The organism is Gordonia sp. DT219, from assembly GCF_049847065.1.
Taxonomy (GTDB): Bacteria; Actinomycetota; Actinomycetes; order Mycobacteriales; family Mycobacteriaceae; genus Gordonia.
In genome coordinates, this window is the sequence record NZ_JBNCNR010000014.1 from 57,213 (window position 1) to 106,460 (window position 49,248).

Here is a 49,248-nt window from a genome sequence, read left to right on the forward strand (position 1 = left end):
ACACCGGCGCGTTCATCCTGATCGACGAGGCGTCCAACGACACCGTCGCCGCGGGGACGATCCTCGAATCGCGCGAGGTCATCCCCGGCAAGGCGACGCGCAACGACATCAAATGGCACCCGAGTTCGCTCAACCGGTCCGAGCGTTGGGCCAAGACCGGCCAACGCGGCGCCACGGTTTGGCTGACCGGACTGCCGGCGTCGGGTAAGTCGACCGTGGCGGTGGCCCTCGAGCGTGCACTGGTCAACCGGGCACGGGTCGCCTACCTCGTCGACGGCGACAACATCCGGCACGGCATCTCCGACGACCTCGGCTTCTCGCCGGGCGATCGTGCCGAGAACATCAGGCGCGTCGGGCATCTGGCCCGGCTGTTCGCCGACGCCGGGGTCATCGCGATCGCGTCGATGGTCTCGCCGCTTCACTCCGACCGGGAGATCGCCCGCGAGTTGCACCGGGCCGCCGACCTGGACTTCATCGAGGTGCACGTCTCCACACCGGTCGGCGAATGCGAACGGCGTGATCCCAAGGGGCTTTACGCCCGGGCCCGCCGCGGGGAGGTGAAGGGACTCACCGGCATCGACGCACCCTACGAGAAGCCGCAGTCACCGGACCTGCGATTCGACACCACCGGCGCCGATATCGACGACCTCGCCGGGCGCGTGCTCGCCCTCCTCGTCGAACGCGGCGTCGTCGACGAGTGAGTGCCGTACTTTCATGCCACCTGGTGACACCGAAATACGGCACTGTTCTGGCGACGCGCGCTCAGCCCTGATACCCGAACATCTTCTTGCCGTACCAGTCGCCGATCTCGGTGAGACCGGGCGGGATCGCCCACAACGAGCTGGAAATCGGTGAGATGTACTCGTTGAGGGCGTCCTGGGCCAGATTGTTCTGGATGCGCGCAAACTGTTCGTGTGCATTCTTCTGGAACGCCATGAAGAACAATCCTGCCGCCAAAGTCCCGGTGCGGGTGTCTATCCCGTCGGTGTAGTTGTATCCACGGCGCAGGATCTGGGCGCCGCCGTTGTTGTCGGCATGCGCGAGCCGCACATGCGAGAACCGGTCGATCTCGGTGTGCCCGTCGGCGGAGGTGGCCGTGAAATCGAGGTCGGTGAACTCACTGCCGCCGGAGAGTGGTGCGCCAGAGTCCTTGGTGCGGCCGAAGATCCGTTCCTGATCGGAGATGTCGTCGGAATCCCAGGCCTCGATGTGCATCCGGATCTTGCGGGTGACGAGGTAGCTGCCGCCGCTCATCCACGGCTGGTCGGTCTCGTCGCCGACCCACACCCACTGGGCGGCGACCGAGCGCTCCTCGGCCTTGATGTTGGCGGTTCCGTCCTTGAAGCCGAACAGATTACGCGGCGTGACCTGTGAGGTGCTGGTCGCCGACGCGCGCCCGAAGCCCTCCTGCAGCCACCGCAGGGTCACCACGTTGCGGCCGATGCGGGCGAGGTTGCGCACCGCATGGAAGGCGACCTGCGGATCCTCCGAACACGCCTGCACGCAGATGTCGCCACCACTGATGCTCGGATCGATGGTGGTGTCGACGGCCAGCTGCCCCAGCGGGGCGAGGGCGGCCGGTCGCTTCGCGGCCAGTCCCAGACGATCGTCGAAGAAGCTCGGGCCGAACCCGACGGTGACGGTGAGCCGGTGCGGGCCGAGGTCGAAGGCCTCACCGGTATCGGCCGGCGGGGCCTCCGGCCGCGACTCGACCGGTCCCACCGGCTTGCCCTCGGCGAGCAGGCTGGCCGCGGCGGCCCAGCGGGCCATCATGACCTCGACCTCGTGGACCGTGGTCGATTTGAGGTCGAACGCGGCGAAGACGAGCGAATTCTGTTGGCTGGTGGTGATTCCGGCCTGATGGTCGCCATAGAAGGGCACCGTGGCCGCACCCGGATCACTCGACTGATCGGCGGTGGCCGAATAGGTGATGCCCGCGCCGGCGGCACCGCCGACCGCCAGACCGGCGCCGGCGATCCCGGCACCGGTGAGGAATCCTCGCCGGTTCACCCGGCCCCGCTTGCCCGGCGTCGGTTCTGGCGTGTCGGCGGTACTCATCGGTTCTCGAACTCTCCTGTGGTGCAGTGCAACTGAGTTGTCAGCTCGCGGCCGCGATCTTGCCGCCCGCCTGTGACAGCGGGTCCTTGACGGCGATGATCGCAGCGGCCATGTCGCGCTTTTGTTGTGCGGACACATCGTTGAACAGCTTGAAACCGCCGGGCGCGTTGGGGTCCCGGAAGCTGTCGATGAGCGATTCGACGTGATCGAATGCCTGCTGGATCGTCGCGGTCAACTGCGGATCGATCTCGTTCAGCGCCGGCTTGACGATTGCGAACGCCTGCTGACTGCCCTCGATGTTGGCCTGCATGTCGACGAAGTCGATGTGCGAGTACGCCTCTTCCTCACCGGTCAGCTTGCTCGTGGACACCTCGTCGAGCAGGTCACCGGCACCGTTGATGATGTCGGCGGGCTTGACGGTGAACGACGGTTCGCTGACGAGTCGCTGCAGGTCTTTGACGTCCTTGAGCAGGGTGGCGCCCACCGGACCCATCCCGTCGAGGTTGTCGGCAGCCCACAGCTGCTTCTCGATGACGTGGAAACCCTGCCAGGTGTCGCCGGGGCCGAGGGCATCCGGGCGGGCGTCGATGGCGACGTCGAGGTTCACCGCATTGTTGTCCGAACAGTCCGAAGCGCCGTTGGCACAGAACGATCCGGCGATGGGCTCGATGCGTTCGTAGTATGGCCGGGCCTTGATGTAGGCGTCCTTGGCGGCATTGACGTCGCCGGAGTTCACCGCCGCCACGAGCGCCTCGGTGGCGGTGGTGAGGCTGTTGGCCTGGGTGACGACGTACTTCTTGTACTCGGCGCCGGCCGCGTTGAGCTGGTCGGCGACGCTGCCCGAGGCGCGGGCGGCCTGCCCGGTCACGGTGAACGTCGTCTTCTCGTTCGTCGCGCCCGGGCAGTAGATCTGGTAGGTGCCGCCGTCGAGCTTGTGGGAGAAGGAGGTTGCGGCCATGCCGGGCGCGATGTTCTCGCGTTCGGCGAGGATCTTGCCGTCCTGGAGCAACTCCACCTCGCTGACCGCGGCGGCGTTGGTGTTCTTGATCTCGAAGGTGATCGGGCCGGCGTCGACCTTGTCGGGGGTGACCTTGCAGCCGTCGTCGGTCATCTCGACGGTCACCGTCTTCGCGCCGCTCGACGAGCCGTTGTCGTCATTGCTGCTGCAGGCGGCCACCCCCACGATGGCCACTGCGGTCGCCGATACGGCGACGAGTCTGGAAGCCCTCATCGGGTTCTCTCCTTTTCCTCCAACGGCGCCAACGCGGCGGCCGGGACCTCATCCGGGTCGGCGCCGACGGGCTCGGGCCCCGGCGCCTTCCGGTCACCGTCGTGCGACACCGGGGCCTGCGGTGTCGTGCGACGACGGGACGACAACACGAGCACTCCGGCGATCGTCGCGAGGACCGCCGCGATCACGGTGAGTGCGATGGGGATGGTCACGCCACGAGAGTCGTGCCCATGCTGCTGTTCGTCGGCAGCGCCGACGGCGGCGAGTGCGGCGGCGTCGGGCCGATGGGCGGCGCCGAACGTGGCGACCTTGCCCAGGACGACCGCAGAGCCATGCTCGGGGGTCGCGGTCGCGGTGATCGCATAGCGGACCTCGGTGGCGAGCGGCCGCCCGAAGTGCGGGTCGACCGACACCGTGACCGCGGCGCTCACCACATACACGACCGGCGCCGACTCGCCGAAGCGGCGGGTATCGAGACCCACCGGGAGCCGTCCACCGTTGGCGTCGACGATCTGCGCGACGCTCACCCGGGTCGGCGCGTCCGGTACGAGCGCGGTGCTCGGCACGTCGGGGGTGACGACCTGATCGAAGGTGGCTGCGGCGACGCCGCCGTAGGTGGTGGACCGGCCGCCGGCGAGGCGGGTGAGCGGGGTCGTGACGCCATCGGTGTGCAGAACGCCCGAGGCGGTGTCGCCGGCGGTGCCCTCGACGGTGACGGCGACGTCGGCGGGTGGTCGCACGGTCGAGTGCGCGAGGATGCCGCTGGTGGCCGGGGCGCTCGTCGTCGCGGCCCGCAGGGTCGACGACGGTGGCTGCGGTGGCGCGGGCGCGGTGAGGAAGACGACGAGTGCCGCGACGGCTGCCGCCGCGGCGAGGGCGCCGGAGGTCAGGGCCGCGAGACGTCGGGGGAACGGCCGGCCCGCGGGCCAGAGCACGGCCGTGCCGACCACGGCGACGTAGACGATCCAGCCGATCAGCTCGATCAGCACCGGCTTCGGCTGCAACCCGAGCACCCCGGTCAACAACGACGACTGCACCGATCCCGGGCGCACCAGCCACGTGAGGTCGACGACCTGCTGCTGACCGATGTCGAGCCACCCGGCCTCATGCGCGGTGTGCAGCGCCGTCATCACCAGTCCGGCGGCGACCAGCACCAGCAGCAGGCCGGTGATGGTGAAAAAGCGCGCCAGGTTGATGTGCACGCCGCCCCGGTAGATGCCGTAACCGAGTGCGACGGCAATGGCGATACCGAGGATCGCGCCGAGCGTCGAGGGGAGCGCGTTGCCGCTCGCATTGAACGCCGCCACCAGAAAGACCGCGGTCTCGAGTCCTTCGCGCAGCACGGCGAGAAAGGCCATCAGCACGAAAGCGATCGCCGACCCGCTCGCCATGGCATCGGTCGCGGCAGCTTCCAAGTCGCCCTTGAGGTCTCGGGAGTGTCTGCGCATCCAGACGATCATGTAGGTGACCATCGCGACGGCGATCACGCCGATGACCGTCTCGAGTGCCTCCTGCTCGCGTTGGGGCAGGTCGCGGGAGAGCACCTCCAGCCCGATCGCCACCGCGACACAGATGGCCACCGCGACGACGACGCCGGCCCACATCCAGCGCAGTGCGTCGGCTCGTTGCTGACGGCGCAGGAACGCGGCGATGATGCCGACGATCAGGGCGGCCTCGAGGCCTTCACGCAGCCCGATGATCAGAGTGGCGAGCACAACCGACCTCCCCGTGAATGTGGACGACGCCACGTGTGCGTGGACGCAGCACCCGCGACCGGCTCCATGGATGACTTTCTTCCGCGTGATCCGGCTCGGGCCGGCGAACATTGGTAAGGCTAACCGAGCACAGTAGACCCTTGGTCGGGGGGAACCGGAATCGGGCGCCGGCAGTTGAGGTTGACTGTGGGTCGTTCACGCATCCGGCCGTGCGCGGCACGGATGATGGTGTGCAGGCGGCCGAGCGTTCGAAGAGAGTGGAGTTGCGGTGCAGGCGGGCAAGATGGTGTGGCGCTACCGCGGGATCGTGGTGGCCGCCGCGGCAGCGGTGATCGGGTCGGTGACGCTCACGAGTTGCCTCGACGTGGGATCGCTGAATCGCCCCGACATCCCCGACGGCATCCCGCCGGCTCCCGGGGTGCAGCAGCCCTACATCGACATCGATCAGCCGGGCCGTACCGCCGAGCACATGGCCGACTGGGCGCGCCCGATCGCCGACGGCACCGGCATCCCGCTGACCTCGCTCGAGGCCTACGGCAATGCCGCCGAGATCCAGCGTCAGCAGCACCCCGAGTGCGGCATCGCCTGGACCAGCCTCGCCGGTATCGCCGGCGTGGAGAGCAAGCACGGCACCTACCGCGGTGCGACCGTCGCCGCGAACGGTGATGTGGCCCCGGCGATTCGCGGCGTTCCCCTCGACGGCACCGGCGGCAACCTCGCGATCCCCGACACCGACCACGGCCGGCTCGACGGAGACCCCACCCACGATCGTGCGATGGGGCCCTTCCAGTTCATCCCGGAGACGTGGGAGCGCTACGGCGTCGACGCCAACGGCGACGGCAGGGCCGACCCGGACAACATCGACGACGCAGCCCTCTCGGCCGCCCGCTATCTGTGCGTGTCGTCAGGCGGCGACATGACCACCGCGGCCGGCTGGGAGAAGGCGGTCAAGGTCTACAACAATTCGCGGGCCTACGTGATCAACGTCCGCGATCACGCCAACGCCTATTCGGTGAACGTCCGATTCTGACGCCCGGTCACCACGACCCACGGTGGCACTCGTCGGAAGAATCGATGGCCATGCCCTAGGCTTTGACGCGTAACCGTCGGCGCCCGAGCGGTCGCCGACCCGTCCACCGAAAGGGGCGTAAGCGTGGCAATCATCGAACAGGTGGGCGCTCGTGAAATTCTCGACTCGCGCGGCAACCCGACCGTCGAGGTCGAGGTGGTCCTCGACGACGGCACCTTCACGCGGGCCGCGGTCCCGTCGGGTGCGTCGACGGGCGAACACGAGGCGGTGGAGCTGCGCGACGGGGGTGAGCGCTTCAACGGCAAGGGCGTGACCAAGGCCGTCGAAGGTGTACTCGGCGAGTTGGCGCCCGCGGTCATCGGCATCGACGCCGAGGAGCAGCGTCTGGTCGATCAGGCTCTCCTCGACTGCGACGGCACGCCCGACAAGGGCCGGATCGGCGCTAATGCGATCCTCGGTGTCTCGCTCGCGGTGGCCAAGGGTGCTGCCGAATCGGCCGGGCTGCCGCTGTTCCGCTACGTCGGCGGCCCCAATGCGCACATCCTGCCGGTGCCGATGATGAACATCATCAACGGCGGTGAGCACGCCGACAACGGCATCGACTTCCAGGAATTCATGATCGCCCCGGTCGGCGCCCCGACCTTCAAGGAGGCGCTGCGCTGCGGAGCCGAGGTCTACCACGCACTCAAATCCGTACTGCACAAGCAGGGGCTCAACACCGCACTCGGTGACGAGGGTGGCTTCGCGCCCGACCTGCCGAACACCGAGGCGGCCATCGCGGTCATCGGCGAGGCGGTCGAGAAGGCCGGATACGGCTTCGGTCGCGATGTGGTGATCGCGCTCGACGCGGCGTCGACCGAGTTCTTCTCCAACGGCGTCTACAAACTCGAGGGCAAGGACTTCTCCGCCGACGAGATGGTGCCGTTCTACGAGAAGCTCATCACCGACTTCCCGATCGTCTCCATCGAAGACGGTCTGGCCGAAGATGATTGGGATGGCTGGGCCAAGCTCACCGAGGCCATCGGCGATCGGGTGCAGCTCGTCGGCGACGATCTGTTCGTCACCAATCCCGAGCGGCTCGAGGAGGGCATCTCCAAGGGCATCGCCAACGCGCTGCTGGTGAAGGTGAACCAGATCGGCACCCTGACCGAGACCCTGGATGCCGTGGCGCTGGCCCACAACAACAGCTACAAGTCGATGATGAGTCATCGCTCCGGCGAGACCGAGGACACCACCATCGCCGACCTGGCGGTCGCGTGCGGGTGCGGGCAGATCAAGACCGGCGCCCCGGCCCGCAGCGAGCGCGTCGCCAAGTACAACCAGCTGCTGCGTATCGAGGAGGGCCTGGGCGACGCGGCACGCTACGCCGGGGACCTCGCCTTCCCACGGTTCTCGTTCGGTTCGTGATTAGCTAGGGCCCATGGCTGATGCCGATGGGCGTTTCAACTCGGGACGCGACGGGCGTCGGCGGGCGAAGCGATCCAGCAGGGATCTGCGTTCGGAAGAACGCGCCCGCCGCGCCACTCGTCGTCCCGCCTCGTCGCCGACCCGCCGCTCCACGACCTCGTCGACGGGGCCCGCGGTCTCGGTGATCGAGACCGGTGAGCAGGAGATCCACCGCGACGACGTGGGATTGGTCGATGAGATCGATCCCGACGCCCTCGCACCGGCCGGCCCCGAGCGCAGGCGGACGACGTCGCGATCGGCCCGGCCGTCGCGCCGGCGCCCCAACCTCACCGACACGATCGCGACCCGGGTGCGTGGCCTGGACGCCAAACGTGCGGTGATCATGGCGCTGGTGCTCGGCGTCGTCGCCCTCGCGTTGGCGCCGTCGTTGCGCAACTACTACGCGGGGCGCTCGGAGTACAACCAGGTCGTCGCATCCAATGAGCAACTGCGTCAACAGACGTCGTACTACCAGCAGAAGGTCAACGAGCAAGGTGACCCCGCCTACAAGGAGGCGCAGGCCCGCGAGCGGCTGCAGATGCTGCGGCCGGGCGAGACCGGGCTGGTGATGGTGTATCCCGGGGACGCGGAGAAGCAGGCCGCGCAGAAGGCCGCCGAGCAGCACGCCCGCAATCCCTGGTACGGCAACCTGTGGGAGTCGGTGGCGACCCCACCGGGCGGACACTGAGAATTCCGCCCGTCGAGACGATGGCTCTTTCCTCGGCGACTACTGTTGACCTCTCGTGAGCATCTCCGACGACGACCTGGCGATCGTGACCGCCCAACTCGGCCGGGAACCGCGTGGTGTGGTCGAGGTCAGCTACCGCACCCCCGACGGCGTCCCGGCCGTCATCAAGACGGTGCCGCGGCTGCCCGACGGCACGCCGTTCCCGACGCTGTATTACCTGACCGATCCCCGCCTCACGTCGGAGGCGAGCCGTCAGGAGTCGGCGGGGGTGATGAAGGAGATGTCGGCGCGGTTGTCGACCGATCCCGCCCTCGCGTCGGCATATCGGCGGGCCCACGAATCGTATCTGGCCGAGCGTGACGACATCGATTCGCTGGGAACGGATTTCACCGGCGGCGGGATGCCCGACCGCGTCAAGTGCCTGCACGTGCTCATCGCGCATTCACTGGCCAAGGGGCCGGGGGTGAATCCGCTCGGGGACGAGGCGGTGGCACTGGCCGCCGACGCCGGATTGCGTGGCACCGCGATACCTGCGGACTGGCCGGTCGCCGCCCCGACCGAGGCGGGGGATGCGTCGTGACCGTCGTGGCCGCGGTGGACTGCGGCACCAATTCGATCCGGCTGCTCGTGGCCGGTCCGGGCGAGGACACGCCGTTGACCGATCTCCATCGCGCGATGCGCGTGGTGCGGCTCGGGCAGGGAGTCGACGCGACCGGCACATTCGCCGACGAGGCGATCGAGCGCACCCGCGTGGCGCTTGCCGACTACGTCGACGTCATGGTCGCCGCCGGGGTCGAGAAGGTGCGCATGGTGGCGACCTCGGCAACGCGTGACGCGAAGAACCGGGACCGGTTCTTCGCGATGACCGCAGAGCTGCTCGGACGGGTCGTGCCGGGTGCGGTCGCCGAGGTCATCACCGGCGACGAGGAGGCGCAACTGTCGTTCCGCGGCGCCGTCGGTGAACTCGACGCGGATCAGGGACCGTTCGTCGTGACCGATCTCGGTGGCGGATCGACGGAGGTGGTTCTCGGCGATGCGCAGGGCGTGACCGCCGGTTTCTCGGCCGACATCGGCTGTGTGCGCGTCACCGAACGCGCCTTGCACTCCGATCCGCCGACCGCCGACGAGGTGGGCGCCGCGCAAGCATTCATCGCCGAACGGCTCGCCGAGGCGTTCGCGCGGGTGCCGGTCGCCTCGGCCAGAACCTGGGTCGGCGTCGCCGGAACCCTGACCACTCTTGCGGCGCTACATCTCGGGCTGGCGCAGTACGACTCCGAGGCGATCCATCTGTCCCGGGTGCCCCTGGCCGATCTCGACCGGGTGTGCCGCGATCTGGTCGCCATGTCCCGCGCCGACCGCGCCGCGCTGGGGCCGATGCACCCCGGCCGCGTCGACGTCATCGGCGGCGGTTCACTGGTGACGATGGAACTGGCCCGTCAACTCGCCGAGCGCGCCGGCATCACCGAACTCGTCGTCAGCGAACACGACATCCTCGATGGGATCGCGCTGGGTTTGCTCGACTGAGCTGGTGGCGTACTGCGGCGTGCGAGCGGGTTTCAGTGCGCGCTGTCGGCCAGATCGGTTTTGCCCAGATCGGGATTTCGCAGCGAGAGGTTGTTGCACGCCTCGCACACCGTGTCGGGGATGACGCCGCGTCGTTGCAGGAAGCCGAAGGCGACGCAGCCGAGGCAGAGGCCGACGACGGATTCCAGGGTGGCGGCGACGATCAGGAGCCCGACGACGATCTGCGCGGCGAGTCCGTAGCCGAGCAGACTGAGCACCAGGGCGGTGACGCTGAAGGTCAGTCCGATCGCCTGGGCGAATCGCTTCGGTGGGCCGGGGACGAGCTTCGTCTTGCGCCAGATGTGCGGTGCGATCACCCGGACGGAGAGCTGGCCGAACGGCGACAGCTTCGGCCCGGACAACACGCGTAATGCGAATCCGATGGCGAGCACCGCATACAGGGCCCAGTGGTTCACGACGATGGTCACGACCGCCAGTGCCACCACCAGACCGGCGGTCGACCGTGCGGCGTAGTCGTTGACGGGATTGGGGAAGGTGAGAACCGAGCGGGCCGTCCCAGACAGCTTCTCGTGCACTGATGCCTCCTCGGGCCTTGTCGTCGCAGCCATCTCCAGACGTGATGTCGAGAAGTGCCCGAATCTACGCGGCCACGCGGGCAACGGCACGGGTTGGAACCAGGATGAATCCAACCGGCTCGAGCAGCGGCGATCTCACTCGTCCGACGGCGCGACCGGGGCTTCCATCGTCCCTTCCAGGGTGACGCCGTCGCCGGCGCCGGTGGGATCCTCGTCGGCCACAGGGTCGGCGGCACTGGCCCGGTCGGCCGGCCCCTCGAGCTCCTGGGGGACGACGGGAGCCTCGAGCGAACCCTCGATGTCGAGGTCGGTGGCGCCACTGTCGTCCGGTGCGGCGTCGGTGGCGTGTCGCGACTCGTCGGCGCGCGCACGCCGCGCGGCCTCACGCATCTCGAATCCGTCGGTGATCAGCTCACCGATTTCCCGCGCGATGTCGGTCACGGCGCCGGTGATGATGGTGGCGATCCGACCGACGTGGGTGGCGGTGGACTCCACCCCTTCCTGGATCAGGTCCTTGTTGCGTTCGATGCGATCGACCACGGTCGCGCCTCCATCCGAGCGATATCGACGATGCCTTGTTGGCGACGATACCGCCCGGATGGCCGATGGCGCGATCGGTGTCAGGCCACCCCGCCCGGCTTGTCACGCTCGATGACGACCGTCAGATCGTCGTCGTCGCGGGTCATCGAATTCGGCAGCGAGAGTTTGGCGATCTTCTTCCACGTCGACCCGAGCTGTTGGCTCAGCGAACCGGTGTTGTAGGGCAGGCCGTAGCGTTCGCACACCTCGCGGACGTCGGCGGCCATCTGCGGGTACCGGCTGGCCGGGATGTCGGGGAACAGGTGGTGTTCGATCTGGTGCGACAGGTTTCCGCTCATGATGTGGAACAGCGGGCTGCCGGTGATGTTGGCCGAGCCGAGCATTTGCCGCAGGTACCACTGGCCACGGGTCTCGTTTGCGCACTCTTCGGCGGTGAATGTCTGTGCGCCGGTGGGGAAGTGGCCGCAGAAGATGATCGAGTACGTCCACACGTTGCGCACCAGGTTGGCGCTGGCATTTCCGAGCAGCGTCGAGAGGAACAGCGGCCCGGACAGTGCGGGGAACACGACGTAGTCCTTGAGGACCTGCCGGCTCGCCTTGCGCCACATGCCCTTGACGAGGCCCTTGACGTCGCTCCATTTGCGCTTGCCCGCGATGACGTTCTCGGCTTCGAGGTCGTGCAGCATCACGCCCCACTCGAACAGCAGCATCAGGGCGGTGGCGTAGCCGAGGTTACCCAGGTAGTAGGGATTCCACTTCTGGTCGCGGGCCATGCGCAGGATGCCGTAGCCGATGTCGCGGTCCTCACCGATGATGTTGGTGAAGGTGTGGTGCACGTAGTTGTGGCTGTGCTTCCACTGGTCGGCCGGACACACTGTGTCCCACTCGAATTCGCGGGAGTTGTAGGTGTCCTCACGCATCCAGTCGTATTGGCCGTGCATGACGTTGTGGCCGATCTCCATGTTGTCGAGGATCTTCGAGATCGACAGGGCGCCGACACCGGCGATCCATGCGGGCGGGAAGAAACCGGCGAACATCAGTGCGCGGCCGGCGAATTCGAAGCCGCGCTGGGTGCGGATGATCGAGTACAGGTATTCGCGGTCCTTGGTGCCGAGGTCGGCCACGATGCGGGCCTTGATCTCGTCGAGGTCGCGGCCGAGTTGCTCGACGTGCTCATAGGACAGCACGACGGTGTTCGGGTCGGATACCGGTTGCAGCGCTCTGGTTTTGGCGGCCGGGGTCTTGGTGGCCGGGGTCTTGGCGGCAGGGGAAGTGGGATCGTCCTCGGGGGTGGGGACGGTCTCGGGGGGAAGGATGTTGGTTGCCATGGTTGTCATACCTCGATTTCGACGTCGCCGACGGGTGCGTTGATGCACAACTGGATCTGGGTGTCGGACTCGGTATCGGTGTCGCCGGTCAGCACGTTGCGGGTGCAGCCCGACTTCTTGATTGCGGTGCAGGAGAAGCAGATCCCCATCCGGCAGCCCGATTCGGGGCTCAGCCCGGCGGACTCGGCCTGGTCGAGGATCGTGCGGCCGTCGTTGGCCGCCGAGATGCCCGACGCGGTGAAGCTCAGCTCGCCGTGTACGGGTTGATCTGGGTCGATCGCGATGGGAGCGGCGAGCGTGAACGCCTCGCTGTGCACCCGGGCGGACGGATGCTCGGTCTCGTAGTACCCGAACACGGCGTCCATCAGGGCGGGCGGGCCGCACACGAAGACGTCGGCGTCGTCGTGCTCGGCGATGCCGTGCAGATGCTCGCCGGTGAATCGGCCGACGCCGGCCGACGCCGACTGCGTCTCGTCGGTGCCGCGGGTGTAGAAGAGCCGCAGATCGAGCGTCGGGTGTGCGGCCGACAGTGCGGTGAGTTCGGCGCGGTAGGCAAGTTCCGACGGCGTCCGTGCGTAGTGCACGAAGGTGATGGGATCGTCGTATCCCGCGGCTACGAGCGTACGCAGCATCGAGAGTGCAGGTGTAATGCCGCTGCCGCCGCTGATGAACACCGGTGTGTGCACACCCGCTGCCGGCAGGACGAACTCCCCCGACGCCTGGGAGAGGCCGTAGACGTCACCGACCCGGGCATGTTTGCGCAGGTGGCGGGACACGAACCCGTCATCGTGGGCGGTGATGGTCAATTCCACCGTTCCGTCGGCGCCGGCCGCGGCGTTGGCGGGAGAGAAACAGCGGGTGTGCCGGACGCCGTCGACAACTACGCTGAGCTGCACGAATTGTCCGGCGGCATGTCCGCGCCACTGACGGGTCGGGGCGAGGAAAAGGCGTAGAGTGCGTGCGGTGGGACGCTCGACATGGCTCACCCGAGCGCGCAGGTCGCGCCAGGTGAGCATCGGGTCCACCAATTCGAGGTAGCGATCGACGGGATGGGGCGACATCGTCGCCTCGACGATCGAGGAGAACAGTTCGGGAAACCGGATGCTCATGGTTGGGCTGACTCCGTTCGTTTCACTCTATTGAGTGAACAGATGTACTCCCAACAGTGTGCCACGCTTTGCGCCCTGTTCGTCAAGCGATCGCGCGTCCAGGGATCAAGTCACATGTACCGGCCGAATGTGATGTACCGCATAGTCAGCTATTGCGTGGGCAGCAGCCGCGCCGTCGCCGGAGATGAGATTGAGGTCATATTCAGGTCTGGGTGTAGCGTCGGATACGCCGCTTCGGCGGCAGGTACGAATCGGATGAAGAGGTGAAGCGATGACGCGGACGGTGGCGTCGGATGTGTACGAGAACGCGCTGGCGCAACTGCGCGAGCGGCGCGTGGAGCATTGGCCGAGTGCGGTGCCGCATGAGGTGGTCTATCCGATTCCGGGCGCCGGGGTGGTGGACTATCTGAGGCACTGGGCGCTGACCACGCCGGACCGCGTGGCCATCTCGTTCTATGGCTCGAGCATCGACTATGCCGAATACGACGCGCTCTCCGACCGATTCGCGGGGTGGCTACGCGGCCACGGCGTCGATCGCGGCGACCGGGTCGGGGTGTACCTGGGCAACTGTCCGCAGTTCCTCATCGCCATGATGGGCATCCTCAAGATCGGTGCCGTGCATGTTCCGGTCAATCCGATGCTGCGCGAACATGAACTGGCACACGAGCTCTCCGATTCCGGCACCGAGGTCGTCCTCACCCAGCCGGATCTGGCCGCCGCGGTGGCGGCCGTGGCCGAGCGCACACCGGTGCGTGTCATCGCGACCACCGCGCTCTCGGACATGCTCGGCACCGACACCCTTGCCACGCCGTTTGCGCGGACCGATCCCGCCGACAGCGACTGGGCGGCGATCATGTCATCCGAGCGGGCCGAGCCGACCGCCACCGACCCCGACGCGCTCGGAGCGCTCAATTACACCGGCGGCACCACCGGCCTGCCCAAGGGCTGTGAGCACACCCAGCGGCACATGGTGTACACCGCGGCGACCGCCACCCTCGCCACCGGACATCAGGTGCCGGCCGAACCGTTTGTGGCACTGGTCTTTCTGCCCGTGTTCTGGATCGCCGGGGAGGACTTCGGCATCCTGATGCCACTGCTCAACGGCGGCACCGTGGTGCTGCTGACCCGTTGGGATGCCGGCGTCGTACTCGAGGCCGCGGCGCGCGATGGCGTGACCCTGATGATCGGAACCGTCGACAACTACGTCGAACTGATGGAGCATCCGGACTTCCCGACGAGCGATCTGTCCGGTCTGACGGTGCCGCTCGCCGTGTCGTTCGTCCGCAAACTCGATCCCGAGATCCGCGCGCAATGGCGGGCCGCCACCGGAAATGTGTTGCGCGAGGGCAGTTACGGGATGACCGAAACCCACACGGCCGACACCGTCACCCTCGGCTTCGCCGAGGACGACTACGACCTCCACGGCGAGCCGGTGTTCTGCGGATTCCCGGTGCCCGGCACCGACATCCTGATCGTCGACGCCGACGGGCGTCCGGTCCCCAACGGGGAACAGGGACAGATCATCGTGCGTAGCCCGTCGGTGATGACCGGCTATTACGGCAAGCCCGAGGCAACCGCGGACACGCTTCGCGACGGCTGGCTCTGGACCGGTGATCGCGGCAAGTTCAGTGAACGGGGAGCGCTGCACTACCTCGCCCGTGACAAGGAGATGATCAAGACCAACGGGATGAGTGTGTTCCCGTCAGAGGTGGAGGCACTGCTCATGCTGCATCCCGCCGTCGAGCGCGCCGCCGTGGTTCCCAAACCCGACCCGGCCCGCGGGCAGGTGCCGTTCGCGTTCGTGCAGACGGTCCCGGATGCCGCGCTCGAGCCCGCCGAACTCATCGACTGGGCCCGGACGAACATGGCCTCCTACAAGGTGCCCGAGATCGAGATCCTCGACGAGCTGCCGATGACGGCGACCGGCAAGGTCCGCAAGGGCGATCTGTTCCGTGCCGTGGAAGGAGCGTGAGGTGGGCGTGACGCCGACAACGCTGTTCGTCGCCAACCGCGGGGAGATCGCGCTGCGCATCATCCGATCCGCTGCCGAACTCGGCATCGACACCATTGCGGTCTACGCCGCCGACGACGCCGACGCGCCGCACGTCTCGGCGGCGACCACGGCGGTGGCCTTGCCGGGCACCGGACCGGCTCCGTACCTCGACGGGCCGGCACTCATCGCGGCCGCGCTCGCGGCCGGAGCCACGATGGTGCATCCCGGATACGGATTCCTCAGTGAGGACGCGGCTTTCGCAGAGGCCTGTGTGCAGGCCGGATTGCGTTTCGTCGGTCCGGACGCCTCGGTGCTCGAGCGGTTCGGCGACAAAGCGGCCGCACGGGAGGCGGCGATGGCCGCCGCGGTCCCCGTCCTCGATGCCACCCCCGGCGGAATCGACGAACAGCGGGCACGCGAGTTCTTGGGTGCACATCCCGGCGGGATCATGCTCAAGGCCGTCGCAGGCGGGGGCGGGCGGGGGATGCGTCCGGTGTCTTCGCCCGACGAGCTCGCAGATGCATTCCGGGCGTGCGTGTCCGAGGCGCAGATGGGTTTCGGGGATTCGACGTTGTTCGCCGAGGAATTGCTCGTCGGCGCACGCCACATCGAGGTCCAGGTCGTCGCCGGACCCGCCGCCGACGGGGCGGTGCTCGCGCTCGCGCTCGGCGACCGGGACTGCAGTATCCAACGCCGACGGCAAAAGCTCATCGAGATCGCGCCGGCCCCCGACCTCGACGACGAGGTGCGCAGGCAGATCCATCGCGCGGCGGTCCGTCTGTGCGCCGCACATGGATACCGTGGGCTGGCCACCGTCGAATTCCTGGTGGACGCACACCGTTTCGTCTTCCTCGAGGTGAACCCGCGAATTCAGGTGGAGCACACGATCACCGAAGAGGTGACCGACGTCGACCTGGTGGCCGCCGGTGTGCGGATCGCGGCCGGCGCCGCCTTCGAGGAACTCGGTCTGCCTACCGGGATCGTCGCGACCGGTGACGGCGTGAGCGGGACCGTCCCGGCCGCGCGCGGCGTCGCGATCCAGGCCCGGGTCAACACCGAGACCATCGCCGCCGACGGCGCCACGGTGCCGGATTCGGGGATGCTGCAAGTCTTTTCGCCGCCGACGGGTCCGGGAATCCGGACCGACACCTACGGCCGTCCGGGACTCGTCCTCAGCCCGCGATTCGACTCGCTGCTGGCCAAGGTGATCGCCCATGTCCGTGCCGGCGACGTCGCATCCGCGGCCCGCAAGCTCGAGGCAGCACTGCACGACTTCGACGTCGAGGGCGTCGCCACCAACATCGATCTCCTGCGGGCCATCCTGGCGGACAAGGAGTTCGGGACCGCGGCCATCACCACCGGTTACCTCGAGGGCCGGATCGCGGAGTTGGTCGACACCGCCGCACACCTGCCCCGGCGATCCGGTACCGGGGCCACCGGGACCGGCTCGCCCGTAGGCCCTGCGTCGGCGGACGATATCGTCACCGGCCCCGACGAGCAGGTGCTCAGTGCGCCGATGGCCGGGGTGGTGATCACCGCACCCGAGCCCGGAACGCTCGCCGGCGCCGAGGAGCCGTTGGTGATCCTGGAGGCGATGAAGATGGAGCACGTCGTGTCCATACCGCACCCGGTGCAGATCCGGCGGGTGCTCGTCGAGCCGAATCAGGCCGTCGGCGCCCAGACACCGCTGCTCGTGGTGGCCGCGGGCGAGGCCGACGAGGCCGACGCCGCGACCACCGTCGTCGATCCGGACCACATCCGGCCGGACCTGGCCGAGGTGAACGCCCGGCACGCGGTCACACTCGACGAGAACCGCCCCGCGGCCGTGGCCAAACGCCGCAGACTGTCTCGCCGCACGGCGCGGGAGAACATCGCCGACCTGGTCGACGACGGCAGTTTCACCGAATACGGCGGCCTGGCACTCGCCGCGCAACGCACCCGGCGCAGCGAGGAGGATCTCATCGCGAACACGCCGGCCGACGGTCTCGTCGGCGGGGTGGCGACGATCGGTGCCGATCGCGTCGGCCCCGCCGCTGCCGAGGCCGTCGTGATCTCCTACGACTACACGGTTCTCGCGGGCACGCAGGGTATGCGTAACCACGCCAAGACCGACCGACTGCTGGAGGTGGCGCGCCGCAAGCGGATTCCGTTGGTGCTCTTCGCCGAAGGCGGGGGCGGCCGGCCCGGCGACACCGATTGGCTCGGTGCGGCCGGCCTCGAGCTCGACACCTTCCGGTCGATGGCCGGACTGCGTGGCGTCGTCCCCACCGTGGCGATCGTCTCGGGTCGATGCTTCGCAGGCAACGCCGCGCTCGCCGGTGCCTGCGACATCCTCATCGCGACACCGGACGCCAACATCGGCATGGGCGGGCCCGCCATGATCGAAGGCGGCGGGCTCGGGGTGTTCTCACCCGAACAGATCGGCCCGATCGACGTGCAGACCCGCAACGGGGTGGTGCATGTGACCGCGCGCGACGACGCCGACGCGGTCGCGACCGCGCGCCGGTACCTGGCGTACTTCCAGGGCTCGGTGGACGAGTGGGCCGCCCCCGACCCGCGGCCGGCTCGCCACGTGGTCCCGGAGAACCGCCTGCGCGCCTACGACATGCATGCGGTGATCGATGCGGTGGCCGATGTGGACTCGGTGCTCGAGTTGCGCCCGGAGTACGGCCGCGGCATGATCACCGCGCTGATCCGGGTAGAAGGTGTCGCCTACGGTGTGCTCGCCAATTCCGGCCGGCACCTCGGTGGCGCGATCGATGCCGAGGCGGCAGACAAGGCCGCCGAGTTCTTCACGATGTGTGAGGATCATCGGCTGCCGGTGGTATCCCTGTGCGACACACCGGGGTTCATGGTCGGGCCGGACTCCGAGGAGGAGGCGACGGTTCGTCGGTTCGGTAGGTTCTTCGTTGCCGGCGCCCGCCTGACGGTTCCGTTCGGGACGATCATCATCCGCAAGGGGTACGGTCTCGGCGCGATGGCCATGGCCGGTGGGTCATTCCATGCGCCCGAGTTCACCGTGGCGTGGCCGACCGGAGAAATCGGTGGGATGGGATTGGAAGGAGCCGTGCGGCTGGGCTTCCGTAAGGAGCTCGAGGCCATCGGAGACCTCGACGAACGCAATGCGCTGTTCACCGATCTGCTCGCCAAGGCCTACGAGCACGGCAAGGCACTGCACGCGGCGACGACCTTCGAACTCGACGATGTCATCGACCCGGCCGACTCCCGCCGCTGGATTCGCCGGCTCGCGCGGCCGAGCTGACGTGGTGGCCGCCCGGCGCGGTTGGGTGTCTCCCCAGGTGAACGCCCGATCGCGCGGTTTGGGCGGTGCGGCCCGGACACCGCGGGTGGGCCGCGATGTCCTAGACTTGCTCAGGTGACCCGGACCCGCCGACCCAGCTCGGGTGAGCCGCGGCAGGCGGAGCCGGAGAGCCGGGCCGACCGTAAGAACCGCACCCGCCAGGCGCTGCTCGACACCACCCTGGGGCTGGTGCGTGAACGCAGCTTCGCCAGTATCAGTCTCCGCGAGGTCGCGCGGGGTGCCGGGATCGTGCCGACCGCGTTCTACCGGCACTTCGCGTCGATGGAAGACCTCGGCGTCACCCTCGTCGAGGATTCGATGCGGATTCTGCGGCGCACCCTGCGCGAGGGCCGCCGCGACCTCGCGGCCCGGCAGGCCTTGCCGACGGCCCAGAATTCGCTGGCGATCCTGCTTCGGCACGTCCGCGGGAACGAGACCGCTTATCGGTTCCTGATCCGTGAACAGCACGGCGGCGTCGCCGAGATCCGCCGGGCCATGGACACCGAACTGCGATTGTTCTCCAAGGAACTGGCCATCGATCTGTCCCGGCTGCCGGATCTGTCGGAGTGGCAGCCACAAGATCTCGAACTCGCCGCCGAACTCATCGTCAGCATCATGCTGACCGCCGTCGCCGATCTGCTCGACGGCGAATACCGCGGGCGCGACGCCGAACAGGACATCGTGAACCGCACCGAACGCCAGCTGGTCATGGTGTTCCTCGGCATGGGGCAGTGGCGTAGCGGAAGCCGGTGACTCCGCGTTCGGAAGGTGAGGTGCGCGCGGGCTTTTGCGCACCGGGATTTCAAGGGTGGGACGCGCAGTCTTCCTGGGTGAGGATGGCCGACGTTGTCGCGCCCGTCGGGTGCGAGGCGTCCACCCGACGATGAGGAGTCCCGTGTCCACCGAGAACATCGCCGACGAGATCACTTTCGCCTATTGGGTGCCCAACGTGTCCGGTGGCCTGGTGACCAGCGACATCGAGCAGCGCACGAGCTGGGATTACGAATACAACGTGCGGCTGGCGCAGACAGCAGAGAACAATGGCTTCGAATACGCGCTGTCCCAGGTCCGCTACGAGGCGAGCTACGGAGCCGAGTTCCAGCATGAATCGACAAGTTTCAGCCTGGCGTTGCTGCTGGCCACGCAGCGTCTGAAGGTGATCGCCGCCGTCCATCCCGGGCTGTGGCATCCAGCCGTACTCGCGAAGTTCGGCGCGACCGCAGACATCCTCTCGGGCGGCCGATTCGCGATCAACGTGGTCAGCGGGTGGTTCAAGGACGAGTTCACCCATCTCGGACAACCGTGGCTCGAACACGACGAACGCTACCGGCGCAGTGCGGAATTCCTCGAGGTGATCCGCAAGATCTGGACCGAGGACGACGTCGAGTTCCGCGGCGACTTCTACCGTATTCACGACTTCACCCTGAAGCCCAAGCCGCTGAACACATCCGGACGCCCCAATCCGGAACTGTTCCAGGGCGGCAACTCCACCGCCGCGCGCAACAACGGTGGGCGCCACGCCGACTGGTACTTCTCCAACGGCAAAGATTTCGACGGCGTCACCGAGCAACTCGGGGATCTGCGAGCCGCCGCCCGCGCGCACCGGCGCGAGGTCCGATTCGGGCTGAACGGCTTCATCATCGCCCGCGATACGGAAGCCGAGGCACGCGATACCCTGCGCGAGATCGTCGCGAAGGCCAATCGCCCTGCGGTGGAAGGCTTCCGGTCAGCGGTACAGCAGGCGGGCAACGCCACCGGCGACAAAACCGGCATGTGGGCCGACTCGTCGTTCGAGGATCTCGTGCAGTACAACGACGGATTCCGGACGCAATTGATCGGGACCCCCGAACAGGTCGCCGAGCGGATCGTCGCCTACAAACGCCTCGGCGTCGATCTCATCCTGGGTGGATTCCTGCACTTCCAGGAGGAGATCGAGTATTTTGGCGACCGTGTCCTACCGCTGGTCCGCGAACTCGAGGCCGCGCAGCGATCGGCCGCGGTCTGAGCGTATGAGCACCACCGTTCCCGGTGGCGGCATCGATCGTGGTGCGGCACGGCTGGATTCGGCCGCCCGGGCCAGGGCGGCCGCTCACGAGCTGGCCGCGCGGTTCGTCGTCGGGGCCGCCGAGCGCGACGCCGAGCGCCGGCTGCCCCACACCGAGATCGACGAACTGTCGGCCAGCGGACTGCTCGCTATCACGGTGCCCGCCCGGTTCGGTGGTGTCGACCTGGCGCCGAGCGTGGTCGCCGACGTGACCCGCATCCTGGCCGCCGCCGATCCGAACATCGCCCAGATCCCGCACAGCCACTTCGTGTACCTGAATCTGCTCCGGCTCGCGGCGCCGGAAGAGCTGGCGCGCAGGCACTTCGACGCGGTACTGCGCGGCGGGCGCGTCGCCAATGCACAATCCGAGCGTGGCGGAAAGACGGTCGCCGACGTCTCGACGACCCTGTCGACCGAAGGTCCGGGCCGGTTCCGGCTCGACGGCGAGAAGTTCTACGCGACCGGCTCGTTGTTCGCCGACACCCTTGCCGTGCTGGCCCGCCACGACGCCGATGACGCACTCGACGGTGGGGAGTACATCGCCTTCGTTCCCGTCGACACCCCCGGGGTGGAGCGCATCGACGACTGGAATGCCTTGGGCCAGAAGACGACCGGATCGGGAACGGTGCGGTTCACCGGCGTGCCCGTCGGAGGCGGCGATCTCGTGGCGCGGGGACCGGCGGTGTCGCGTCGGACCGGATACGGCGCGTTCGCGCAGTTGCTGCACGTCGCGATCGACGTCGGCATCGCGCGCGGTGCGCTCGACGCGGCGGTCGATTTTGTGCGCACCAGCGCACGGCCCTGGTTCGAGGCCGGCGTCGAGCGGGCCGTCGACGACGAGCTGCTCGTACAGCGGTTCGGCGAGCTCGGGGTCGAGCTCATCACCGCCGAGGCCACCCTTGACGCGGCGGGACGTGCGGTGGATCGGGCCACCGGAGCCGACGAGCCCGGCGAATCCGATGCCGAGGATGAACTCCACCGCACGGTGGCGGACGCGTCGATCGCGGTGGCAGCGGCCAAGGTCGTCGCCGACCGGGTCGCCAACTCCGTGGCCTCGGCGCTGTTCGAGGTGAGCGGAACCCGCAGCGCCGCATCGGGCACCGGGCTGGATCGATTCTGGCGCAACGCCCGCACGCACACGCTGCACGACCCGGTCCGCTGGAAGCTGCAGCACATCGGTCGTCGGGTCCTGCGCGGCGAGGACCCGCCGGTCCACGGTGTCATCTGAGCGGATGAATCGGGCGACGGCTGCGTCCCCGGATCGGCGGATCGAGGCGCCGGAGCGGGCCTCGATGTCTGATCCCGCAGTTATGCTCGCATCATGTCATCGAGTCGCGTGAACACCCAGTTCGGGCCGTATCGCCTGGATGAACTGCTGGGTCGGGGCGGCATGGGCGAGGTCTACCGCGCCTACGACACGACGAAGGATCGGGAAGTGGCGCTGAAGCTCCTCCACCAGGGACTGGCCGACGACGAGGTGTATCAGCAGCGGTTCCGTCGCGAGTCGCATGCCGCAGCGCGCCTGGGCGAACCGCACGTCATCCCGATCCATGACTGGGGCGAGATCGACGGCGTGCTGTTCATCGACATGCGCCTGGTGGCCGGCGAGGACCTGCGTGCGTTGCTGCGCCGAGAGCATGCGCTGCACCCGGCACGCGCGGTCACGATCATCGAGCAGGTGGCCGCCGCTCTCGATGCCGCACATGCCGACGGCTTGGTGCATCGCGACATCAAACCCGAGAACATCCTCGTCGCCCACAACGATTTCGCCTACCTCGTCGATTTCGGTATCGCCCACGCCTCCGACGACACCCATCTGACCCAGGCCGGCACCGCCATCGGATCGATCGCCTACATGGCGCCGGAACTGTTCGACGCCGCCCCGGTCAGCTCGGCCAGCGACATCTACGCATTGACGTGTGTGCTCTTCGAGGCACTGACCGGCCGGGTGCCACACCCCGCCGACACCATCAGTTCGGCGATCAAGGCCGCGGTCATGTCACCGCCACCCGCCCCGAGCAGTGTCAACGCCGACGTGCCGACGGCCATGGATGCGGTCATCAGCCGTGGCCTCGATCCAGACCCGGCCCGTCGCCACCCCACTGCCAGTGAACTCGCCGCGGCGGCCCGGGCCGCGCTCACCGGGGACGCGCTCACCGGGGACCTGGATCCCCGGACGACCGTCATATCCGCCGACGGCCCGGGCCCGGGGCAGCCGCCGAATCTGCGGAAGCCGGCGCCCCCGACCGTGGTCGGTCCGGCGGCCGCCGGTGACGAGGCGCTGCGGGCGACCCAGATCCGGCCGTCGGGACCGGTGGGGCCGATCGGGACGCCCGGAGCGGGCAGCACGCTGAATGTGTCTGGACCCCAGCAGTATTCCGGGCCCCAGCAGTATTCCAGACCTCAAAACCTGTCTGTGCCCCAAAACCTTTCTGGGCCCCAAAACCTTTCTGGGCCACAGGTTCCCGGATACGGCCCGCCGCCCTACGGGCAGCCCGGCTATCCGGATCATCCGGCACCACGCCGGGACCGGTCGTTGCTGATCGCGGTGACCAGCGTGATCGCGGTGGCGGTGATCGGGTTGCTGATCGTCGGCGCGTACTGGCTGTTCACGCGCAATTCCGGGGACAGCACGACCGCCGAGTCGCCGGTCACCACCGTCATCTCGCAGGCACCGCCCGCCGGCCAGCAGAACACCCCCGCCCCGAGCTTTCCCGCGAATGCCGTGCCGTGCGACGCGACATCGGCGATCGGTACGTCGGTCACGAGTTGCCCGTTCGCGCAGGCGACGCGCGCCGCCTATCTCGCTGCGGGTTCCTATGGCCAGGCGCGCACCGTCGCCGCAACCAGTCCGGTCACCGGACAGACATATCCGATGTCGTGTGCACCCGAGGGGACCGCGGTCACCTGCCGCGGTGGCAACAATGCCATGGTCTATGTCCTGCCCTGACCGGTCGGGACCGCACCGGTCTCGTGCGCGAAACAGTTTGTGCTGCAAGGTGGGTGCTGTGAGGGGAGCTGAGGTCGGGGTGCGTCGTGGTCTACTCGCGACGATCGCTGTGGTGGTGGCCGGACTCGTGGCGGCAACCGGCTGCGCGACATCGAACTCGCCGGCGTCGCGATCGACGGTCACGGTGTACGCGTCGCCGTCCTCGTCGACGGGTGCCTCGACGTCGTCGGTTGCGCCGTCGGGTATCGGTGCGAACCCGGCGCTGGCAGCAGGCTTTCGGCGGGTCGCGACGGGCACCGGTCTGCGGGTGGGGGTTGCGGTGGCGCCGGTGGGCCGCACCGCCCATGCGACCATGGTGTTCGGTGACCAGACCCCGCAGGTCGCGTGGTCGAGCATCAAGGTGCCTCTCGCGGTCGCGGCCGAGCGGGAGAACGGCCGATCGACTGCCGAGAGCAACGCCATCATCAACTCCGACAACTCCGCCGCCGAACAACTGTGGGCGTCGCTGGGCAGCAACACGGAAGCATCGGCCAAGGTGACGGCCGTCCTGCGCGAGGGCGGCAACCCGAACACCGTGGTGCCGACCCAGCAACTGCGGTCCGGATTCACCATCTTCGGCCAGACCGTGTGGACACTGCCGGACGCGGCGACCTTCGCCGGTCACCTGCCGTGTATGCCCGGCACCGCGCACGTACTCGCACTGATGGGGCAGGTGGCCGGCAATCAGCAGTGGGGCGCGGAGATCATGTCGGCCCCGAAGACGACCGCGGTCAAGGGCGGCTGGGGGCCGGGTGTCGACGGCGCGTACCTCGTCCGCCAGCTCGGCGTGATCACCTACCGCGACGGGCAACAGAGCGCGGTGGCGATGAGCGCGGTCGGCGGATCGATGTCGGCCGGCACCGCAGCGCTCAACGCGATCGCCAACTGGCTCAACCAGAACATCGCGGCACTGCCGCGTGGACGCTGCTGACAGAGCGCGAGCGGCCTGAGGCGAGGGTCACGCCCCGCGCACGGGGAGGTCTCGTTTTTGTTGTGCGATTGGCTCGCACAATCACGCTGACCTAGGGTGCCAGTGTTACCACTGTGACCCAGGAGGTGTGTGTGGCGTTTGCCAGAAGGATTGTGCTGGTGGTGGCCACGACGCTCGCGCTGGTCGCCGGCACCGCGGGCATGGCGGCGGCAGCGCCGCTTCCGTTCGCGATCCCCGAGCTCCCGATACCGGAGCCGGTACGTACGTGGCTGACCCCGCCGGCGCCTCCTCAGGAAGCGCTGAGCAAGTCCTTCGCCCCGTTCCAGAGGTCACTCGCGAAGAGCGATCCCGGTACGGTCGGGATCGCGATCGCCGCGGTGGGCTCGGACCAGGTGATCTCGCTTGGTACGTTCACCACCGGACGCGCGTGGTCGACGCTCAAGGTGCCGGTCGCGCTGGCCGCCGAACGTCGTCTCGGTTCGCAGGTGACCGCCGCGGAGACCAAGGCCATCACGGTGTCCGACAACGACGCCGAAGCAGACCTGTGGGCCCGAATCGGGCCCGGCACGGCGCCGGTCGACGCGGTGACCGCGGTGCTGCGCGAGGGCCACGACCTGAGTACCCACGTCAGCTCGCAAGACGATCCGACTCCGTCGTTTCCCGGCTACACCATGTGGGCGTTGGCCGATCAGGCGCGGTTCGGTGCGCATCTGCCGTGCCTGCCCGGTACCGATCGGCTGCTCGGCCTGATGGGCGCCGTCGGACCCAACCAGCGCTGGGGGGTCGCCGATCTCGCCCGCACCGACCGGCGCGTGAGCTCGACCGCGGTGAAAGGCGGGTGGGGACCCGGCACCGGGACGTCGTCGGGCTTCCTGGTGCGTCAGCTCGGCATCATCACCACCGGGGGCGGCCAGGTCGCGGTATCGCTCGCCGCGGTGCCCCGCAGCGGCCGGTTCGCCGACGGCACGGCCATGCTCAGCAAGGTCGGCGTCTGGGTCGGGCGCAATCTGACGTCGCTGCCGACGGGTCGGTGCGGACTCGGCTGATCGGCGGCCGCTGCGCCTATTCGGGCATGGAATGCCGACCGGTGCGTGACGGCGCCGGATCGGGCCGGGCGGGCATCTCGGGCTCGGGATCCCGCCGTCCCGCGGGCCGGGCGAGGGCCGCGGCGATCGCCGTCGTCAGCGGAACCGACAATGCGATCGCGATACCGCCGACGAACGACCGCGCCAGTTCCACCGCGACAGTATCGCTGGTGAGCAGGGACCCGAACGGTTGCTGGGCGACCGAGAACAGCAACAGCAGCGGCAGCGCGCTGCCCGCATAGGCGAACACCAGGGTGTACACGGTGGAGGCGATGTGGTCGCGCCCGACGCGCATCGCGGCACGGAAGGTGGCCAGGCGGGTCGGCTCGCCGGCCGCGGCCAACTCGAACACCGCCGACGCCTGGGTGATCGTCACGTCGTTGAGGACACCGAGCGTGCCGATGATGAAACCGGCCAGCAGCAGTCCGCTGACAGAGATACCGCCTTGGTACACCTGCAGATTGGTGGCCTGGTCATTGGAGAGGCCGGTCAGGTTCATCGTCACGATCGATGCCCGGCTGAGCACCGCGGCGAGCAGTAGCGACAGCAAGGTGCCGAGCAGGGCAGAGCTGGTACGCATGCTGATTCCGTGGGCAAGGTAGAGGACGACGAACAGGATCGCGGCCGAGCTGACCACGGCCACCGCCACCGGCGATTTGCCGTCGAGGATGGCAGGCAGGGTGAAGACCCCGAGCACGACGAACGCGAAGACCAGTCCGATGAGTGAGCGCAGACCCCGCCATGCCGCCACCAGGATGATCGCGCCGGCAAACAGGATCGCCCACACGATGGTCGAGGTGCCCCTCGCGAAGTCGTAGAACGTGTACCGCGGTTGCCCGTCGGGTCCCGGTGCCGTGGCGAGCCGGATCGAGTCACCGATGTGCAGGGTGGGCTGGCCGGGCTGTGGATCGTCCGGGGCACCGAGGGTCTGTACCGACGAATCCGGTCCGCTGCCCGACTGGGCCCGATTGGTCGGCACCTCCACCAGCGTGTACTTGCCGGAGTGGCTGCCGGAGGTGAGGTGCACGACGCTCTCGATGCAGGGACCGGTGCCCGCACCCGAGATCGGGATGTCGGCGGTGTCGGCCACCGTGCCGACCATCTGGTTGAGGCAGTCGCCGCGGGTCTGACCGACCACCTCGCCGTCGACCGCATGGATCGGTCCGCCGTCGGCACCACGGAACTGGGCGGGAATCGAATGCTCGCCGCCCGACGGCCACAGCAGCACGGCGCCGACGACCACCGCGAGTCCGGCGATGCCCAGGGCGGTCAGCACAAATCGCCGGGCGAATGGTGACAGATCGGCGGCGATTCCGCTCAGCGTGTGAGAGTGGCTGTGGCCGTGTCCGTTTCCGGAAGTTCGTTCGCCGCGCGGGCTCTTGTCCGGAGTGCCGCGGCGTCGGCCGGGGTTGCTGGTCACCACGCCACCTTAAGGTGTCGCCGTGTCCTTCGGTGTGGTCTGGGCCGCGGCGCCGCGCGTTGATATCCATGAGGTGATATCCATGCGGTGAGATCCATGCGGTGAGCGCAATACGGGAGTAGGTGTGGAGGAATGAGAGCAACCGAAGTCCTCGCCGATGGTTTTCAACGCGTCAAGGAGAACGTGCATTCGGTCCTCGACGGGATCGAGGAGGCCCGGCTGACCTGGCAACCCGCCGAGGGAGCCAACACCATCGCCTGGCTGGTGTGGCATCTGGCCCGCGTACAAGATGCGCAGATCGCCGATGTCGCGGGCACCGACCAGATCTGGACCATCGACGGCTGGTATGACCGCTTCGCGCTGCCGTTTCCGCCGTCGGCGACCGGTTATGGCCAGAGCCCCGAGGACGTGATCCGGGTGGTCGGGCCGGTGGAGTTGCTGCTCGGCTACTACGACGCCACCCATCGGGCGACGGTGGATTACCTGGTCGATGTCGACGACGCCGATCTCGACCGCATCATCGACACCAACTGGGATCCGCCGGTCACGCTGGGGGTGCGCCTGGTCAGCATCGTCGACGACGACGCACAGCACGTCGGGCAGGCCGCCTACCTGCGCGGCCTCGACGTCGATCTCGGCTGAGCGCCCGACGGTTGCCGCACCCGGTCAGATCCATCCGCGTTCGAGCGCTATCCGCGCGGCCTCGGCGCGGGTCGCGCTGCCCGTCTTGCCGATTGCCGACGACAGGTGATTGCGGACCGTCCCGGCCGTCAGATGCACAGTCGCGGCGATGCTCGCGACCGTCGCGCCCGAGAGCGCTGCCCGCAGCACCTCGGCTTCACGTGGCGTCAACGGGTTGTCGCCGCTGGTCAGGCTCTCGGTTGCCAGCGTCGGATCGATCACCCGCAGGCCCGCATGCACCCGTCGCACCGCGTCGGCCAATTCCGTTGCGGGCGTGTCCTTCACGACGAATCCGGACGCCCCGGCGTCGATGGCGCGGCGTAGGTAACCCGGACGCCCGAATGTGGTGACGATGAGCGAGCGCACCGCGGGCAGCTGCGCACGCAGCGCGGCCGCCGCCGCGATGCCGTCGGCGCCGGGCATCTCGATGTCGAGGAGACACACGTCGGCCGCAGAGGTGCGTGCGGCGTCGACGACCTCGTCGCCGCGACCCACCTGTGCGACCACCTCGAGGTCGTTCTCCAGCTCGAGCAGCGCGGCCAGCGCGCCGCGGACCAGAGCCTGGTCGTCGGCGAGCAGCAGCCGGATGGGCTCACTCATCAGCCACCACCGCCGTCAACGTCGTTCCGCTGGAATCAGATTCGAGCCGCAAGGTGCCGCCGGCCGACTCCACGCGCTCGGTGAGTCCCCGTAACCCGTTGCCGGGCACCCCATCGCGCAGGCCCGCGCCGTCGTCGCACACCGACAACGACCGGTCGTCGATCCGCACCAGGCAGTGCGTGGCCCCGCTGTGGCGCACGACGTTGGTGATGGCCTCGCGCAGTACCCACGCGAACAGTTCGCCGTGTTCGGTGGGTGTCTGCGGATCGGGAAGGGCGGCATCGATCTCGGCGGCCCGCAGCGCGCTCTCGGCGGCGGCGATCGCGCTGGGGAGGTCGGGGGTGCGCAGTCCGCCGACGGTGGCCCGTACCTCCGACAGCGCGGACCGGGCGAGGTGATTGACCTCGGCCAGTTCGGCTTTCGCGCGTTGCGGGTCCAGATCGACGAGGCGGCCGGCCAACTCGGTCTTGATGGTGATGACGGTCAGTGAGTGACCCAGGATGTCATGGACGTCGCGCGCCACCCGGTCCCGCTCGGCGACCACCGCGAGCTGGGAATTGAGCTCGCGTTGACGTTGCTCGGCCCGTTCGCGCTCACCCTCCCGTACCGACATCGCCCGGACGCCGAGCATGGTGAATCCGACGGCGACCAGGATGATCACGATGCTGGGGTCCACCGGCCACCCGGCGACCGTCGGAACGGCCACCGACGCGACGATCAGCGCGGCGACCGCGATCGCCGCCCACAGCGTGGGAAAGGTGAAGGCGGCGACCACTATCATGAACGGCGCGGTGCCGAAGGTGTTCTGCCCGATGACGGGGAGCAGTCCGGCCGCGAGGCAGACGAGGACGATGAACACCCAGATCCCGCGTGGTTCGGTCGCCACCCGCTTGTTGAGCACGTAGACCGACGCCAGCAGGTAGATGACCGCGAAGAGACCGAGCAGGACGTACCCGATCGCCTTGGTGGCCGCGTCGTGATCGGAGGCGGCCACCGCGCCGATCGGGTACGCCAGGAACAACATCCAGATGGCGGTGAACACCCAGCGGAGAGTGCGCCAGGGTGCCCACCGGTCGATTCCGGGACTGCTCATCGTCTCCGATTCTGCTCTGCGATCGCGGGGATCACTGCCTGGGTCGTCACTGCCGTGCGGTACTGCGACTGTAGAAGAAGGCCGCACCGGAGGCGAAGACCACCGCCCAGATGGCCACATTCGCGATGATGATCCAGAGCGAGATCTGGGTGCCGTACACGGTGACCCCGTGGTCGAGCGGGTAGCGGGCCAGCGTGACGATTCCGAACATCGGGGTGAACTGGGCGATCGTCAGCATCGTTCCCTTCAGCGGGACGAACACGTTACCGGCGAAGGCCAGCAGCGCGAGCACGCCGCCCATCACCTGCATGGCGCCGTCGGAGCGCATGATGCTGCCGATCATGAGACCGAACGCGGCGAACACCGAGGCGCCCAGCCAGCCGATGAGCAGGCAGGCGATCCACACCCCGGCCGTCGCGTGTGCGCCGGTGGCGATACCCGCGACGGTCAGCACCAGGATGGGCAGCGCACCCATCCCCAGCGCGACACCGACTTTGGTGGCCACATATCCGGCCGGCTGCAGGGGCGTCATCATCAGCGTGCGCGTCCAGCCTGCTTGCTGTTCGAGCGCGACGGAGGCTGCGTTGGTGGCTGCGGCCAGGATGGCGCCGTAGACGGCCATGCCGATCAGGACGTAGAAGGCCACGTTCCCGGAGCCGACCGTATCCGAATTCTTCTGTGTCGCACCGAAGACCAGATACAGCAGGCCTGGCATGAGCACCGTGAAGATCAGCGCGCGACGGTTGCGCAGTACCCGCCGGATGTCGGTGCGCAGGTACGTCGGGGCCGGGAGGAAGCCGCGCAGCGATCGGCCGTCGAGTGCGCCCGACGGCCCGGTGGCCGTGCCGGCGGTGGTGGAGATGGTCATGTCAGTGCCCTTCTGATAGGTGGATGGTTGCCGGATGATCGCTCAGGCGGCCGACGTCAGCGCGACGAAGGCGTCTTCGAGGTTGTGGGTGGCGATCTCGATGTCGCGTGCGTGGGTCGAGGTCAGCAGGCAGCGGGCCAGGACGTCGGAGTCCGCCGACGACAGATAGGTGCGGCCACCGCGCCGGTCGACGACCTCGAGGTCGGCGATTGCGCCTGCGACGGTGCGCAGTTCGGCGTCGTCGACGACGGCCGAGACGATCCGGCGGCTCGCGACGTTGCGGATCTCGGCGGTCGAGCCGTCGGCGACGATGCGGCCGTGGGCGATCATGATGATGCGGTCGGCGAAGTCGTCGGCCTCGTCGAGGTAGTGGGTGGCGAAGACGACGGTGCGGCCGTTGGTGGCGTCGGCCCGCATCGCCGCCCAGAACGCCCGCCGTGATTCCACGTCCATGCCCGCGGTGGGCTCGTCGAGGACGATCAGATCCGGGTCGGGGAGGGTGGCGAGCGCGAACTTGAGGCGTTGCTGTTCACCGCCGGAACACCGAGACACCTTGCGGCCCGCCAGTTTTGCGATGTCGGCGCGGGCCATCGCCGATTCGACGTCGGCGGTCCGTCCGTGCAGCGACGCGACGATGCGTACGGTCTCCTCGACGGTGAAGTCGGGAAGCAGCCCGCCGGACTGCATGACCGCGGCGATCCGGCCGGCCTGTGCGGCCGCCCGGGCCGGCATGCCGAGGACCTCGATGTCGCCGGAGTCGGGCCGGGTCAGGCCCAGGATCATGTCGATGGTGGTGGTCTTGCCCGCGCCGTTGGGGCCCAGGAAGGCCACCACCTCGCCGGTGCCGATGGTCAGGTCGAGGTGGTCGACGGCGGTCACGCGCCGGTGGTCGGAGCCGCGGAACGTCTTGTGCAGGTTGCTGGTGGTGATGGCTGCTGTCGTCATGCATCTCACGATGCCGCGTCGGCAACCCCGTGTCCCAGAGCAGATGTCATCGATCGTCCATGACGTTTGTCATGGACCCCGGACCGGGACTGCGGCGCGTGGCCCGCCTCAGCCGACGTGTACCACCGGGCGGCGGTCGAGATCGGGTTCGGCGCGGCGGACGACCTCGCGGGTGACCGCGGCGACCTCGCCCTGGCCGATGAACAAGAACCGCAAGAGGTTGACGAGGGGATTGGCCTCACTCCACTCGAAGTACACGTTGGGTACCTCGTCGGTCCAGTCGCGGATGGCGAACAAGGTCGCCGCGATCGTGTTGGGTACCGCGGCCGAGGAGACCCACAGAATCCGGAACCCGCCCTCGTGGTAGCGGCCGTGGATCTGGAGATCGGTGGCGAATTCCGACGAGTCGGTGACGTTGACCTCCAGGAACACGATCTGTTCGGCGTCGGGAATGTGGCTCTCGGCGCGTTGCTGTAGCTCCTTTTCCTGGTATTCGGTCAGTGACCGCACGTCGGGATCGTGAGTGACGATCTGGATCGACCCCGACGCCGCGGCCCCGTCGATGATCTGCTGCGCGGTCTCGTCGAAAGTGATCTCGCCGCTGCGCAATTCGAAGGACCGGTTGATGCGGGATGCGAAGGACACGATCAGAATCGCCGCGATGAAGAATGCGGCAACCTGGACGCCTTCGGGACGCTCGATGATGTTGGTGATGGTGGTGTAGACGAAGACCAGTCCGATCGCCGCGAACGCGACGGTGGCGACCATGCGGCGCTTCTTGCGCACCGACAGCGTCACCGCGACGGCCGCCGACGTCATCAGCACCAGGACACCGGTGGCGTAGGCGGCGCCCTGCGCGTCCACCGACGCGTCGAAGTACACGGTGACCCCGGCCGCGATGAGGATGAACACCACCACCAGCGGCCGTGACGCCCGCGCCCAGTCGGGCGCCATCCCGTAGCGGGGCAGGTAACGCGGCACCAGATTGAGCAGTCCGGCCATCGCCGACGCGCCGGCGAACCACAAGATCAGGATGGTGCTGAGGTCGTACACCGTGCCGAAGCCGTTGCCCAGATTCGCGTGCGCCAGGTAGGCGAGCGCGCGGCCGTTGGCGCCGCCACCGGCTTTGAATTCGCGTTCCGGGATGAGGATGGTGCACACCAGGCTGCTGGTGATGAGCAGCACGCTCATCGTGACCGCGGCGGTGGTGAGAAGTCGGCGTGCCCCCGCAATGCGGGTGCGGGGCGCCGACGGCGGGTCGTCGGGGGAACCGTTGATCTGCGGCATCACCGCCACCCCGGTCTCGAACCCGGAGAGCCCGAGCGCGAGCTTGGGGAAGACGAGCAGGGCGACTGCGATCATCATCCACGGGTTGCTGTGTTCGGCGGTCATCGCGTGCGTCCAGTCGACGACGACGTGCGGTGACGTGGCGATCTTCACCAGCCCGTCGATGATCACCACGACGTTCAGCGCGAGATAGATCGCCACCAATCCGACGGCCACGGTGATGGCCTCGGTGAAGCCGCGCAGGAAGACCGCGCCCAGCAGGGCCAGGAACACCAGGGTGATGAGGACCGGATATCCGCCGAACGCCGACGGGATGAGCGGGTTCTCGGTGAAGTGCGCGGTCGCGTCGGCCGCCGAGAGCGTCATCGTGATGAGGAAGTCGGTGGCGGCGAAGCCCAGCAGCACCAGCACGAACACCTTGCCGCCCCAGCGCGGCAGGAGATGTTCGAGCATCGCGATCGATCCCTCGCCGCGGGTCGAGCGGGCCGCGATGTAGCGGTAGACCGGCAGCGCCCCGAACAGGGTCAGCGCGACCAGGACCACGGTCGCGAGTGGGGCGATGGTGCCGGCCGCGAGTGCGGCGATACCCGGCTGGTATCCCAGCGTCGAGAAGTAGTCGACGCCGGTCAGGCACATGACCTTCCACCACGAGTGGGTCCGGGTGTGCTCCCCGGCCACCCGGTGCGGACCCATCAGCCCGGCGGGTTCGGGCGAGATGTCCGAAAGAAACCAGCGGCGTATCGACGACGACACCATGCTTGCGGGCACCGGATGACTGTAGACGGCCGAGTGTGACGACGCACGGCTGCCGTTCGATGGGGCCTGTCGTCATCGTCGACGGATCGTCGTTCGTGAGACGATCGGCGGGTGGCCACCGAAGACACCGACGCGCGGCAGAACTCCGGTCAATCCGACTCGATGGTGACGGTCGTCATCGCCTTCGCCATGAACATTCTGGTGGCGGTGGCCAAGACCGTCGCCGCGGGCATCACCGGCTCGGCGTCGATGGTGGCGGAGTCGGCGCACTCGTGGGCCGACTCGGGCAACGAGATCTTTCTGCTCGTGGCCGAACGGCGTGGCGGGCGGGGCCGTGACCGGGCCCATCCGTTCGGATACGGCCGCGAAACCTACATCTGGTCGATGTTCGCCGCATTCGGTCTGTTCGCCGTCGGTGCGGCGGTGTCGGTGATGCACGGCATCACCTCGCTGTCGAAGCCCGAAGCCGACACGAATTACCTGATCGGCTACCTCGTGCTGGGGATCTCGGCGATGCTCGAGGCGACGTCGTTCCTGCAGTCGGTACGGCAGGCCAGGAAGGGCGGCCGGCGGTTCTCGATGCACCCGCTGCGCTTCGTCAATCGCACGTCCAACACCACGTTGCGGGCGGTGTTCGCCGAGGACGCCACGGCCCTGGTCGGTCTGGCCATCGCGGCCGCCGGTATGGGACTGCACCAGCTCACCGGGTCGGCGATCTACGACGCGCTCGGCTCGATCCTCGTGGGCCTGTTGCTGGGGGTGATCGCCCTGTTCCTGATCAAACGGAACAGCGAATTCCTGTTGGGGCAGCGTGCCATGCCGATGACCCGGGCGGCGATCCTGCAGAAGTTGCTCGACCATCCCGACATCGATCGGGTCACCTACCTGCACGTCGAATACGTCGGGCCGGCGAAGTACTACCTGGTGGCCGCCATCGACATCCGCGGTGATCTGCGCGAACACGACGTCGCCATGCTGCTGCGCCGCATCGAGGCCGAGATCGAAGAGCTCGACGCGATCGTCGAGGCGGTCCTCACGTTGTCTACCGCCGACGAACCGTCGCTGCGGTTGTGAACTCCCCGGCGGCGATGCGGCGGTGGCTGCATCAGTCCCGGCAATCGGAGACGTCGACGACGATCTTGCCGACGTGTGCACGGTCGACGAGTCGTTCATACGCACGGGGTGCCGAGTCGAACCCGACAACGGTGTCGATGACGGGGCGCAGCCGGTGCAGGGCGATCGCACGGTTCATCACCTCGAAATCCTGTCGGCTGCCCACCGTCACACGACGGACGGTCAGCGCGCGACCGTGCAGAATCCGCGGGTCGAGCGCGACAGGTTGCTCGTCACCGAATCCGCCGCCGCCGACATGGGCGATCTCGCCGTTGACGGCGGTGCTGCGTATCGATCGTTCCAGTGTCTGCGGGCCGACGGTCTCGACAACCCGGTCGACCCCGGCCCCGTCGGTTTCCTCGAGTACCGCTCGATCCCAATTCGGTTCTGCGCGATAGTCGATCGTGGCGTCGGCACCGAGATCCGCGAGTTTCTTCGCCTTGTCGGCCGACGAGGTCGCCGAGATCACGCGCACCCCGAAGAGCCTGGCGAACTGGACGGCGAACAATGCCACGCCACCGGTGCCCAGTGTCAGCACCGTCTGCCCGGGCAGGACGGGTGCCGGACCGGTGAGTGCGGACCACGCGGTGAGCGCCGAGCACGGCAACGTGGCCGCCTCCGCGGCGTCGAGGTGGGCGGGTGGACGGACCAGTTCGTCCTCCTCACAGACGAACCACTCGCCGAGGACGCCGTCCCGGCTCGACCCGAATTGTTCGACGGCGTCCCCGGCCGTCAATGTTCCTCCGCGCCACCGGGGAAAGTACGTGCTCACCACCCGGTCGCCGACGACCAGATCCCGGGTGTCGGGTCCGACCGCCACCACATCGCCCGCCCCGTCGGAGACGGGGACGGTACCCGGGGCGGCCGGTACCGCGTAGGTGCCGCGCAGGATCATCGCGTCGCGGAAGTTGAGTGCGGCGGCCCGTACGCGAACCACGACCTGCCGACCGATGGGCGGAGTGCATTCGCTCTGCGAATCATCTTGTCGGAGTCCGTGTTCCACGGATGGTTCGCCGGTGAGTCGCCATGCGCGCATCAGCTCCTCCCTTCTGGACCGGGTGGGGGGACGGCGCCGAAACCGCCGCGGAAGAAGAGCATCGGTGTGGCGCTCGGCCCGATGCTCAGTTCGCGGACCCGGCCGACGGCGATCTCGTGATCGCCTGCGTCGTGGACCGATTCGAGATCGCAGGTGATGTGGGCCACCGCCCCGGTGATCGAGGGCAAGCCGAGTCGGTCCGTCGTCCACGGGATGGCCGCGAACTTGTCGCCGCCCTTGGCGGCGAGTCGGCCGCACACCTCCTGCTGGCGGGCGTCGAGCACGTCGACGCCGAAAGCCCGGCGCCGGCGGATCCTCGGCCAGGTGGTCGACGTCTTCTGGGGAAAGAATGCGACCAACGGGGGATCGAGGGACACCGACGTGAACGACGACGCGACGAGCCCCACGGGTATTCCGGTGTCCGCGTCGGTGGAGGTGATCGCCACCACCCCGCTGGGATAGTGCCCGAGGACGTGCCGGAGGGTCTGTGGGTCACCAGGATCCAGTCGGGCGGGAGCGGCGGTCATCGCCGGGCTCCATTCCTGTTGTGCCAGGTGTCGTCGATCTCGACCATGTCGCTGTCGTCGAGCGCCTGTCGCAGTTCCACGAGATCGAACAGCGTCGCGCCACCGGCGATGGCCTCACGGATGCCGACCTCGCGTTCGGCCCGTCGGCGCGCGCCGACGAGGACCATCTCGGCGTCGGCGAGCGGAATTCGCAGGACGCCGTCCCCGTCGGCGACGACGATGTCGCCCGGCTCGATGTAGACGCCGCCGCAGACCACCGGGACGTTCACCTCGCCGGGCCCCCGCTTGAGCGGCCGGCCGGCGTAGGTGCCGCGGCACCACACCGGAAAACGAGTCTGTACCAACGCATCCGAGTCCCGTACCGGTCCATCGGCGACCACGCCCGCGGTACCGAGTTCACGTGCTGCCAGCGAGACCAGCTCGGCGAACAGCGGTGTGTCGGGCTCGCCCGGGCTGGTCACCACGAGCACCGACCCCGGTCCGGTGAGCTGTAGGGCGCGGTGTCCGGCGAGGCCGTCGCCGGGAAAGGTGTTGACGGTGACGGCCTGGCCGACCACCGTCTGTCCCGCCGTGAGTGCGCGAATGCTGGGATCCAGGAGCGAGGTGCGGCCGGGCATCGTGTCCATGGCCTCGTGCAGGTCGGCCATCGCGCATTTGCCGATGTCCTCGAGGATGTCGGACGGGCACTCGGGGATACGGGTGTAGATGTGGTGTGGCATCAGTGGATTCCTTCCAGACTCACACGGGCGTGGTCGAGCACGGCCGTGTTGATGAGATATTCGGGTCGACGGCCCTCGATCACGTCGATGGCCGCCTGCGCCGCAGCACAGGCCATGCGTTGCCGTGCGAGTTCGGTGCCCCCGGCGACGTGGGGTGAGAGCACGACGCGAGGACTGCCGAACAACGGGTCCCCGGCTCGTGGCGGTTCGTGTTCGAGGACGTCGAGTCCGGCGCCCCGCAGTTCTCCGGCATCGAGTGCGGCGAGCAGTGCGGCCTCGTCGACGACACCGCCGCGCGCGGTGTTGACGAGCACGGCGCGCGGCCCGAGCAGCTTGAGTTCGTCGGCGCCGATGAGGTGATGGGTCTCGGGTCCGAGCGGAACGTGGACCGAGACGACGTCGCAGCGGGGCAGGAGATCTTGCAGATCCACGGCTTTGGTGACGCCCTCGGCGGCCATCTCCTCGGCCGTGACGAACGGGTCGAGGGCCAGAACCTCGGCTCCGAACCCGGCGGCGCACATGTGGCCCACCCGGCGCGCGATGTTGCCGAAGCCGATCAGACCGACGGTCGCCTCGGAGATATCTCCCAGGACGACCTCGCCGGGTCGGCGAAACGCGGCCTGCCGGACCTTGGCGTCGGTGGTCGGTATCTGGTGGAGCACTGCCAACATGAGGGCCACCGCGTGCTCGGCGACACTTCCTGAGTTCGCGTCGCCGCTGTTGGCCACGACGATGCCCAGATCGGTCGCGGCGGCGATGTCGACGGAGTCGAGGCCGGCACCGTGTTTGGCGATCACCTTCAACGACGGGCTGCTTCGCAACGTCTGCGCGGGAAGTCCGGCGGATCGCATGACCACCGCGTCGGCGTCGGCGAGTGCGTGGCCCAGTGTCGCCGGGTCGAGGTAGCGGTCGTAGTCGGTCTCGACCTCGAACACGGTTCGGAGCAGGTCGATTCCCACCTGATGAATGGGTTCGGTGACCACCGCGCGTGGTCTGGTCATGAGAGGCCTCCTTGAGATCGTGGACGATAGAAACGAAACGGGTTGTCGCGCAGTATGAGTCGGGTCGTATCGGCGTCGCCGGTCCAGTGGGGCACCAGGTCGACGAGGGCGCCGTCGTCGGGCAGGAACTCGTCGGGTGGCATGGGATGGGGCCAGTCCGATCCCCACACCAGACGATCGGGGGCATGCTCGATCAGCGCGCGGGCGAACGGTGTGGCGCCCCGGTAGGGCGGGCCCGACGCATCGACCTGGTAGACGTGCGACAGTTTCACGTAGCGGCCGGGCTCGGTCAGCAGATCGAACAGGGAACGAAATCCACTGCTCTGCAAGGACTCTCCGGCGCGGGGACTACCCATGGACTCGATCATGACCGGGACCGGTGATGCGGCGAGAACCGGAGCGAGATCTGTCAGTGCCCTGGCGCCGGCGACGCGGAGGTCGAGGTGCCATCCCAGCTCGGCGAGTCGGTCGGCGGTGGCCCTCAGTCGGTCGACCGAGTGATTCCCGGGCCACTGGACCCGCAATCCGACCACCCCTCGGCGTGTCATCGAGTGCAGGACATCATCGGGGGTGTCGAGCACATCGACGTCGACGACGCCGACGAGACGATCCGGTGCCTCGTCGAGTGCGGCGAGCAGACACGAGTTGTCCTGGTGATACACCGACGGCTGGACCAGGACGCCGTGCCGGATGCCGAGCGCGTCGAGGACTCCGAGGTAGCGGTCGACTCCCTGCGTCGGCGCGACATACGACCGAGTGGGACTCTGCGGGAAGAGTTCCCGCGGACCGAAGACATGCGCATGGGTGTCCCAGGCGCCATGCGGCACCGGGTGGCGCGGTGGTGTCACGGTCGACCGCGCCGGACGGATGCGCACGATCGTGGTCACTAGGCCACCGCCGCGTCGTCGGTCTGCAGTTCGCGGAGCCGGTTGCGGTAGGCGGCGACGTTGTCGAGCTTGACCTGTTCGTACCCGCGAATCATGTCGGGCAGCCCGGCGATCGTGACGGCGTCGGCGTGGTTCTCCGGGGTCAGCTCGGCGGCGAGATTCCGGAGCACGTCGGTGAACTCCTCGACGAGATGCCGCTCGAGGCGCCGGATCTTCGTGTATCCGAACGGGTCGAGAGGTGTGCCACGAAGACGGCGTCCGGCCACGAGCAGCCGGAACGCCGGCCGCGACCAGCTGCCGAGGCTGATCTTGCGGTCCATGCCCATGCTGCGCAGGACCGGCGGGTGCAGACGATAGGACACCGTGGCACCCGGACCGACGATTCCGGCCGCGGCAGTTTCACCCGATTCACCGAGAAGGAGCCGCGCCACCTCGTATTCGTCCTTGTAGGCCATGAGCTTGTGCAGTGACCAGGCGGCGGCCTCGGCGAGGGCGGTGCTGTTGCCCATAGTGTCGGCCTCGGCTGCCCGGACCATCTCGACCAGATCCGCGTATTCGCCGGCGTAAGCGGTGTTCTGGAAGGCGATCAGTTCACCGACGCGGATGGTGACCAGGCGGGTGAGCTCGGAATCGGGTGCCGACCGGACCCGGCCGGCGATGCGCCGCATGACCGCCGAGGGGGTCTCCGGTGTCGCCGACGCCGGCGTGACCGCCCGCGCGAAGGCCTCCGGATCGGCCACTGCCTGCCGGCCACGTCGGAAGGCCGCGAGGTTGGTTTCGACCTTGACTCCATTGAGCCGCAACGCCTCCTCGATGCTCGCGGCGGGAATCGGGATGGCGCCCTTCTGATACGCGATGCCCGCGAGAAGGACGTTGGCGAATTGTCCCTCCCCGAACAACCGTTCCGACGCGGACCTGGCATCGAGGAACATACTTCCCGGCCGCGTGGCCGCGCGGATGCGTCCGATGGTCTGGTCGTCGTCGGGAAAGGCCGTCGTGGTGTCGATGACCATCTGCCCCGTGGGGATCTTCGCCGAGGACACGACAGCGGTGGTGCGCTCCCGCGAGGTCACCTCCAGGTTGCGCTCGTCGGCGCCGACGAGAAGGTCGCAGGCGAGATAGAGGTCGCAGGTGCCTGCGGCGAGTTTGTGCGCAGCGGATTCAGGGTCCGGCGACAGCCGCAGATCGGATACCACCGCACCGCCCTTCTGCGCGAGGCCGGTCTGATCGAGTGCGCGCACGGTGATTCCGGCGAGGGTCGCGGCCTGACCGAGGGTCTGTGCGAGGGTGACCACGCCGGTCCCGCCGACCCCGGTGATCCGGAGGGTGCGGGTCCGCGTCGGCAGGCCGGCGACCGGGTCGTCGAACGCCGCGGAATCCGGTGTTCCCGTGGCGGCGTGCTGCTCGGGCGCCGTGGTCGCACGTCCCGGCCGAACCGTCATGAAGGCCGGGCAATCGCCGTCGAGGCAGGAATAGTCGCTGTTGCAGGTCGACTGATCGATCTCGGTCTTGCGACCGAACTCGGTCGAAACCGGTTGTACAGATAGACAATTCGACTTTCGTCCGCAGTCGCCACACCCTTCGCAGACACGCTCGTTGATCACCACCGTGCGCTCGGGTCGTGGCACGAGGTTGCGACGGCGTTTGCGCCGCAATTCGGTGGCGCATTCCTGGTCGTGGATGAGTACTGTGACCCCGGGGGTCTGCGCCAGCACCTGCTGTGCGGCGTCGAGGCGCCGACGGTCCCACACCTTGACCGATCGTGGAAGCCGCACGCGCCGGTAGCGTTTGGTCTCGTCGGTGGTGACGATGATCCGGGCCACGCCCTCGGCCAGCAGTTCCTGACAGATCTGTGGGACGGTCATCAGTCCGACCGCCTGTTGCCCACCGGTCATCGCGACTGCGGAGTTGTAGAGCAGCTTGTAGGTGATGTTGACACCGGCGGCGACGGCGCCGCGAATCGCGAGACTGCCGGAATGGTGGAAGGTGCCGTCGCCGAGGTTCTGGAACAGATGGTCGTGTGCGACGAAGGGGGCCATGCCGATCCACTGCGCGCCCTCGCCGCCCATCTGGGTGAGTCCGGTGACGTCGCCGACGATTCCCGGATCCATCACCGCCACCATGGCGTGGCAGCCGATTCCCGCGCCGACCATCGATCCCTCGGGAACCCGCGTCGACGAGTTGTGCGGACAGCCTGAACAGAAGTACGGCGTGCGCGTCAGCAGCGGCAGGCTACGGAGCGAAGCGGAGATGTCGCGGCGCGTCGCGACATTTCCGCCGTCGTCGCCGTCGGCCCCGTGTTGGGGGGAGCCAAGACGCCGGCGCAGACCGGCGATGACGCGGTCGACGTCGAGCTCGCCCTCGACTGCGAAGAGCGGTGCACCGGTGGGATCCCGTTTGCCGGTGATGGTGGGCGCGTGTGAAGTGCCGTACAGCGCGTCCTTCAACGCCGATTCGATGAAGGGCCGCTTCTCCTCGACGACGATGATCTCGTCGAGCCCGTCGGCGAATTCGCGGACCAGACCGTCCTCGAGCGGGAAGAGCATGCGCAATTGCAGCAGCCGAACCGTGGGGCCGTCCGCGTCGTCGGCGCCGCGCCCGAGCGTCGTGAGCGCTTGCTCCACATCCAGAAAAGTCTTGCCCGCGGCCACTATCCCGACGCGCTGACCGTCGTGCCGACGATGAATCCGGTTCAGTCCGTGGACGGTTCCGTACCGGCGTGCGGCCTCGAGGCGGGTCGTCTCGCGGCTGAGCTCCAGCCTGCCGATCACCGGTTGTGCCAGGTTCGCCGAGATGACATGGTCGACAACCGCTTCCGAGGGCGGCTCGGGGAGGACGGAATGCTCACCGACGTGTACGGACTGAAACCCGTCGGCGACATTTGTCGCGATCTTCATCCCGACCCAGAGCCCGGTCGCCCGCGACATGGCCACCGCGTGGAGGCCGAGGTCGAGCGCTTCCTGCGGATCGGCCGGATACAGCACGGGCATACCGAGTTCGGCGAGGAGGGCCTCGGACGCGCCCGGCACTGTCGACGACTTCGCCGACGGGTCGTCACCGACGAGGGCGACCGCACCCCCGGTGGGTGCGGTTCCCATCAGATTCGCATGACGCAGTGCATCACTGGCGCGGTCGAGCCCGGGGCTCTTGCCGTACCAGAAGCCGACCACGCCGTCGACGGTCTTGTGCTCCGACTGCGACGCGAGCTGGGAACCCTGTACCGCGGTGGCGGCGAGTTCCTCGTTCACCGCCGGGCTGAACACCAGATCCGCGTCATCGACGAGAGTCTGATTGCGTTGCAGTTCCAGGTCGTATCCGGCGAGAGGCGAACCCTCGTAACCGGAGATGAAGACGCGGGTGGACCGGCCGGCGCGGGTTTCGCACCGCAGCACATCGAATGGCAGGCGGACGAGCGCCTGGAGTCCGGTGAGCGCGACGGTGCCGTCCTCGGTGCGATACCGATCGGCGAGCGTCGGTGGCGGTGGCGGAGGCGGGGCGTCCGCGGATTCGGTTGGTGCGGCAGCCGGATTGGCGGGCACGGTCAGGCCTCCTTGTGCACGGCGCAGCGTTCGAAGACGTCGTGGTATCGATTCGAATCGAGCCAGTTCAGGTCGGGGTCGTCGCCCGGTTCGCACCAGTAGAAGCTGCACATGGGTTCGTAGATCTGCTGATTGACGAGCAGAGCGGCGATGTCGCCTTCACGGATCACGTCGTTGTTCCTCACGTCGGTGGTGTGTGCTCGATCAGATGGCGGCGGCGGCGGGGGGCTGCGAGACACGGGACGACCGGCGATATCGGGCACCGGCATGGCTGTCGGGAAGGCGATCGGCACCCTCGGTGATGTTGCCGCGCAACGTATCCGAGGCGTATTCGCGTCGTACCCGCCCGCGGCGCTGTAGTTCCGGGACCACGAGATCGACGAACTCGGGAAGTGTCCGGAGCGGGAGATTGTCGTAGACGTTGATGCCGTCGATGTCGGCGTCCTCCATCAGTTCTTCGAGTCGGTCCGCGACGGTCGTCGGCGATCCGACGATGGTGATGCCGCCGAGGGATCGGGCGAGCAGTGCGCCGACCTGCCGTGGTGTCCACACCCGATCGGGATCGCCGACGGTGAAGCGTTCGAGAAGTGACCGGATTCCGTCGGTGTCGATGTATTGCAGCGGGGCGTCGATGTCGACGGATCCGAAGTCCACCTGCATCAGGGATGCGTGGCGGGCGAGGGTTCCCTCCGCACTCACATACGAGAGCTGCTGACGCAGCTTTACCTGGGCCTGCTCGTCGGTCGGTGCGACGACCACCGAGACCCCGGCGATGAACTTGAGGCTCTCCGTCGGCCGGCCCTGGGCGGTTGCCAGCTGTTTGCTGGACGCGGTGGCCTTGCGCAGCGAGGCGACATCGGTGCCGACGAGGAAGACCGCCTCGGCGTGCTTGACGGCGAACTGCTGCCCGGCCGAGGAGGCGCCTGCCTGGAACAGGGCCGGGGTGCGCTGCGGCGACGGCTCGCACATGAAAGCATCCGGCACGGAGAAGTACTTGCCGTGGTGGTCGACGGGATGGACCCGGTCGGGATCGGTGAAGACGCCGCGGTCGGCGTCACGGATCACGGCATCGTCTTCCCAGCTGCCCTCCCACAGCCGGTAGACGACCTCCATGAACTCCTCTGCGATGGCGTAGCGCTCGTCGTGTGGGATCTGGCGGTCGAGTCCCAGGTTGCGCGCCGCCGACGCGGTGGCCGAGGTGACGATGTTCCACCCGATGCGGCCCCGCGTCAGGTGATCGAGCGTGGTCATGCGCCGGGCGAAGCTGTACGGCTGCTCGTAGGTGGTCGACGCGGTGAGCGCGAACCCCAGATGATCGGTGGCGGCGGCCATCGCCGAGACCGCCATGGCCGGATCATTCAGGGGTACCGCGACGGCCTCACGCAGCGCAGCATCGGCGGAACCTTGATAGATGTCGTTGAGGCCGGGGAAGTCGGCGATGAACAGACTGTCGAACATGCCGCGCTCGAGCGTGCGCGCGGTATCGATCCAGTAGTCCAGGGAGGTGTAGCGGTGTTCCTGGTTGTACGGGTTGCGCCACGTGCCGATGGCGGTGTGGCCGACACCGGCAATCTTGAAGGCGTGCAGCTGAATGCGTTTCACGACGTCACCTTTCGAGCGTCAGCGGGCTTGTGTTGAGCGACTCTAGGTGTGACGCAGATCGCGTACTGTCAACGATGTGACACTTCGGAGAAATGAGTCGTCGCGCGCCGCGCAATCCGATCGCGGGGCGGGCGCGGCGCGTGGATATGCCGGGGCCGGTCGACGCCTGGAATTCTTCCGATACCTCTCGCCCGAGGCGCGCCGCGATTTCGACGACGCTGCCGTGGTGCGGCATTTCCGCGCCGAGCAACGTATCTATATGCAGGAGGACCGCCAGCGGCTGATGTACCGATTGTTGTCCGGTCGAGTGTGGCTCTCCTACAGCACGGTCGACGGTCGCGAGCACCTCGCCGGGCTGCTGGGGCCGGGTGAAGGTTTCGGCATCAGCTCGCTCATCGACGGAGAAGGGCTGCCGCAGACCGCGATCGCCCGGTCCGACGTCGAGGTACAGGTTCTCGACGAGGCGACGATGAACCGGCTGCGTTCGGCGCACAGGTCGATCGACGACGCCATCATGCGTTCGTTGCTCCGTGACATCCGAATACTCAGCAGCGAGCTCGCGTCCGCTTCGCTGGCGGACCTGCCGTCCCGATTGGCCCGTCAGCTGCTGGCCCTGGCCGCGCCCGGACCGGACGGGCGGCCCATGGTGTCGCTGACGCAAGCCGAACTCGGTGGGGTGCTCGGAGTCTCCCGGCAGACACTCAACCGGCAGTTGCGCCAACTCGAGAGCGAGGGCGTCGTACGCCTCAGCTACGGCGAGGTGCACCTGAACGAGCTGGATCGTCTGCGGCTGCTGTGCTCCGATCTGGCCTGACGAGAATGTCACCTCTGCGACAGTCTGAGAGGTAGCTCACACTTACTGTCGGTGCACCGGCTCGCCGTCGAACCCGGCGGGTCCAGATTCCATGAGGAGCACCATGACATCAGTGAGCCCACGTCGTCGCCTGATCGGGGGATCGATCGGAACGTTCGTCGAGTGGTACGACTTTCTCATCTACGGCTTGTCCGCGCCGGTTCTCGCCGCGCATTTCTTCCCCGAGTCCAGTGCCACGGCCGGGATCATGAGCACCTTCGCGATCTATGCCGTCGCGTACCTGGCCCGTCCGATCGGTGGCGCCTACTTCGGCCGGATCGGTGACCGACTCGGACGGATTCGTACGCTCGCGATCATCGTGCTGCTGATGGGCACTGCCACCACGGCTCTCGGGCTGCTGCCGACCTATGCGACCGTGGGACTCGCGGCCCCGGCGCTTCTGCTGGTCTGCCGTGTCGCGCAAGGGTTTTCGGCCGGGGGTGAGACCAGTGGCGCGGCCGCCTACATCGTCGAGTCCGCACCGCCGCGCCACCGGGCGCTCTGGATCAGCATCTGTGTGGCCGGTTCGTGGCTGCCGATTCTCGTGGCCGCAGGTCTGATCCTGTGTCTGCGTGCCGGCCTCGGAGATGCGGCATACGCCTCGTGGGGCTGGCGGATCCCGTTCCTGGCCGGTGGTCTCCTCGCGGTGGTCGGACTCTGGTTGCGCAGCCGTCTCGACGACCCGGAGGAGTTCGTCGCGGCACGACGGGCCGCTCCGGTCCGCGGAGTGATCCGGACCGTCCTCGTCGAGCACTGGCGGGCGATCATCGCCGTGATGCTGATCGTGGCTGTGCAGGGCGTCGGGGCGTATCTGCTGCTGAGCTACATGTACAGCTACCTGGTGACGGTGGCGGGACTCGGCCCGTCGGCGGCGCTGGTGTCGAATGCCATCGGGGTGACCGCGATGGCGGTGATACTTGTGCCCTGTGGGTTGCTGGCCGACCGCGTGGGCCGCAAACCGTGCATGTTCGCCGGTGCGGTCTGGACCGGGGTGATTTCCTGGCCTGCATTGGTTCTCGCGTCTCAAGGCAGCGTCGCTGCTGCGATCGGCGGTCAGGTGCTGATCGGTGCGGGAGTGGCGCTCTTCTCGGCGGGCGGGTTCGTCACCATGGCCGAATTGTTCTCCACGTCCGTGCGATTCACCGGTCATGCGATCGGCTACAACGTCGGCTACGCGATATTCGGCGGCACGACCCCGTTGATCGCCTCGGCGCTCGTCGCGGCGACGGGAATGGCTGCGGCGCCGGCGTTCTACGTCTTGGCGATCGCGATTCTCGGGATCATCGTCGTCAGCCGACTCCCGGAGACGAAGGGTGTGCGACTGCGCGACGGTGGTGTGGCCGACGACGCGGTCGATGCGGTACCTGCCACGCAACCGGTGGTGCGGTGATCGATGGTCGGCCCTCAGGAACCCGCGTGCATCTCCCACCGCGGGTGACGGTGCGGACGGGGGGATTCCGTCGGCGTCGTGACGCCGGCGCTCGCAGACCCGACGGAATACATCGAGACGGCGGCCGGTTGTACCCCGCGACGGCTTCGGAATTCTGCCCCGGGCCCCACCCCTTTCGCCGCTACGAGCGGCCACTTGCCGAGAGGCGCATTATCCGGGGCCGTCCCACTCGAACGATCGGCCCGGACCACGGTGTGGTCCGGGCCGGTTGCTGTCTGATGGCTACGTCGTCGTCACCGCGGACACCCACGACGTCGATTCACGCCCCGACCAATTAGCCAGGCGTTCGGTGGCGCCGGCGCCGGGGCGGGGTTCCACGACGGCGTCGAACGGCACGCCGTCGTCGGCGCGGATCGCCGCCGGAATGAACTGCTGCGCGACCGCGAGAGCCGCCTGGGCGAGCGCCGGGTCGGCTTCCGGGTCCTGACCGGTCGCGACGGCAAGGTCCCAGCCGTGTACCAGTGTTTCGTTGACGTATCCCCACAGGGCCCCGGCGCCGGGCACGTCGCCCCACGGAACCTTTACCGGCGCAGCAAGTTTCGCGTCGTCGGCCCATAGCTCGATGGCGTGGTCGGAGAGTTGGCGGTAGGTGGCGGCGTCGTGTCGGTCGTCGATCCTGGGTGTGCCGTCCACATCACCCCGCTCGGCCAGGGCGACGGCACGCCCGGCGACGGCGACGAGGTGTCCGGCCAGGGTGCGTACATCGAAGTCGTCGCACGGGGTGGGGGAATCGAGCTGATCGTCGCGGATGCCGCCGATCAGGTCGGTGGCCCAGCGGGTCGCGGCCGCGTAGACGGGGCGCGGGTCGGCGGGCTGGTTGCTGGTCATGATGAGGTCCTCTCGGTTGTCCGGGCTGGATGAGAACCAGTGAACCGGCAATACCTGACACCTTGTGTCATGTTTTTCTGACAGACTTTTTCCATGCGCGCCGAGCGACTGCTGTCGGTCCTGATGCTCTTACGATCGCGGGGCCGGATGACCGCTGCCGACCTGGCGGCCGAGCTTGAGGTATCCGAACGCACCGTCCTGCGCGACATCGAGGCGCTCTCGCTCTCGGGTGTCCCGGTCTATGCGGAGCGGGGTCGGCGTGGCGGGTTCGCGCTCGTGCCCGGCTACCGCACCGACCTGTCCGGGCTGACGCTCGGCGAATCGATCGCCCTGCTGTCGGCCGGCGGCCGCATCAACTCGCCGGCCGCGGCGAGCGCCAAACGCAAACTCGAGGCGTCGTTGCCGGAAACTCACCGCAGTCAGGTCGCCGACGCCGCGCGTCGAATCCTGGTGCGCTCCGACGGATTCGTCCGGGCGCCGGAGAATCTCGACGCGTTGGCACCGGTGCAGCGGGCCGTCGTCGAAGGATGGCGGATCCGCGTGATGTATCAGCGCCGCGGCGTCGAACCCCCCGAACCCACCGAACGCATCCTCGATCCGGTCGGACTGGTCGTCGCCGGCGATACGTGGTATCTGATTGCGAATTCGCATGGGGCCGAACGGATGTATCGGCTCTCCCGGATGTCGGCAGTCGAGGTCCTGGCGGAGCCGGCGCAACGCGACGCCGACGTCGACCTCGACGAGGTGTGGGAACGGCGCAAAGCGGCATTCCGCTCCGCCTTCGAACCGGCCGACGTGGTCATCATCTGCCCGCGCGCGACGATGCCGGCGATCACCGACGGGCCCGTCACCGTGCTCGCCGTCGACGACGACCCGGACACCGCGACCGACGGCACCGATCGCGTACGGATTCGCCTGCGGTTCGCCGACGGCGCGCACGCGATCCGGATGCTGTGGGCATTGTCCTTCGACGTGCGCCTCACGGTGATCGAGCCGGAATCCATGCGTGCCGATCTCGCGCGCCGGGCACAGATGCTGCTCGAATCGCCCTCCGGCCCGCCGCAGCCGACGGATAATGACACACATGGCAGATAGTGGTACGGCAGATAAAGGTGTGCAGTACGGCGTGGGAGCTCGTCCCGCTGAGCGTCAACGGTTTCGGAAGCTCGCACAGGCGGCCCTCAACGCCGACGTGACCGTGGAGCAGGTCGACACGATCCTCTCGGATATGGGAGTGGCGCTCGACGGATTCGACCGCACTCTCGGTGACCTCGACGGAACCATCGAATCGCTCAACACCACGATGAGCCAGTTGGGGTCGACCCTGACCATGGTCGACCAGACGGTCGACCGGATGGCCGACGTCGTGATGCGCCTGGAAAAGGTGGTCGGGCGTGTGGAATACCTTGTCGCAGTGGGTGAGACGGCGCTGCGGCCGTTGGGTGCCATCGAGTCGGCGGGCCGCAGCGTGATGTCGCGGATCGGACTCGCGTAGCCATGGCGAGCACTCACGACGAACGCAGCTTTCGCGGTGCCCACGGCGAGACGATCGTCTACGACGTCTTTCGCCCGCAGAGCGAGCCGAGCGCGGTGGTCGTCATCGCCCACGGGATGGGTGAGCACGGCCGGCGGTACGGCCACGTGGTCGAGGCGCTGCTGAGCGCCGGGTATCTGGTCGCGGTGCCCGATCATCTCGGGCACGGACGCTCGGGGGGCGCCCGCATGCGCATCACCAGATTCGGCGAATACACCGACGACCTGGACCGGGTCATCACCGAGGTCGCCGTCGAAGGGCTACCGACCTACTTGATCGGTCACAGCATGGGCGGTTGCATCGCGCTCGACTACGCCCTCGACCATCCCGATCGGCTCGCCGGACTCGTGCTGACCGGGGCCGCCATCATGCCCGGCGACGACTTGCCCGCACCGCTGATCGCGATGTCGAAGATCGTCGGCAAGATCGCACCCCGGCTGCCGACGATGGCACTCGACTCGGGCAGCATCAGTCGCGACCCGGATGTGGTGGCCGCCTACGAGGCCGACCCGCTGGTGCACCGCGGCAAGATCCCCGCGCGACTCGGCGCCGAGATGGTGTCGACGATGCAGTCGTTCCCCGCCCGGCTGCCGTCGTTGCGGATGCCGGTCCTCGTCATGCACGGCAGCGAGGACACACTGACCAACCCGGAGGGCAGCCGTCTGGTGGAGCGGCTGGCGTCGTCGCCCGACAAGACGCTCGTCATCTGGGACGGACTGCGGCACGAGATCTTCAACGAACCCGAAAAGGCCGAGGTGATCGGCACTCTCACGCGTTGGCTGGCCGATCGGGTCGGCGCCTCCTAGAGATCGGGCCGCCTCCTAGTGTTCCGCGCCGTTAATTCGTTGAATATGTTGTAGGGTTGGGTATGGCACGCACTGGGCGCCCAAAAGCCGCTTTGACGTTGACCGACGAGGAGCGT

Annotated in this window: 43 protein-coding genes (1 of these 43 cut by a window edge); 21 read left to right on the forward strand and 22 right to left on the reverse strand. The window is 68.0% G+C overall.

Annotated elements, in window-relative coordinates; all coding sequences use genetic code 11:
• Nucleotides 1-701, forward strand: partial view of an adenylyl-sulfate kinase gene (cysC, locus tag ACPXB3_RS16160; protein WP_425728420.1) — the end only. The gene continues 1,189 nt to the left of window position 1, outside the view; only the last 701 of its 1,890 coding nucleotides appear in the window; its start codon lies beyond the left edge, outside the window; its stop codon occupies nucleotides 699-701.
• Between the two features lie 61 nt (nucleotides 702-762).
• Here cysC and efeB read toward each other — a convergent pair whose 3' ends face one another.
• Genes efeB through efeU form a run of 3 tightly spaced genes read right to left on the reverse strand, consistent with a single transcriptional unit; the run spans nucleotide 763 to nucleotide 5,004 of the window.
• Complete coding sequence (efeB, locus tag ACPXB3_RS16165) at nucleotides 763-2,058, reverse strand: iron uptake transporter deferrochelatase/peroxidase subunit (protein ID WP_425728422.1); 1,296 nt, start codon at nucleotides 2,056-2,058, stop codon at nucleotides 763-765.
• Nucleotides 2,059-2,098: 40 nt separating this feature from the next.
• Nucleotides 2,099-3,289, reverse strand: a complete 1,191-nt coding sequence (gene efeO / locus ACPXB3_RS16170; RefSeq protein WP_425728424.1) for an iron uptake system protein EfeO — start codon at nucleotides 3,287-3,289, stop codon at nucleotides 2,099-2,101.
• Nucleotides 3,286-5,004 (reverse strand): iron uptake transporter permease EfeU, encoded by a 1,719-nt coding sequence (gene efeU, locus ACPXB3_RS16175; RefSeq protein WP_425728426.1) that lies wholly within the window; start codon nucleotides 5,002-5,004, stop codon nucleotides 3,286-3,288. The genes efeO and efeU overlap by 4 nt, the downstream gene beginning before the upstream one ends.
• A 283-nt stretch (nucleotides 5,005-5,287) precedes the next feature.
• On the opposite strand from efeU, the gene ACPXB3_RS16180 reads away from it, so the two are divergent.
• The 5 genes from ACPXB3_RS16180 to ACPXB3_RS16200 all read left to right on the forward strand — a co-directional run bounded on the left by ACPXB3_RS16180 (nucleotide 5,288) and on the right by ACPXB3_RS16200 (nucleotide 9,692).
• Nucleotides 5,288-6,034: a lytic transglycosylase domain-containing protein gene (locus ACPXB3_RS16180; protein ID WP_425704839.1), complete on the forward strand. Its 747-nt coding sequence runs from the start codon at nucleotides 5,288-5,290 to the stop codon at nucleotides 6,032-6,034.
• Between the two features lie 123 nt (nucleotides 6,035-6,157).
• Entirely contained in the window at nucleotides 6,158-7,441 is a 1,284-nt protein-coding gene (gene eno / locus ACPXB3_RS16185; protein ID WP_425704707.1) for a phosphopyruvate hydratase, read from the forward strand.
• 13 nt (nucleotides 7,442-7,454) lie between these two features.
• On the forward strand, nucleotides 7,455-8,168 hold the full coding sequence (locus tag ACPXB3_RS16190) for an FtsB family cell division protein (RefSeq protein WP_425704706.1): 714 nt from the start codon (nucleotides 7,455-7,457) through the stop codon (nucleotides 8,166-8,168).
• 55 nt (nucleotides 8,169-8,223) lie between these two features.
• Nucleotides 8,224-8,748, forward strand: coding sequence for a DUF501 domain-containing protein (locus ACPXB3_RS16195; protein WP_425728443.1), 525 nt, complete (start codon nucleotides 8,224-8,226; stop codon nucleotides 8,746-8,748).
• On the forward strand, nucleotides 8,745-9,692 hold the full coding sequence (locus ACPXB3_RS16200) for an exopolyphosphatase (protein ID WP_425728447.1): 948 nt from the start codon (nucleotides 8,745-8,747) through the stop codon (nucleotides 9,690-9,692). Before ACPXB3_RS16195 ends, ACPXB3_RS16200 begins: the two co-directional genes overlap by 4 nt.
• A 32-nt stretch (nucleotides 9,693-9,724) precedes the next feature.
• Here ACPXB3_RS16200 and ACPXB3_RS16205 read toward each other — a convergent pair whose 3' ends face one another.
• The 4 genes from ACPXB3_RS16205 to ACPXB3_RS16220 all read right to left on the reverse strand — a co-directional run bounded on the left by ACPXB3_RS16205 (nucleotide 9,725) and on the right by ACPXB3_RS16220 (nucleotide 13,244).
• A complete protein-coding gene (locus ACPXB3_RS16205; protein ID WP_425704703.1) occupies nucleotides 9,725-10,267 on the reverse strand; it encodes a DUF4395 domain-containing protein in 543 nt (180 codons plus the stop codon).
• 135 nt (nucleotides 10,268-10,402) lie between these two features.
• Complete coding sequence (locus tag ACPXB3_RS16210; protein ID WP_425704702.1) at nucleotides 10,403-10,807, reverse strand: hypothetical protein; 405 nt, start codon at nucleotides 10,805-10,807, stop codon at nucleotides 10,403-10,405.
• A gap of 80 nt (nucleotides 10,808-10,887) precedes the next feature.
• Complete coding sequence (locus tag ACPXB3_RS16215; RefSeq protein ID WP_425728449.1) at nucleotides 10,888-12,135, reverse strand: fatty acid desaturase family protein; 1,248 nt, start codon at nucleotides 12,133-12,135, stop codon at nucleotides 10,888-10,890.
• Between the two features lie 5 nt (nucleotides 12,136-12,140).
• Nucleotides 12,141-13,244 carry a ferredoxin reductase gene (locus tag ACPXB3_RS16220; protein ID WP_425728451.1) on the reverse strand — a complete coding sequence of 368 codons (1,104 nt, stop codon included), beginning with the start codon at nucleotides 13,242-13,244 and terminating at the stop codon, nucleotides 12,141-12,143.
• Nucleotides 13,245-13,515: 271 nt separating this feature from the next.
• Here ACPXB3_RS16220 and ACPXB3_RS16225 point away from each other — a divergent pair, with 271 nt between their 5' ends.
• The 8 genes from ACPXB3_RS16225 to ACPXB3_RS16260 all read left to right on the forward strand — a co-directional run bounded on the left by ACPXB3_RS16225 (nucleotide 13,516) and on the right by ACPXB3_RS16260 (nucleotide 25,548).
• The gene (locus ACPXB3_RS16225) at nucleotides 13,516-15,216 is read left to right on the forward strand and encodes an AMP-binding protein (RefSeq protein ID WP_425728453.1); all 1,701 of its coding nucleotides are present in this window, start codon (nucleotides 13,516-13,518) and stop codon (nucleotides 15,214-15,216) included.
• A 1-nt stretch (nucleotide 15,217) separates the two neighbouring features.
• On the forward strand, nucleotides 15,218-18,499 hold the full coding sequence (locus ACPXB3_RS16230) for a carboxyl transferase domain-containing protein (protein WP_425704698.1): 3,282 nt from the start codon (nucleotides 15,218-15,220) through the stop codon (nucleotides 18,497-18,499).
• A 114-nt stretch (nucleotides 18,500-18,613) separates the two neighbouring features.
• Nucleotides 18,614-19,291 carry a TetR family transcriptional regulator gene (locus ACPXB3_RS16235; protein ID WP_425704697.1) on the forward strand — a complete coding sequence of 226 codons (678 nt, stop codon included), beginning with the start codon at nucleotides 18,614-18,616 and terminating at the stop codon, nucleotides 19,289-19,291.
• A gap of 142 nt (nucleotides 19,292-19,433) precedes the next feature.
• Nucleotides 19,434-20,543, forward strand: coding sequence for a dimethylsulfone monooxygenase SfnG (gene sfnG / locus ACPXB3_RS16240; RefSeq protein ID WP_425704696.1), 1,110 nt, complete (start codon nucleotides 19,434-19,436; stop codon nucleotides 20,541-20,543).
• A gap of 4 nt (nucleotides 20,544-20,547) precedes the next feature.
• A complete protein-coding gene (locus ACPXB3_RS16245) occupies nucleotides 20,548-21,810 on the forward strand; it encodes an SfnB family sulfur acquisition oxidoreductase (protein ID WP_425704695.1) in 1,263 nt (420 codons plus the stop codon).
• A 93-nt stretch (nucleotides 21,811-21,903) separates the two neighbouring features.
• Nucleotides 21,904-23,532, forward strand: a complete 1,629-nt coding sequence (locus tag ACPXB3_RS16250) for a protein kinase domain-containing protein (RefSeq protein WP_425728455.1) — start codon at nucleotides 21,904-21,906, stop codon at nucleotides 23,530-23,532.
• Nucleotides 23,533-23,590: 58 nt separating this feature from the next.
• Entirely contained in the window at nucleotides 23,591-24,502 is a 912-nt protein-coding gene (locus ACPXB3_RS16255) for a hypothetical protein (RefSeq protein ID WP_425704693.1), read from the forward strand.
• A 131-nt stretch (nucleotides 24,503-24,633) separates the two neighbouring features.
• Entirely contained in the window at nucleotides 24,634-25,548 is a 915-nt protein-coding gene (locus tag ACPXB3_RS16260; protein ID WP_425728457.1) for a hypothetical protein, read from the forward strand.
• A 16-nt stretch (nucleotides 25,549-25,564) separates the two neighbouring features.
• On the opposite strand, the gene ACPXB3_RS16265 is transcribed toward ACPXB3_RS16260, so the two are convergent.
• On the reverse strand, nucleotides 25,565-27,007 hold the full coding sequence (locus ACPXB3_RS16265; protein ID WP_425728459.1) for a YibE/F family protein: 1,443 nt from the start codon (nucleotides 27,005-27,007) through the stop codon (nucleotides 25,565-25,567).
• 132 nt (nucleotides 27,008-27,139) lie between these two features.
• On the opposite strand from ACPXB3_RS16265, the gene ACPXB3_RS16270 reads away from it, so the two are divergent.
• On the forward strand, nucleotides 27,140-27,649 hold the full coding sequence (locus ACPXB3_RS16270) for a mycothiol transferase (protein ID WP_425704691.1): 510 nt from the start codon (nucleotides 27,140-27,142) through the stop codon (nucleotides 27,647-27,649).
• A gap of 24 nt (nucleotides 27,650-27,673) precedes the next feature.
• On the opposite strand, the gene ACPXB3_RS16275 is transcribed toward ACPXB3_RS16270, so the two are convergent.
• The 5 genes from ACPXB3_RS16275 to ACPXB3_RS16295 form a co-directional block, all read right to left on the reverse strand.
• Complete coding sequence (locus ACPXB3_RS16275; protein ID WP_425728461.1) at nucleotides 27,674-28,288, reverse strand: response regulator; 615 nt, start codon at nucleotides 28,286-28,288, stop codon at nucleotides 27,674-27,676.
• A complete protein-coding gene (locus ACPXB3_RS16280; RefSeq protein ID WP_425704689.1) occupies nucleotides 28,281-29,381 on the reverse strand; it encodes a sensor histidine kinase in 1,101 nt (366 codons plus the stop codon). The genes ACPXB3_RS16275 and ACPXB3_RS16280 overlap by 8 nt, the downstream gene beginning before the upstream one ends.
• A gap of 46 nt (nucleotides 29,382-29,427) precedes the next feature.
• Entirely contained in the window at nucleotides 29,428-30,249 is an 822-nt protein-coding gene (locus ACPXB3_RS16285; RefSeq protein WP_425704688.1) for an ABC transporter permease, read from the reverse strand.
• Between the two features lie 42 nt (nucleotides 30,250-30,291).
• Nucleotides 30,292-31,194 (reverse strand): ABC transporter ATP-binding protein, encoded by a 903-nt coding sequence (locus tag ACPXB3_RS16290; protein WP_425704687.1) that lies wholly within the window; start codon nucleotides 31,192-31,194, stop codon nucleotides 30,292-30,294.
• A 108-nt stretch (nucleotides 31,195-31,302) separates the two neighbouring features.
• The gene (locus ACPXB3_RS16295) at nucleotides 31,303-33,174 is read right to left on the reverse strand and encodes an amino acid transporter (RefSeq protein ID WP_425704837.1); all 1,872 of its coding nucleotides are present in this window, start codon (nucleotides 33,172-33,174) and stop codon (nucleotides 31,303-31,305) included.
• Nucleotides 33,175-33,399: 225 nt separating this feature from the next.
• Here ACPXB3_RS16295 and ACPXB3_RS16300 point away from each other — a divergent pair, with 225 nt between their 5' ends.
• Complete coding sequence (locus ACPXB3_RS16300; protein ID WP_425704836.1) at nucleotides 33,400-34,311, forward strand: cation diffusion facilitator family transporter; 912 nt, start codon at nucleotides 33,400-33,402, stop codon at nucleotides 34,309-34,311.
• Between the two features lie 31 nt (nucleotides 34,312-34,342).
• On the opposite strand, the gene ACPXB3_RS16305 is transcribed toward ACPXB3_RS16300, so the two are convergent.
• From ACPXB3_RS16305 to ACPXB3_RS16340, 8 genes are read right to left on the reverse strand one after another with little or no spacing between them, the layout of a single operon-like run.
• On the reverse strand, nucleotides 34,343-35,386 hold the full coding sequence (locus ACPXB3_RS16305; protein WP_425704686.1) for a zinc-dependent alcohol dehydrogenase family protein: 1,044 nt from the start codon (nucleotides 35,384-35,386) through the stop codon (nucleotides 34,343-34,345).
• On the reverse strand, nucleotides 35,386-35,913 hold the full coding sequence (locus ACPXB3_RS16310; RefSeq protein ID WP_425704685.1) for a flavin reductase family protein: 528 nt from the start codon (nucleotides 35,911-35,913) through the stop codon (nucleotides 35,386-35,388). The genes ACPXB3_RS16305 and ACPXB3_RS16310 overlap by 1 nt, the downstream gene beginning before the upstream one ends.
• Nucleotides 35,910-36,632, reverse strand: coding sequence for an RraA family protein (locus ACPXB3_RS16315; RefSeq protein ID WP_425704684.1), 723 nt, complete (start codon nucleotides 36,630-36,632; stop codon nucleotides 35,910-35,912). Before ACPXB3_RS16315 ends, ACPXB3_RS16310 begins: the two co-directional genes overlap by 4 nt.
• On the reverse strand, nucleotides 36,632-37,633 hold the full coding sequence (locus tag ACPXB3_RS16320) for an NAD(P)-dependent oxidoreductase (protein WP_425704683.1): 1,002 nt from the start codon (nucleotides 37,631-37,633) through the stop codon (nucleotides 36,632-36,634). Before ACPXB3_RS16320 ends, ACPXB3_RS16315 begins: the two co-directional genes overlap by 1 nt.
• Nucleotides 37,630-38,520, reverse strand: coding sequence for an amidohydrolase family protein (locus ACPXB3_RS16325; protein WP_425728463.1), 891 nt, complete (start codon nucleotides 38,518-38,520; stop codon nucleotides 37,630-37,632). The genes ACPXB3_RS16320 and ACPXB3_RS16325 overlap by 4 nt, the downstream gene beginning before the upstream one ends.
• The gene (locus tag ACPXB3_RS16330) at nucleotides 38,520-42,059 is read right to left on the reverse strand and encodes an indolepyruvate ferredoxin oxidoreductase family protein (RefSeq protein ID WP_425704681.1); all 3,540 of its coding nucleotides are present in this window, start codon (nucleotides 42,057-42,059) and stop codon (nucleotides 38,520-38,522) included. Before ACPXB3_RS16330 ends, ACPXB3_RS16325 begins: the two co-directional genes overlap by 1 nt.
• A gap of 2 nt (nucleotides 42,060-42,061) precedes the next feature.
• On the reverse strand, nucleotides 42,062-42,244 hold the full coding sequence (locus ACPXB3_RS16335; protein WP_425704680.1) for a hypothetical protein: 183 nt from the start codon (nucleotides 42,242-42,244) through the stop codon (nucleotides 42,062-42,064).
• 19 nt (nucleotides 42,245-42,263) lie between these two features.
• Complete coding sequence (locus tag ACPXB3_RS16340) at nucleotides 42,264-43,661, reverse strand: LLM class flavin-dependent oxidoreductase (protein WP_425728465.1); 1,398 nt, start codon at nucleotides 43,659-43,661, stop codon at nucleotides 42,264-42,266.
• Nucleotides 43,662-43,737: 76 nt separating this feature from the next.
• Between ACPXB3_RS16340 and ACPXB3_RS16345 the strand changes: the two genes are divergently transcribed.
• Complete coding sequence (locus ACPXB3_RS16345) at nucleotides 43,738-44,475, forward strand: Crp/Fnr family transcriptional regulator (protein WP_425728467.1); 738 nt, start codon at nucleotides 43,738-43,740, stop codon at nucleotides 44,473-44,475.
• Nucleotides 44,476-44,578: 103 nt separating this feature from the next.
• Nucleotides 44,579-45,904, forward strand: a complete 1,326-nt coding sequence (locus ACPXB3_RS16350; RefSeq protein ID WP_425728469.1) for an MFS transporter — start codon at nucleotides 44,579-44,581, stop codon at nucleotides 45,902-45,904.
• A gap of 282 nt (nucleotides 45,905-46,186) precedes the next feature.
• On the opposite strand, the gene ACPXB3_RS16355 is transcribed toward ACPXB3_RS16350, so the two are convergent.
• Nucleotides 46,187-46,792 carry a TIGR03086 family metal-binding protein gene (locus ACPXB3_RS16355; protein WP_425728471.1) on the reverse strand — a complete coding sequence of 202 codons (606 nt, stop codon included), beginning with the start codon at nucleotides 46,790-46,792 and terminating at the stop codon, nucleotides 46,187-46,189.
• 93 nt (nucleotides 46,793-46,885) lie between these two features.
• Here ACPXB3_RS16355 and ACPXB3_RS16360 point away from each other — a divergent pair, with 93 nt between their 5' ends.
• From ACPXB3_RS16360 to ACPXB3_RS16370, 3 genes are read left to right on the forward strand one after another with little or no spacing between them, the layout of a single operon-like run.
• Nucleotides 46,886-47,887, forward strand: a complete 1,002-nt coding sequence (locus ACPXB3_RS16360; RefSeq protein WP_425704675.1) for a helix-turn-helix transcriptional regulator — start codon at nucleotides 46,886-46,888, stop codon at nucleotides 47,885-47,887.
• Complete coding sequence (locus tag ACPXB3_RS16365; RefSeq protein WP_425704674.1) at nucleotides 47,877-48,287, forward strand: hypothetical protein; 411 nt, start codon at nucleotides 47,877-47,879, stop codon at nucleotides 48,285-48,287. Before ACPXB3_RS16360 ends, ACPXB3_RS16365 begins: the two co-directional genes overlap by 11 nt.
• A 2-nt stretch (nucleotides 48,288-48,289) precedes the next feature.
• Nucleotides 48,290-49,132 carry a lysophospholipase gene (locus ACPXB3_RS16370; protein WP_425704673.1) on the forward strand — a complete coding sequence of 281 codons (843 nt, stop codon included), beginning with the start codon at nucleotides 48,290-48,292 and terminating at the stop codon, nucleotides 49,130-49,132.
• Nucleotides 49,133-49,248 lie beyond the last annotated feature (116 nt).

Bases quoted from the DNA above. Each gene is read 5' to 3' on its own strand.
- ACPXB3_RS16295 (WP_425704837.1), bottom strand. From the start codon at position 33,174: ATGGGTCCGCACCGGGTGGCCGGGGAGCACACCCGGACCCACTCGTGG.
- ACPXB3_RS16180 (WP_425704839.1), top strand. From the start codon at position 5,288: ATGGTGTGGCGCTACCGCGGGATCGTGGTGGCCGCCGCGGCAGCGGTG.
- ACPXB3_RS16275 (WP_425728461.1), bottom strand. From the start codon at position 28,288: ATGAGTGAGCCCATCCGGCTGCTGCTCGCCGACGACCAGGCTCTGGTC.
- ACPXB3_RS16350 (WP_425728469.1), top strand. From the start codon at position 44,579: ATGACATCAGTGAGCCCACGTCGTCGCCTGATCGGGGGATCGATCGGA.
- ACPXB3_RS16360 (WP_425704675.1), top strand. From the start codon at position 46,886: ATGCGCGCCGAGCGACTGCTGTCGGTCCTGATGCTCTTACGATCGCGG.
- ACPXB3_RS16310 (WP_425704685.1), bottom strand. From the start codon at position 35,913: ATGACCGCCGCTCCCGCCCGACTGGATCCTGGTGACCCACAGACCCTC.
- efeB (WP_425728422.1), bottom strand. From the start codon at position 2,058: ATGAGTACCGCCGACACGCCAGAACCGACGCCGGGCAAGCGGGGCCGG.
- ACPXB3_RS16320 (WP_425704683.1), bottom strand. From the start codon at position 37,633: ATGACCAGACCACGCGCGGTGGTCACCGAACCCATTCATCAGGTGGGA.
- ACPXB3_RS16300 (WP_425704836.1), top strand. From the start codon at position 33,400: ATGGTGACGGTCGTCATCGCCTTCGCCATGAACATTCTGGTGGCGGTG.
- ACPXB3_RS16355 (WP_425728471.1), bottom strand. From the start codon at position 46,792: ATGACCAGCAACCAGCCCGCCGACCCGCGCCCCGTCTACGCGGCCGCG.
- ACPXB3_RS16270 (WP_425704691.1), top strand. From the start codon at position 27,140: ATGAGAGCAACCGAAGTCCTCGCCGATGGTTTTCAACGCGTCAAGGAG.
- ACPXB3_RS16220 (WP_425728451.1), bottom strand. From the start codon at position 13,244: ATGAGCATCCGGTTTCCCGAACTGTTCTCCTCGATCGTCGAGGCGACG.
- ACPXB3_RS16280 (WP_425704689.1), bottom strand. From the start codon at position 29,381: ATGAGCAGTCCCGGAATCGACCGGTGGGCACCCTGGCGCACTCTCCGC.
- ACPXB3_RS16190 (WP_425704706.1), top strand. From the start codon at position 7,455: ATGGCTGATGCCGATGGGCGTTTCAACTCGGGACGCGACGGGCGTCGG.
- efeO (WP_425728424.1), bottom strand. From the start codon at position 3,289: ATGAGGGCTTCCAGACTCGTCGCCGTATCGGCGACCGCAGTGGCCATC.
- ACPXB3_RS16285 (WP_425704688.1), bottom strand. From the start codon at position 30,249: ATGACCATCTCCACCACCGCCGGCACGGCCACCGGGCCGTCGGGCGCA.
- ACPXB3_RS16250 (WP_425728455.1), top strand. From the start codon at position 21,904: ATGTCATCGAGTCGCGTGAACACCCAGTTCGGGCCGTATCGCCTGGAT.
- ACPXB3_RS16245 (WP_425704695.1), top strand. From the start codon at position 20,548: ATGAGCACCACCGTTCCCGGTGGCGGCATCGATCGTGGTGCGGCACGG.
- ACPXB3_RS16225 (WP_425728453.1), top strand. From the start codon at position 13,516: ATGACGCGGACGGTGGCGTCGGATGTGTACGAGAACGCGCTGGCGCAA.
- ACPXB3_RS16290 (WP_425704687.1), bottom strand. From the start codon at position 31,194: ATGACGACAGCAGCCATCACCACCAGCAACCTGCACAAGACGTTCCGC.
- ACPXB3_RS16365 (WP_425704674.1), top strand. From the start codon at position 47,877: ATGGCAGATAGTGGTACGGCAGATAAAGGTGTGCAGTACGGCGTGGGA.
- ACPXB3_RS16215 (WP_425728449.1), bottom strand. From the start codon at position 12,135: ATGGCAACCAACATCCTTCCCCCCGAGACCGTCCCCACCCCCGAGGAC.
- ACPXB3_RS16315 (WP_425704684.1), bottom strand. From the start codon at position 36,632: ATGCCACACCACATCTACACCCGTATCCCCGAGTGCCCGTCCGACATC.
- ACPXB3_RS16305 (WP_425704686.1), bottom strand. From the start codon at position 35,386: ATGCGCGCATGGCGACTCACCGGCGAACCATCCGTGGAACACGGACTC.
- ACPXB3_RS16370 (WP_425704673.1), top strand. From the start codon at position 48,290: ATGGCGAGCACTCACGACGAACGCAGCTTTCGCGGTGCCCACGGCGAG.